59 protein-coding genes, 1 tRNA gene and 2 pseudogenes (2 of these 62 cut by a window edge) are annotated in these 54,890 nt (G+C 70.3%); 23 read left to right on the top strand and 39 right to left on the bottom strand.

What is annotated here, in order from left to right; translation table 11 throughout:
- On the bottom strand, window positions 1-374 hold the 5' portion of the coding sequence (locus C9J87_RS02750) for a DoxX family protein (RefSeq protein ID WP_010831814.1). The gene continues 88 nt to the left of window position 1, outside the view; the window shows 374 of its 462 coding nt (coding positions 1-374); its start codon is at window positions 372-374; its stop codon lies beyond the left edge, outside the window.
- A 170-nt stretch (window positions 375-544) separates the two neighbouring features.
- Between C9J87_RS02750 and C9J87_RS02745 the strand changes: the two genes are divergently transcribed.
- Complete coding sequence (locus C9J87_RS02745) at window positions 545-844, top strand: TFIIB-type zinc ribbon-containing protein (RefSeq protein WP_036490124.1); 300 nt, start codon at window positions 545-547, stop codon at window positions 842-844.
- A gap of 67 nt (window positions 845-911) precedes the next feature.
- On the opposite strand, the gene C9J87_RS02740 is transcribed toward C9J87_RS02745, so the two are convergent.
- Entirely contained in the window at window positions 912-2,672 is a 1,761-nt protein-coding gene (locus tag C9J87_RS02740) for an AMP-binding protein (RefSeq protein WP_010831812.1), read from the bottom strand.
- Window positions 2,673-2,817: 145 nt separating this feature from the next.
- Here C9J87_RS02740 and C9J87_RS02735 point away from each other — a divergent pair, with 145 nt between their 5' ends.
- The gene (locus C9J87_RS02735; protein WP_107704740.1) at window positions 2,818-3,498 is read left to right on the top strand and encodes a spermidine synthase; all 681 of its coding nucleotides are present in this window, start codon (window positions 2,818-2,820) and stop codon (window positions 3,496-3,498) included.
- Between the two features lie 7 nt (window positions 3,499-3,505).
- Here the strand turns inward: C9J87_RS02735 and C9J87_RS19885 are convergent, their stop codons facing one another.
- Window positions 3,506-3,898, bottom strand: a complete 393-nt coding sequence (locus C9J87_RS19885) for a hypothetical protein (protein WP_198016942.1) — start codon at window positions 3,896-3,898, stop codon at window positions 3,506-3,508.
- 573 nt (window positions 3,899-4,471) lie between these two features.
- On the opposite strand from C9J87_RS19885, the gene C9J87_RS02725 reads away from it, so the two are divergent.
- Together C9J87_RS02725 and C9J87_RS02720 are read left to right on the top strand one after the other, a co-directional pair.
- Window positions 4,472-5,842 carry a class II fumarate hydratase gene (locus C9J87_RS02725; protein ID WP_010831809.1) on the top strand — a complete coding sequence of 457 codons (1,371 nt, stop codon included), beginning with the start codon at window positions 4,472-4,474 and terminating at the stop codon, window positions 5,840-5,842.
- Complete coding sequence (locus C9J87_RS02720; RefSeq protein ID WP_010831808.1) at window positions 5,839-6,543, top strand: class I SAM-dependent methyltransferase; 705 nt, start codon at window positions 5,839-5,841, stop codon at window positions 6,541-6,543. Before C9J87_RS02725 ends, C9J87_RS02720 begins: the two co-directional genes overlap by 4 nt.
- A gap of 144 nt (window positions 6,544-6,687) precedes the next feature.
- Here C9J87_RS02720 and C9J87_RS02715 read toward each other — a convergent pair whose 3' ends face one another.
- From C9J87_RS02715 to C9J87_RS02705, 3 genes are all read right to left on the bottom strand, one after another.
- The gene (locus tag C9J87_RS02715) at window positions 6,688-7,344 is read right to left on the bottom strand and encodes an aggregation-promoting factor C-terminal-like domain-containing protein (protein WP_010831807.1); all 657 of its coding nucleotides are present in this window, start codon (window positions 7,342-7,344) and stop codon (window positions 6,688-6,690) included.
- A 259-nt stretch (window positions 7,345-7,603) separates the two neighbouring features.
- Window positions 7,604-8,917, bottom strand: coding sequence for a PhoH family protein (locus C9J87_RS02710; protein ID WP_107704667.1), 1,314 nt, complete (start codon window positions 8,915-8,917; stop codon window positions 7,604-7,606).
- Between the two features lie 311 nt (window positions 8,918-9,228).
- On the bottom strand, window positions 9,229-10,008 hold the full coding sequence (locus C9J87_RS02705; protein ID WP_107704666.1) for an isoprenyl transferase: 780 nt from the start codon (window positions 10,006-10,008) through the stop codon (window positions 9,229-9,231).
- Window positions 10,009-10,041: 33 nt separating this feature from the next.
- Between C9J87_RS02705 and C9J87_RS02700 the strand changes: the two genes are divergently transcribed.
- Genes C9J87_RS02700 through trhA form a run of 3 tightly spaced genes read left to right on the top strand, consistent with a single transcriptional unit; the run spans window position 10,042 to window position 11,843 of the window.
- The gene (locus tag C9J87_RS02700; protein WP_157953101.1) at window positions 10,042-10,578 is read left to right on the top strand and encodes a hypothetical protein; all 537 of its coding nucleotides are present in this window, start codon (window positions 10,042-10,044) and stop codon (window positions 10,576-10,578) included.
- On the top strand, window positions 10,578-11,069 hold the full coding sequence (locus C9J87_RS02695; protein WP_107704664.1) for a DUF421 domain-containing protein: 492 nt from the start codon (window positions 10,578-10,580) through the stop codon (window positions 11,067-11,069). The genes C9J87_RS02700 and C9J87_RS02695 overlap by 1 nt, the downstream gene beginning before the upstream one ends.
- A 51-nt stretch (window positions 11,070-11,120) precedes the next feature.
- Window positions 11,121-11,843: a PAQR family membrane homeostasis protein TrhA gene (gene trhA, locus C9J87_RS02690; protein WP_010831803.1), complete on the top strand. Its 723-nt coding sequence runs from the start codon at window positions 11,121-11,123 to the stop codon at window positions 11,841-11,843.
- A gap of 16 nt (window positions 11,844-11,859) precedes the next feature.
- Here the strand turns inward: trhA and C9J87_RS02685 are convergent, their stop codons facing one another.
- Together C9J87_RS02685 and C9J87_RS02680 are read right to left on the bottom strand one after the other, a co-directional pair.
- On the bottom strand, window positions 11,860-12,789 hold the full coding sequence (locus tag C9J87_RS02685; protein ID WP_107704663.1) for a DUF1353 domain-containing protein: 930 nt from the start codon (window positions 12,787-12,789) through the stop codon (window positions 11,860-11,862).
- Between the two features lie 34 nt (window positions 12,790-12,823).
- A complete protein-coding gene (locus C9J87_RS02680; RefSeq protein ID WP_107704662.1) occupies window positions 12,824-14,785 on the bottom strand; it encodes a thioredoxin domain-containing protein in 1,962 nt (653 codons plus the stop codon).
- A 450-nt stretch (window positions 14,786-15,235) separates the two neighbouring features.
- Between C9J87_RS02680 and C9J87_RS02675 the strand changes: the two genes are divergently transcribed.
- Window positions 15,236-16,486 carry an ATP-binding protein gene (locus tag C9J87_RS02675; RefSeq protein WP_010831587.1) on the top strand — a complete coding sequence of 417 codons (1,251 nt, stop codon included), beginning with the start codon at window positions 15,236-15,238 and terminating at the stop codon, window positions 16,484-16,486.
- A 200-nt stretch (window positions 16,487-16,686) separates the two neighbouring features.
- Here C9J87_RS02675 and C9J87_RS02670 read toward each other — a convergent pair whose 3' ends face one another.
- The 4 genes from C9J87_RS02670 to C9J87_RS02655 all read right to left on the bottom strand — a co-directional run bounded on the left by C9J87_RS02670 (window position 16,687) and on the right by C9J87_RS02655 (window position 18,603).
- Window positions 16,687-16,884 carry a DUF255 domain-containing protein gene (locus C9J87_RS02670; protein WP_084622766.1) on the bottom strand — a complete coding sequence of 66 codons (198 nt, stop codon included), beginning with the start codon at window positions 16,882-16,884 and terminating at the stop codon, window positions 16,687-16,689.
- Window positions 16,885-16,889: 5 nt separating this feature from the next.
- Window positions 16,890-17,504, bottom strand: a complete 615-nt coding sequence (locus C9J87_RS02665; RefSeq protein ID WP_107704661.1) for a flavin reductase family protein — start codon at window positions 17,502-17,504, stop codon at window positions 16,890-16,892.
- 19 nt (window positions 17,505-17,523) lie between these two features.
- On the bottom strand, window positions 17,524-18,117 hold the full coding sequence (locus C9J87_RS02660; protein ID WP_107704660.1) for an FAD synthetase family protein: 594 nt from the start codon (window positions 18,115-18,117) through the stop codon (window positions 17,524-17,526).
- A gap of 69 nt (window positions 18,118-18,186) precedes the next feature.
- Window positions 18,187-18,603, bottom strand: coding sequence for a dioxygenase family protein (locus tag C9J87_RS02655; protein WP_107704659.1), 417 nt, complete (start codon window positions 18,601-18,603; stop codon window positions 18,187-18,189).
- Window positions 18,604-18,632: 29 nt separating this feature from the next.
- Between C9J87_RS02655 and catA the strand changes: the two are divergent.
- The 3 genes and pseudogenes from catA to C9J87_RS02640 all read left to right on the top strand — a co-directional run.
- Window positions 18,633-19,373 (top strand): annotated as a pseudogene (catA, locus tag C9J87_RS02650) (catechol 1,2-dioxygenase); the annotation flags it as partial.
- 4 nt (window positions 19,374-19,377) lie between these two features.
- Window positions 19,378-19,659, top strand: a complete 282-nt coding sequence (catC, locus tag C9J87_RS02645; RefSeq protein ID WP_010831609.1) for a muconolactone Delta-isomerase — start codon at window positions 19,378-19,380, stop codon at window positions 19,657-19,659.
- A 14-nt stretch (window positions 19,660-19,673) separates the two neighbouring features.
- Window positions 19,674-20,279 (top strand): class I SAM-dependent methyltransferase, encoded by a 606-nt coding sequence (locus C9J87_RS02640; protein ID WP_107704657.1) that lies wholly within the window; start codon window positions 19,674-19,676, stop codon window positions 20,277-20,279.
- On the opposite strand, the gene C9J87_RS02635 is transcribed toward C9J87_RS02640, so the two are convergent.
- A complete protein-coding gene (locus C9J87_RS02635) occupies window positions 20,276-21,301 on the bottom strand; it encodes an Lrp/AsnC family transcriptional regulator (protein ID WP_107704656.1) in 1,026 nt (341 codons plus the stop codon). The two genes, C9J87_RS02640 and C9J87_RS02635, sit on opposite strands and share 4 nt — an antisense overlap.
- A 116-nt stretch (window positions 21,302-21,417) precedes the next feature.
- Here C9J87_RS02635 and C9J87_RS02630 point away from each other — a divergent pair, with 116 nt between their 5' ends.
- Window positions 21,418-22,689: a M20 metallopeptidase family protein gene (locus C9J87_RS02630; protein ID WP_107704655.1), complete on the top strand. Its 1,272-nt coding sequence runs from the start codon at window positions 21,418-21,420 to the stop codon at window positions 22,687-22,689.
- Window positions 22,598-24,020: pseudogene (locus C9J87_RS20510) on the top strand (MFS transporter). Before C9J87_RS02630 ends, C9J87_RS20510 begins: the two are co-directional and overlap by 92 nt.
- Window positions 24,021-24,023: 3 nt before the next feature.
- Here the strand turns inward: C9J87_RS20510 and C9J87_RS02620 are convergent.
- Both C9J87_RS02620 and mca read right to left on the bottom strand, forming a co-directional pair.
- Window positions 24,024-24,275, bottom strand: coding sequence for a hypothetical protein (locus C9J87_RS02620; protein ID WP_107704654.1), 252 nt, complete (start codon window positions 24,273-24,275; stop codon window positions 24,024-24,026).
- Window positions 24,276-24,303: 28 nt separating this feature from the next.
- A complete protein-coding gene (mca, locus tag C9J87_RS02615; RefSeq protein ID WP_107704653.1) occupies window positions 24,304-25,194 on the bottom strand; it encodes a mycothiol conjugate amidase Mca in 891 nt (296 codons plus the stop codon).
- A gap of 51 nt (window positions 25,195-25,245) precedes the next feature.
- Between mca and C9J87_RS02610 the strand changes: the two genes are divergently transcribed.
- Window positions 25,246-25,653, top strand: a complete 408-nt coding sequence (locus C9J87_RS02610) for a DUF4307 domain-containing protein (protein ID WP_107704652.1) — start codon at window positions 25,246-25,248, stop codon at window positions 25,651-25,653.
- Between the two features lie 214 nt (window positions 25,654-25,867).
- Window positions 25,868-26,365 (top strand): transcription elongation factor GreA, encoded by a 498-nt coding sequence (gene greA, locus C9J87_RS02605; RefSeq protein ID WP_010831617.1) that lies wholly within the window; start codon window positions 25,868-25,870, stop codon window positions 26,363-26,365.
- 45 nt (window positions 26,366-26,410) lie between these two features.
- Here the strand turns inward: greA and ilvA are convergent, their stop codons facing one another.
- Genes ilvA through C9J87_RS02575 form a run of 6 tightly spaced genes read right to left on the bottom strand, consistent with a single transcriptional unit; the run spans window position 26,411 to window position 32,636 of the window.
- Entirely contained in the window at window positions 26,411-27,631 is a 1,221-nt protein-coding gene (ilvA, locus tag C9J87_RS02600) for a threonine ammonia-lyase (RefSeq protein WP_232211564.1), read from the bottom strand.
- A complete protein-coding gene (locus C9J87_RS02595; protein WP_107704651.1) occupies window positions 27,624-28,925 on the bottom strand; it encodes an AI-2E family transporter in 1,302 nt (433 codons plus the stop codon). The genes ilvA and C9J87_RS02595 overlap by 8 nt, the downstream gene beginning before the upstream one ends.
- A complete protein-coding gene (locus C9J87_RS02590; protein WP_107704650.1) occupies window positions 28,922-30,292 on the bottom strand; it encodes a glutamate mutase L in 1,371 nt (456 codons plus the stop codon). The genes C9J87_RS02595 and C9J87_RS02590 overlap by 4 nt, the downstream gene beginning before the upstream one ends.
- Window positions 30,293-30,296: 4 nt before the next feature.
- On the bottom strand, window positions 30,297-30,614 hold the full coding sequence (locus C9J87_RS02585) for a YidH family protein (RefSeq protein ID WP_107704649.1): 318 nt from the start codon (window positions 30,612-30,614) through the stop codon (window positions 30,297-30,299).
- Window positions 30,611-31,771, bottom strand: coding sequence for a cystathionine gamma-synthase (locus C9J87_RS02580; protein ID WP_107704648.1), 1,161 nt, complete (start codon window positions 31,769-31,771; stop codon window positions 30,611-30,613). The genes C9J87_RS02585 and C9J87_RS02580 overlap by 4 nt, the downstream gene beginning before the upstream one ends.
- Before the next feature lie 49 nt (window positions 31,772-31,820).
- Window positions 31,821-32,636, bottom strand: coding sequence for a hypothetical protein (locus C9J87_RS02575; protein ID WP_107704647.1), 816 nt, complete (start codon window positions 32,634-32,636; stop codon window positions 31,821-31,823).
- A gap of 148 nt (window positions 32,637-32,784) precedes the next feature.
- On the opposite strand from C9J87_RS02575, the gene msrA reads away from it, so the two are divergent.
- Window positions 32,785-33,429 carry a peptide-methionine (S)-S-oxide reductase MsrA gene (gene msrA, locus C9J87_RS02570; protein WP_107704646.1) on the top strand — a complete coding sequence of 215 codons (645 nt, stop codon included), beginning with the start codon at window positions 32,785-32,787 and terminating at the stop codon, window positions 33,427-33,429.
- A 78-nt stretch (window positions 33,430-33,507) separates the two neighbouring features.
- Window positions 33,508-33,885, top strand: coding sequence for a YciI family protein (locus C9J87_RS02565; RefSeq protein ID WP_107704645.1), 378 nt, complete (start codon window positions 33,508-33,510; stop codon window positions 33,883-33,885).
- On the opposite strand, the gene C9J87_RS02560 is transcribed toward C9J87_RS02565, so the two are convergent.
- Window positions 33,869-35,386, bottom strand: a complete 1,518-nt coding sequence (locus C9J87_RS02560; protein ID WP_157953100.1) for a reprolysin-like metallopeptidase — start codon at window positions 35,384-35,386, stop codon at window positions 33,869-33,871. The genes C9J87_RS02565 and C9J87_RS02560 overlap by 17 nt on opposite strands.
- A 142-nt stretch (window positions 35,387-35,528) precedes the next feature.
- Between C9J87_RS02560 and C9J87_RS02555 the strand changes: the two genes are divergently transcribed.
- Window positions 35,529-36,254 carry a class I SAM-dependent DNA methyltransferase gene (locus C9J87_RS02555; RefSeq protein ID WP_107704643.1) on the top strand — a complete coding sequence of 242 codons (726 nt, stop codon included), beginning with the start codon at window positions 35,529-35,531 and terminating at the stop codon, window positions 36,252-36,254.
- Between the two features lie 117 nt (window positions 36,255-36,371).
- Here C9J87_RS02555 and C9J87_RS20505 read toward each other — a convergent pair whose 3' ends face one another.
- Window positions 36,372-36,482: a DUF1905 domain-containing protein gene (locus tag C9J87_RS20505; protein ID WP_232211522.1), complete on the bottom strand. Its 111-nt coding sequence runs from the start codon at window positions 36,480-36,482 to the stop codon at window positions 36,372-36,374.
- Window positions 36,483-36,704: 222 nt separating this feature from the next.
- Here C9J87_RS20505 and C9J87_RS02545 point away from each other — a divergent pair, with 222 nt between their 5' ends.
- A complete protein-coding gene (locus tag C9J87_RS02545; protein WP_010833975.1) occupies window positions 36,705-38,024 on the top strand; it encodes an ABC1 kinase family protein in 1,320 nt (439 codons plus the stop codon).
- Between the two features lie 136 nt (window positions 38,025-38,160).
- Here C9J87_RS02545 and C9J87_RS02540 read toward each other — a convergent pair whose 3' ends face one another.
- Both C9J87_RS02540 and C9J87_RS02535 read right to left on the bottom strand, forming a co-directional pair.
- Window positions 38,161-40,194: a vWA domain-containing protein gene (locus tag C9J87_RS02540; protein ID WP_010833976.1), complete on the bottom strand. Its 2,034-nt coding sequence runs from the start codon at window positions 40,192-40,194 to the stop codon at window positions 38,161-38,163.
- A 12-nt stretch (window positions 40,195-40,206) separates the two neighbouring features.
- Window positions 40,207-41,619, bottom strand: coding sequence for a P-loop NTPase family protein (locus C9J87_RS02535; RefSeq protein WP_010833977.1), 1,413 nt, complete (start codon window positions 41,617-41,619; stop codon window positions 40,207-40,209).
- 86 nt (window positions 41,620-41,705) lie between these two features.
- Between C9J87_RS02535 and C9J87_RS02530 the strand changes: the two genes are divergently transcribed.
- Complete coding sequence (locus C9J87_RS02530; RefSeq protein ID WP_198652234.1) at window positions 41,706-43,115, top strand: WS/DGAT/MGAT family O-acyltransferase; 1,410 nt, start codon at window positions 41,706-41,708, stop codon at window positions 43,113-43,115.
- An 11-nt stretch (window positions 43,116-43,126) separates the two neighbouring features.
- Here C9J87_RS02530 and C9J87_RS02525 read toward each other — a convergent pair whose 3' ends face one another.
- Window positions 43,127-44,023: a hypothetical protein gene (locus C9J87_RS02525; RefSeq protein ID WP_157953099.1), complete on the bottom strand. Its 897-nt coding sequence runs from the start codon at window positions 44,021-44,023 to the stop codon at window positions 43,127-43,129.
- Between the two features lie 151 nt (window positions 44,024-44,174).
- On the opposite strand from C9J87_RS02525, the gene C9J87_RS02520 reads away from it, so the two are divergent.
- Complete coding sequence (locus tag C9J87_RS02520; RefSeq protein WP_010833980.1) at window positions 44,175-44,432, top strand: hypothetical protein; 258 nt, start codon at window positions 44,175-44,177, stop codon at window positions 44,430-44,432.
- Window positions 44,433-44,492: 60 nt separating this feature from the next.
- Here C9J87_RS02520 and C9J87_RS02515 read toward each other — a convergent pair whose 3' ends face one another.
- The gene (locus C9J87_RS02515) at window positions 44,493-45,191 is read right to left on the bottom strand and encodes an Ig-like domain repeat protein (RefSeq protein WP_107704641.1); all 699 of its coding nucleotides are present in this window, start codon (window positions 45,189-45,191) and stop codon (window positions 44,493-44,495) included.
- 86 nt (window positions 45,192-45,277) lie between these two features.
- On the opposite strand from C9J87_RS02515, the gene C9J87_RS02510 reads away from it, so the two are divergent.
- Window positions 45,278-45,664 (top strand): YchJ family protein, encoded by a 387-nt coding sequence (locus C9J87_RS02510; RefSeq protein ID WP_107704640.1) that lies wholly within the window; start codon window positions 45,278-45,280, stop codon window positions 45,662-45,664.
- Here the strand turns inward: C9J87_RS02510 and C9J87_RS02505 are convergent.
- The 6 genes from C9J87_RS02505 to C9J87_RS02480 are packed head-to-tail and all read right to left on the bottom strand — an operon-like array spanning window position 45,634 to window position 50,600.
- On the bottom strand, window positions 45,634-46,341 hold the full coding sequence (locus tag C9J87_RS02505) for a VOC family protein (RefSeq protein WP_232819816.1): 708 nt from the start codon (window positions 46,339-46,341) through the stop codon (window positions 45,634-45,636). The genes C9J87_RS02510 and C9J87_RS02505 overlap by 31 nt on opposite strands.
- Before the next feature lie 33 nt (window positions 46,342-46,374).
- Complete coding sequence (locus C9J87_RS02500; RefSeq protein ID WP_107704638.1) at window positions 46,375-46,995, bottom strand: YigZ family protein; 621 nt, start codon at window positions 46,993-46,995, stop codon at window positions 46,375-46,377.
- On the bottom strand, window positions 46,992-47,954 hold the full coding sequence (locus C9J87_RS02495) for a YihY/virulence factor BrkB family protein (protein WP_010833985.1): 963 nt from the start codon (window positions 47,952-47,954) through the stop codon (window positions 46,992-46,994). Before C9J87_RS02495 ends, C9J87_RS02500 begins: the two co-directional genes overlap by 4 nt.
- A 36-nt stretch (window positions 47,955-47,990) precedes the next feature.
- Window positions 47,991-48,767 carry a sulfite exporter TauE/SafE family protein gene (locus C9J87_RS02490; protein ID WP_010833986.1) on the bottom strand — a complete coding sequence of 259 codons (777 nt, stop codon included), beginning with the start codon at window positions 48,765-48,767 and terminating at the stop codon, window positions 47,991-47,993.
- A 7-nt stretch (window positions 48,768-48,774) separates the two neighbouring features.
- Window positions 48,775-49,197 carry a hypothetical protein gene (locus tag C9J87_RS02485; RefSeq protein ID WP_157953098.1) on the bottom strand — a complete coding sequence of 141 codons (423 nt, stop codon included), beginning with the start codon at window positions 49,195-49,197 and terminating at the stop codon, window positions 48,775-48,777.
- Between the two features lie 11 nt (window positions 49,198-49,208).
- Window positions 49,209-50,600: a cystathionine beta-synthase gene (locus tag C9J87_RS02480; protein WP_107704636.1), complete on the bottom strand. Its 1,392-nt coding sequence runs from the start codon at window positions 50,598-50,600 to the stop codon at window positions 49,209-49,211.
- 40 nt (window positions 50,601-50,640) lie between these two features.
- Between C9J87_RS02480 and C9J87_RS02475 the strand changes: the two genes are divergently transcribed.
- Window positions 50,641-51,669 carry an SGNH/GDSL hydrolase family protein gene (locus C9J87_RS02475; RefSeq protein WP_036491163.1) on the top strand — a complete coding sequence of 343 codons (1,029 nt, stop codon included), beginning with the start codon at window positions 50,641-50,643 and terminating at the stop codon, window positions 51,667-51,669.
- 90 nt (window positions 51,670-51,759) lie between these two features.
- Here the strand turns inward: C9J87_RS02475 and C9J87_RS02470 are convergent, their stop codons facing one another.
- From C9J87_RS02470 to C9J87_RS02445, 6 genes are all read right to left on the bottom strand, one after another.
- Window positions 51,760-52,650, bottom strand: coding sequence for a Bax inhibitor-1/YccA family protein (locus C9J87_RS02470; protein ID WP_036491166.1), 891 nt, complete (start codon window positions 52,648-52,650; stop codon window positions 51,760-51,762).
- Between the two features lie 98 nt (window positions 52,651-52,748).
- Window positions 52,749-52,821: transfer RNA gene (locus C9J87_RS02465), tRNA-Leu, on the bottom strand.
- Window positions 52,822-52,827: 6 nt separating this feature from the next.
- The gene (gene def / locus C9J87_RS02460) at window positions 52,828-53,382 is read right to left on the bottom strand and encodes a peptide deformylase (protein ID WP_010833991.1); all 555 of its coding nucleotides are present in this window, start codon (window positions 53,380-53,382) and stop codon (window positions 52,828-52,830) included.
- Window positions 53,379-53,906, bottom strand: a complete 528-nt coding sequence (locus C9J87_RS02455) for a glycine cleavage system protein R (RefSeq protein ID WP_232819808.1) — start codon at window positions 53,904-53,906, stop codon at window positions 53,379-53,381. Before C9J87_RS02455 ends, def begins: the two co-directional genes overlap by 4 nt.
- A 4-nt stretch (window positions 53,907-53,910) precedes the next feature.
- Window positions 53,911-54,540: a hypothetical protein gene (locus tag C9J87_RS02450; protein WP_107704634.1), complete on the bottom strand. Its 630-nt coding sequence runs from the start codon at window positions 54,538-54,540 to the stop codon at window positions 53,911-53,913.
- A gap of 36 nt (window positions 54,541-54,576) precedes the next feature.
- Window positions 54,577-54,890 carry the 3' portion of a uracil-DNA glycosylase gene (locus C9J87_RS02445; protein ID WP_107704633.1) on the bottom strand. It continues 517 nt past the right edge of the window, so 314 of the gene's 831 nt are visible here — the last part of the coding sequence; the start codon falls outside the window, past its right edge — the gene reads right to left on this strand; its stop codon occupies window positions 54,577-54,579.

The following is a 54,890-nucleotide window of genomic DNA, read 5'->3' as shown; positions in this document are numbered from 1 at the left end:
GCGCCGATGAGCAGCGCGCCGGCGCCCAGCGCAGCGACGAGCTCCCAGCCGTTGGCGGTCACGAACACACCGGCCGAGCGGTGCACCGTCACGAACGCTCCGAGCATGTCGATCACGAGGAACGCAGCGGCGAGCGGGGTCAGCAGGCCGAGCAGGAGGAGCGCGCCCCCGACGAGCTCGACGGTCGCGGCGAACACGGCCGCCGCCTGCGGGACCGGCACGCCCATCGCCTCGAAGGCCTCCCCGGTGCCGGCGAGGCCGAACTCGTTGAACTTCTGCCAGCCGTGGGCGATGAAGACGGTGCCGAGCACGACGCGGGCCAGGAGGAGGGCGACGTCGCGCACCGGGGCGGGAAGGTTGTTTCCGAGAAGCATGTGAGTTCCTTTCGTACGGCGTGGTTCACCGCAATGGTTGATGTTTCAACCATAACGGCAGGGGCGTCGCCGTATCCAAATCCGCGGACGCCCCTCCCCCGCCCGGCCGAGGTCGCGGAACGATGCCCCGGGGCCGGCCGTTGGACTGGGGAACCCCAGGAGGACAACTGATGAAGTGCCCCACCGACGGAAACACCCTGACCATGAGCGAGCGCGGCGGGATCGAGATCGACTACTGCCCCGAGTGCCGTGGCGTGTGGCTCGATCGCGGCGAGCTCGACAAGATCATCGAACGCTCAGTCACCCAGCCCGCGCCCGCGGCCCCGGCGGCTCCTGCCGCACCGGCGCCGTCGTCGTACGAGCATGAACGCGACCAGCGCCGCATGCAGCAGGACCAGCGCTATGCCCAGGCGAGCCAGCAGCCCTATCGCAAGAAGAAGGAGAGCTGGCTCAGCGAGATCTTCGACTGACCCCGCTCGACGTCCGACGATCCGGCGACCGGGTCGTCGGACGTCCGCCGGGAGGTCCGACGTGGGGCTAGGAGTAGAGCTCCTCGATCGCCTCGGCGTACTTCTGCGAGATCGGCTTGCGGCGCAGCTTCAGGGTCGGGGTGAGGACCTCGCTGCCGGGCAGCCAGTACTCGCCGAGGACGGTGAACTTCTTGACCTGCTCGACGCGCGACAGCTTGGCGTTGCCCGCGTCGAAGCCGGCCTGGATCGCCGCCACGAGACCGGCGTCCTTGGCCAGGGTGGCCGGGTCGGCGGCGACTCCCGCCTTCTCGGCGTACGCCGCGGCCGCGTCGGGGTCGAGCGTCACCAGCGCCACGTTGTAGGGCTTGGCGTCCCCGATCACCGTGATCGTCGCCGCGAGCGGCGTGGTCACCTTGAGGGTGTTCTCGATGTTGGACGGCGACATGTTCTTGCCGGCCGCATTGATGATGATCTCCTTCTTGCGGTCGGTGATCGTGACGTAGCCGTCGGCGTCGATCGTGCCCACGTCGCCGGTGTGGAGCCAGCCCTCGGCGTCGATGCACTCCCGGGTCTTCTCCGGCTCCTTGCGGTAGCCGAGCATGTTGCCGGGACCGCGGAACAGGATCTCGCCGTCGTCGGCCAGCTTGATCTCGGTCCCGGGGAGCGCGGGGCCGACGGTGCCGACCTTGACCTTGCCGGGCGGGTTGACCGTCCCGGCGCCCGCCATCTCCGACATCCCCCAGAGCTCGCACACGTTGAGGTTGAGGCCCATGAAGAAGGTCAGCGTCTCGGGGGCGATCGCGGCGGCGCCGGACCAGGCCCACTTGAGCTCGCCCATGCCGAGGGCGTCTCGGACCTTGCCCAGCACCAGCTTGTCGGCGAGCCCGAGCTGGAGGGCGTCGAGCGGGCCCAGGCTCTTGCCGGCGAGCTTCGCCTGACCGTTCTTGGCGGCCAGCCCCATCGCCCAGCCACCCAGCGCCTTCTTGACCGGGCTGGTCTCTGCGGCCATCTTGGCCTCGACACCCATCTTGATCTTCTCCCACACCCGCGGGACGGCGAACCAGATCGTCGGCTTGCAGTCGGGCAGGGCAGCCGCGACCGTGCGCGGGTCGGCGACATGGGTGACCTGGACTCCGCGCAGGGCCTGGAAGTACTGCGCGGAGGCGCGGTCCGCGATGTGGGCCGACGGCAGGAACGAGGTGATCCGGTCGCCGAACTTCACGTCCACGACCTGCATCGCGGAGTCCGAGAGCGCGATGATGTTGTGGTGCGAGAGCTGGACGCCCTTGGGCGGTCCGGTCGTGCCTGACGTGTAGATCAGGGTCAGGATGTCCTCGGGCTGCACGGCCTGCCATGCGGCCTCGAAGTCGAACTCGGTGCTGCCCTGCGCCTCGAGCTCCTCGAGCGAGAGGGTCGCGCCCTCCGGCTTGCCGTCGACGACGACCACGTGCTCGAACTCGATGCCGGACGCGAGCACGGTGGGGAGGAAGGCGGTCTCGGTCACGACCACCGTGGCATCGGCGTTGTCGAACAGGTAGTTCAGCTGCTCGGGGGACGAGGTGTTGTAGACCGAGAAGGCGATCGCGCCGAGGTGCATCGCGCCACAGTCGACCAGGGCGAACTCGGGCCGGTTGGTGAGCATGATGGCAACGGTGTCGCCGCGCCCGAGCCCGATCGCCGACAGGCCGGCCGCGATGCTCCGGACGCGGGCGGCGTAGTCGCGCCAGGTGATGGTGACCGTGTCGCCCACGGTGCGGATCGCGACGGCGTCCGGGTCGATGAGGGCTGTCTGCTGGAAGGCCGCGCAGACGGTGACGGGGGTGCTCATGGGATCTCCTCGGGATGCTGGACTGGCGCGAGCGTAATCTCCGTCACACCTGCGAGCGAGGTGTTCCACGTGTTCTCACCGTTGCGACCACCCCTCGGACGCCCGGCGACCCACATCCCCGGGCGACGGTGTTTGGATGGACGGCATGCGCAGCGAGGGCGACATCGTGGAGATCGCGCGGGCGGAGACCCCGCGCGGTGAGGTGGTGCTGCGGCGGCACAGGTCCGCGCTCGCGGCCGACGTGATCGAGCTGCGGGTCAACGGCGTCTTCGTGATGGACACCCAGGAGACCGGCACCGAGATCGAGCTCGCCGCCGCAGCCCTGGACGTCGTGCCGCGACCGCGCGACGTCGTGGTGGGCGGGCTCGGACTGGGCTTCACCACCCGGCGCGTCCTGGCCGACCCGCGCGTGGAGCGGGTGATGGTCGTGGAGATCGAGGAGGTTCTCGTCGGGTGGATGCGTGACGGCACCGTCCCGCACGGACCGGCCATCCTCGCCGACCAGCGGGTCAGGATCGTCAATGCCGACATCCTGATGGCGATAGCCGAGGCGCGGTCGACGTACGACCTGATCCTGCTCGACGTCGACAACGGCCCGGGCTACCTCGTCCACGAGGACAACGTCCGCGTCTACGAGGAGCCCTTCCTCGCCCGGTGTCGTGACCTGCTCAACCCCGAGGGCGCCCTCGTGATCTGGTCGGCCGCGGCGGCTCCGGAGCTGCACAGCGCGATGCGCGCCGTCTTCGACGAGGTCGACGAGCAGCCGCATGACGTGCTGCTCCAGGACCGCCCGGAGACCTACTACCTCTACGTGGCTCGCCGCTAGGACGAGGTCAGCTGTCCGAGATCAAGGACGGCAGCAGGCTGTAGGCCCGGTCGTGCAGCGTCGGCAGCGCGGTGCCCGTGCCGGTGAGGTGCTCGAGGAGGGCCCGCTCGAAGACGCCGTCGAGCAGGGCGTACGTCGTGGCGGAGTCGAGCAGCGGGGTGGCACCGGACAGCTCGGCGAAGCGCGCGACGACCTGCCACACCATCAGCTCGAGGGACTGGTCGATCTCCAGCACTGCCTCACGCAGCGCCTCCTCGAACATTGCCTGCGTGCGCAGGTCGTACCAGAGCCGGTGCATGTGCGACTCGTCGGTGAGCGTCTCGACGAGCTTGTCGGCGAAGCGCAGGCGCAGCTCGTCGGGCGTCGTCGAGGTGGCCACGAGCTCGTCGTAGCGAGTCACGCACTGCGCCTTGTAGTAGCGCACGCAGTAGGTGATCAGCTCGAACTTGTTCTCGAAGTAGTAGTGCAGGACGCCGTGGGAGAAGGGCGAGTTCTGGGCGATCTCCCGCAGGGAGGTCCTGGCTTAGCCCCGCTCACCGAGCGTCACGAGTGCCGACTCCGCGAGCTGGTCGCGTCGCGCGTCGACCTTCTGCTCGCGGGTGCGTCGCACCGTCGCGGCCGTGGGGGTCATGATCAACAGCGTAGGCCAGGTGGGGGATGTTCGACCCTGGCGCCCCGGAACCCTTGACACCCGTCAAGAGGACTCGTCACAGTGGTGGCAAGCACATCCCCCCAACAACCCTCGGCGTGCTGCACCTGACCTCCAGGCCTCCCCGCCTGTGCGTCGAGTGAAACCGTGGGAGCACTACCGCATGCGACCCGTCGACTGCCTCAACCCAGGCGCCAGCCCTGCCCCGGCTGTGCCCTGCTTGACCATGGCGACGCATCCCCTGCGCCGCTCGCAAGGGTGGCCGGCGGGTCGCATCGGCTGAGCGTCATTCGGTCGGCTGACGTCGGGAGTAGCGTCGGTGCCATGAGCAAGACGCGCACCGAACACGACTCCCTCGGCGACATCGAGGTCCCGGCCGACGCACTGTGGCGGGCCCAGACGCAGCGGGCGATCGAAAACTTCCCGATCAGCGGGACCGTCCTCGAGCCGCGCTTGGTCCGGGCGCTCGCGCTGGTGAAGGGCGCGGCGGCAGGTGTCAACGCCGACCTGGGCGTCATCACCGCCGAGCAGGGCGCCGCCATCGCCGGCGCCGCGAGCGGGGTCGCGGCCGGCGAGCACCTCGACGCCTTCCCGCTCGACGTCTTCCAGACCGGGTCGGGCACCAGCTCCAACATGAACATGAACGAGGTCCTCGCCTCGCTCGCCGGCGACGTCCATCCCAACGACCACGTCAACGCCTCGCAGTCCTCCAACGACACCTTCCCCACCGCGATCCACGTCGCCGCCACCCTCGCGGTCGTCGAGGACCTGCTGCCCGCGCTGGCGACCCTCGAGGCGTCGTTGTCGGCGAAGGCCGAGGAGTTCGCCGGGCTGGTCAAGGCCGGGCGCACCCACCTGATGGACGCGACCCCGGTCATGCTCGGTCAGGAGTTCGGCGGCTACGCCGCAACGGTGTCGTACGCCGCCGAGCGGCTCGGCGCCGTACTCCCCCGCGTGCGTGAGCTGCCCCTGGGCGGCACCGCCGTCGGCACCGGCATCAACACCCCTCCCGGCTTCGCGGCGGCCGTGATCTCCGCGCTGTCCGCCGACACCGGGCAGGAGTTCACCGAGGCGCGCAACCACTTCGAGGCGCAGGGCACCCGCGACTCGCTCGTCGAGCTGTCCGGCGTGCTGCGGACCATCGCAGTCGGCCTCACCAAGATCTGCAACGACCTGCGCTGGCTCTCCTCCGGCCCGACGACCGGGCTCGCCGAGATCCACCTGCCCGACCTCCAGCCGGGCTCGAGCATCATGCCGGGCAAGGTCAACCCCGTGCTGCCCGAGGCGACGCTGATGGTCTGCGCCCAGGTGGTCGGCAACGACGCGGCCGTGGCGTGGGCGGGGGCGAGCGGCAACTTCGAGCTCAACGTGCAGATGCCGGTGATCGCCCGCAACCTGCTCGAGTCGATCCGGCTCCTGTCGACCTCCACCACACTGCTCGCCGGGCGCTGCATCGACGGCATCACCGCCGACGCCGACCGCATGCGCGCCTACGCCGAGTCCTCCCCGAGCGTCGTCACCCCGCTGAACAAGCACCTCGGCTACGAGGAGGCCGCCAAGGTGGCGAAGCAGGCATTGAAGGACGGAGCCACGATCCGGGATACGGTCCTCGCGATGGGGTACGTCGATCGCGGCGACCTCACCGAGCAGCAGCTCGACGCAGCCCTCGACGTGGAACGGATGACTCGACCATGAGCCAGATGAACGATCCGGACTACGTCCGCGAGCAGTACGCCTCCGAGGACAACCTCGAGACCCGTCGCTCAGTCTGGCAGCCCACCGCCGAGGGGCTCGACCCGGTCAACGAGGCGCTCAACGCGATCGACCGCGCGCTCGTCGGCGACGCCGACGTCCTCGAGGTCGGCTGCGGCACCGGCGCCATGGCCGAGCGGATCAACGCGCTGCCGGGCGTCACGCTGGTCGCGACCGACTTCTCCGAGCGCTTCGTCGAGCTCACCGCCGCGCGTGGTGTCGATGCCCGCCAGGCCGACATCTGCTACCTGCCGTTCGACGACGCGTCCTTCGACGTCGTCTACGCCGGCTGGATGCTCTACCACGTCCGCGACCTCGACCGCGCCCTCAACGAGGTCCGCCGGGTGCTGCGACCGGGCGGCACGTTCGTGGCCGTCACCAACGGCAACGACCACATCGCCGACCTGCTGCGTGCGGCCGGCGGCAAGCCCGCGATCACCCAGTTCAGCAGCGAGACGGGCGAGTTCGTCCTCGGTCGCCGCTTCGGCGACGTCCGCCGCCACGACCTCGAGACGCGCGCCGTCTTCGGTGACCACGCCGCCGCCCAGGCCTATCTCGACTCGTTCGACGAGGGCCTGGTGCTGCCGCCCTTCGAGGGCGAGCGGGAGTACGCCGGGCACGTCACGGTGTTCGAGGCCCGCTGACCCTGCACCACTTGAAGGCAGTTCGCGCTGGCACGGACAAGGCTCACGCTCAGTCGCTCATACGTCCACGCGAACTGCCTGCAGTTGAAACAGAAGTGCCTCAGCCGCGGCGCGGGCGCTGCTGCTCGTCAGTCAGCGCGGGCTTCAGTACCAGTTGTTGCCGGCCTTGAACGACCAGGCGTTGCACGGGGTGCCGTAGGTGTCCTGGATGTAGCCCAGGCCCCAGCGGATCTGTGACTCCGCCGAGGTCATGTAGTCGGCGGGCAGCTCGTGGAGCTGGGTGAGCGCCTGCGGGATGCCGTAGGCCGACGAGGTCGGGTTGTCGGCGTCGATGCGCCAGCCCGACTCGCTCATGTAGAGCGAGTCCAGGCAGTCGAACTGCGACGCGTCGAAGCCGAACTCCGGCAGCAGGGCACGCGCGATGTCGCGCGGGTCGCCGGTCGAGAGGTCCTCGGTGCGGGTGATCGCCGGGCCGTTGCCGGCCGAGAGCGCGGCGACCTTGCGGGCGTCGGTGCTGCCGCGGCGATCGGAGCGGGACACCGGCCCGCTGGCCTCGCGGCGCTCGAGCGTGTCGGCAGCCTGCACCGACCCGGTGCCCTTGACCGCCGCCGCTGCGAGGTCGCTGGTCGCCGTACCTGCCGGCGTGCTGAGCACACCGTTGGAGACGACGAGTCCGGTGGCCACGGCGGCGACACCGGTGAGGACGACCGAGTTGCGCAGCGCCCGCTGGGGGGCGGTCCTGAGTGCCTTGTGCTTGCCGGGAGCGAGGTGCTTGGGGACGTACTTGTCAGGCTTCGTCACAGGGGATGTCTCACGGGTCGACGACGGATGGCATTGCGCAGAGCAATGACCGCTCCCGAGAGATGACATCGCCGAGGCGGGGGGGCTGACGCGGAAATGTCACAAAACGATCTCGGTAACCATGCAGGACGAATCAGGGGCACGCAAACCGAACGCGAAAAGAATCAGGCCTCATTCGCCCCAGGAGTCACACAAGCCACCGTGGCCTCATCTGGTCGGACCGCCCCGCCCGGAACAGTTCCGGGCGGGGCGGCACAGATCACAGGTGGACGTTCTCCAGCATCTCGGTCACCAGCGCCGCGATCTGCGAACGCTCCGAGCGGGTCAGGGTGACGTGCGCGAAGAGCGGGTGGCCCTTGAGCTTGTCGATCACCGCCACGATGCCGTCGTGGCGACCGACCCGGAGGTTGTCGCGCTGCGCGACGTCGTGGGTCAGCACGACCTTGGAGTTGGCGCCGATCCGCGAGAGCACGGTCAGCAGGACGTTGCGCTCGAGCGACTGGGCCTCGTCGACGATCACGAACGCGTCGTGCAGGGAGCGGCCGCGAATGTGGGTCAGCGGCAGCACCTCGAGCATGCCGCGGTCCATCACCTCGTCGATCACCTCGGGCGTGGTGAGCGCGCCGAGCGTGTCGAAGACCGCCTGGCCCCAGGGGCTCATCTTCTCCGACTCCGAGCCGGGAAGGTAGCCGAGCTCCTGGCCGCCGACGGCGAACAGCGGACGGAACACGACGACCTTCTTGTGCTGGCGACGCTCCATCACCGCTTCGAGCCCGGCACACAGCGCGAGCGCGGACTTGCCGGTGCCGGCGCGACCCCCGAGCGAGACGATGCCGACCTCGGGGTCGAGCAGCATCTCGAGGGCGATCCGCTGCTCGGCGGAGCGGCCGTGGATGCCGAAGGCCTCCCGGTCACCGCGCACGAGGTGCACCTGCTTGTCGGGGCCGATGCGCCCCAGCGCCGTGCCCCGATCGGAGAGCAGGACCAGGCCGTTGTGGCACGGCAGGTCGCGCGCCGCCTCGAGGTCGAGCACGCCGTCCTCGTAGAGCTCGTCGAGCTCGCCGGAGGTCACGTCGATCTCGGACATGCCGGTGTAGCCGGTGTCGGAGTCGCTGATCGCCTCGGCGCGGTATTCCTGCGCGTCGAGCCCGACCGCCGATGCCTTGATCCGCAGCGGCAGGTCCTTGGACACGAGCGTGACCTCGTGTCCCTCGTTGGCGAGGTTGCGAGCCACCGCCAGGATCCGGGTGTCGTTGTCGCCCAGCCGGAAGCCCGACGGGAGCGAGGCGGAGTCGGTGTGGTTGAGCTCGACGCGGACCGTGCCGCCCTCGTCGCCGACCGGGACCGGCGCGTCGAGACGACCGTGCTCGACACGCAGCTCGTCGAGCATCCGCAGGGCCGATCGGGCGAAGAAGCCCAGCTCGGGGTGGTGCCGTTTGCCCTCGAGCTCGGTGATGACGACGACCGGCAGCACGACTTCGTGCTCGGCGAACCTCTTCAGGGCGCCGGGGTCGGCCAGCAGGACGCTGGTGTCGAGGACATAGGTGCGGTTCTTCGTAGCGTTGGAGGCCACTGTGGACTACCCCTCACCGGACGGCGCGCACACTCTCGCCCGCCCGAGCTCACCACTCGGATCGGGGGGTCAGAAGGCCGGAGTGCCGGCCTCTCCACGAGCACGACGTCACCCGGTGCGGCGGTGAGCCGATGTGCTGCGTTGAGTCGCGACTACTCACGAACTGGCCTCCGATACAGCAGGCTTCCCCACCCGCCGATACCTGAAAAACTACGCCCGCCCGCAAGCCATTCCCCAGCGACACGCCAGAACGCGGGGTGAACGGCTCGTGACGTCGTACGGCGCTGGGCGCGCCCCACCCGGACGGGTGATCAGGAGCCGAAGCGACGCTCGCGCTCGGCGTAGGCACGGATCGCGCGCAGGAAGTCGACCCGGCGGAAGTCGGGCCACAGCGCCTCGCAGAAGTAGAACTCCGAGTGGGCGCTCTGCCAGAGCAGGAAGCCGCCGAGCCGCTGCTCGCCGGAGGTGCGGATGACGAGGTCGGGGTCGGGCTGGCCCTTGGTGTAGAGGTGGTCGGCGATGTGCTCGACGTCGATGACGTCGGCGAGCTCCTCGAGGGTGGTGCCGCGGGCGGCGTGCTCCACCAGCAGCGAACGGACCGCGTCGGCGATCTCGCGGCGACCGCCGTAGCCCACGGCGATGTTGACCAGGATGCCGTCGATGTCGCGGGTGGCGTCCTCGGCGGCCTTGAGCTTCTCAGCGGTGCCGGCGGGCAGCAGGTCGAGCGCGCCGACCGGGTGGATGCGCCACTTGCGCTGGGCGGCCAGCGACTCGACCGCGCCCTCGATGATGCCGAGCAGCCCCGCCATCTGCTCCGGGGGCCGGTTGGTGAGGTTGTCGCTGGAGAGCAGCCACAAGGTGACGACCTTGACGCCGACCTCCTCGCACCAGCCGAGCAGCGGGAAGATGTTGTCGGCTCCGGCCTGGTAGCCGCCGGCCGTGTCGAGGCCGACGGCCTTGGCCCAGCGCCGGTTGCCGTCGAGCATCACGCCGATGTGCTGGGGGATGCGGTCGGCGGGGAGGAACTTCACCACGCGGTGCTCGTAGGCCGGGTAGAGCACCCGACGCACTGCGTCCCTCAATTTCGCCACCCGCCGATGGTAGCCGGGCCCTATGGTGGCGAGGTGGCAGGCGAGACGACAACGCGGGACGAGACCACTTCGGAGCTGCGGACGACACCGCCCAGGCGGTATGCGGTCTGGGCCAGACGCGTCGGCACCGGGGTGCTGCTGCTCATCGTGGTCCTGGCGGGTCTCGACCTCCTCGGCCCCCGCACCGGCGAGACGTCAGCCGCGGCCGGCGGCTACGAGCTCCGGGCCGAGTTCCCGCAGGTGACCCGCGCCGGCCAACCGGCCCCCCTCCGCATCACGGTGGAGGCACTGGCCGGCTTCGGCGACACGGTCCAGCTGCGCCTGTGCGACGAGCTCTTCCACGACCTCGACTTCCAGAACTGGTATCCCAACCCGGCAGCCGAGACCAGCCAGCCACCGTGGGTGATCTACGAGTTCGACCCGCCGCCCACCGGCGACGTGCTCGAGATCAGCCTGGACGCACGCGTCGCACCCGGTCAGTTCGGCGCGATCGACGACTGCGGCCTGAGCGTGCTGGTCGACGACCAACCGGTCGTCGGCGCGTCGTTCACCGTCTGGAGGATGCCCTGATGGACATCTTGATCAGGTCACTCGTGATCTTCGCCTTCCTGTGGCTCGTCGTCCGGGTGGGCGGCAAGCGCGAGGTCGCCCAGCTCTCCGCCTTCGACATGATCCTGCTCATCACCGTGGGCGACCTCGTGAGCCAGGGCATCGTCCAGGAGGACTACTCCGTGACCGCCGCGCTGATCGCTGTGGCGACCTTCGCCCTGGCCGGCATGGCACTGAACTCCATCGGTCTGCACGTGCCGAGCTTCCGGCCATGGCTGGCCGGTCGGCCGCGCATCGTGGTCCGCGACGGCGAGCCCCTGCTTGAGACACTGCGCGGCGAGCGGATGACCATCGATGACATCCACGAGGCCGCTCGTCAGCGGGGCATCCGGCGGCTGAGCGACATCGAGCTGTGCGTGCTGGAGACCGACGGAGCCTTCTCGTTCTTCACCCGTGACGAGGACGCCGACGACGAGGACGAGGACGGCGCGCCGGACCACGACGTCACGTGAGGTCAGTCCCGTTGACGTGACTCACTACCTACCCTGTCGTAAGTTGGGTGCATGAACGACATCCTGCGCGACCGGTTCGACGAGCTCTCCGAGCGCGTCGAAGAGGTCATTGCCGACGTCAAGCCGCGTCTGCGGGGCTGGCTGCACCTCGGCACCGCCCCGCTGGCCCTGGCCGCGGGGATCGTGCTCGTCGTGCTCTCCCCCGACGCCACCACCCGCATCGGTTCGGGCGTCTTCGCCGCGACCGCGATCGTGCTGTTCACGGTCTCGGCCGTCTATCACCGCGGCACCTGGTCACCCACCGTGCACTCGCGGCTCAAACGCTTCGACCACTCCAACATCTTCTTGCTGATCGCCGGGTCCTGCACGCCGTTCGGGCTGCTGCTGCTCGACGGCAGCGACCGCTGGGTGTTGCTCGCGATCGTCTGGGGCGGCGCGATCTCCGGCGTGTTCATGAAGGTCTTCTGGAAGGGCGCACCGCGCTGGCTCTCGGCCCCCATCTACATGGCGCTCGGCTGGGCCCCGGTCTTCTTCTTCGGTGACTTCGTCAGCGGCGCCAGCGCTCGCTACGGCGCCACCATGGGCACCGCCGTGATCGCCCTCGTCGCCGCCGGCGGCGCGCTCTACACGATCGGCGGGGTCGTCTACGGCACCAAGCGACCCAACCCGTGGCCGCAATGGTTCGGCTTCCACGAGGTCTTCCACACCTTCACCATCCTGGCCTTCGTGACCCACTACGTCGGCGTCTCGCTGGCGACCTACTCCCTGCGCTGAGCGCCGCAGCCGAGGTTCACCCGAGGCTCAGCCACACGAACAGCACGATCGCGGACACCGCGACCACCACCGCGAGCAGCCGCGCCAGCAACGGCGCCCGACGGGCGAGCCGCTCGAGCGCGAGGTAGGTCAGCGAGATCGCGGCCAGGCCCACGGTCACGTGGAGCAGCACGGCCAGCATCACGCAGCTGATCACCCCGGCCCGCAGGAACCTGCCCCACAGCAGGCTCAGCGCCAGCGGGATGACGATCGCGCCGACGAGCCCGCCGACGACCTCCAGCCACCACGCCCGCTCCCCCATCCACGGCAGCGGCAGGGTCAGCGGCCAGCGCTGGTCGACGAGGTCACCGGTCGCGCAGTAGCCGAGGTAGACGATCACCGCCAGCGACGCGCCTGCACCGACGCGGTGGGCCCAGCGGGCCAGTGGTGACCAGGGCAGTCCGCCCTTCACGAAGATCGTCGCGGCCGCGACGGCCGCCCAGACGATCCAGCGCCGCACGACGCCGGTGCCGGTGTCGGCCATGGCGTCGCGGAACACCCGGTCCGCCTCGACGCGATCGATGTCGTGGCCCTGTGTCGAGGTGTAGGACGGGTCGCCGCCACCCCCCGCGACCAGGGCGTCGTGCACCAGCGCCGCCGGCAGGTGGGCGCCGGTCTTCGGCACCAGCCACGTGAACAGGGCGGGCGTGGAGGTCAGGTCGGTGCGGAACTCGGGCGACGACGGCACCAGGATCTCCCCGAGGTGCCGGTCGCGGTAGGCGATGCGCCGCTCCAGGCTGAAGATCTCGAGGTCGGCCTCCAGGTGTCGCTCCAGCACGATCCGGGGATCGGCGTCGGGGTCGGGTGGCAACCCGATCCGGTCACCGATCGCCAGCACCCCGCCGTCGTAGAAACGGCGTGGCTGGGTCTGCACTGTCTTCGTCGTCATCGCGGTCCCGAGTCGCATGCGAACACTCTGGCACCGATGACCGACAACGGAGCTAGCCGAGCGCGTCTTGCAGGTCTTGCACCTCGGTGACGGGAGCCGCGCAGACGTGGTGCCGGCAGACGTACGCCGCAGGGTTGCCGTCGACCGGCCCGCGACCGGCGAGCAGCGGGATCTCCTCGTCGGCCCCGTCCGCGACCACGACCACCGCGGTCGGGTGGGCGCGAGCGACGCTCACCAGCATGTCCCGATCGGCGCCGGCCGGCCCGACGACCGCGATCTCGTGTGGACCGTCGAGCATCGCGGCGGCCGCGGCGAGGGACCAACCGGCGAACCTCGGAGTGCGCACGGCGAGCGCGTGCACCGTCGCCAGCGCGCCCTCCGCTGCCTCGCGGTGCCGCAGGTCGCCGGTCACCGCGGAGGAGGCGACCAGCGCGTGCAGCAGCGCGGAGAGCCCGCTCGGGGAGGCGTTGTCGCTCGGATCGCGCGGGCGCGCGACCAGCTGTTCCGCGTCGTCGGCGGTGTCGAAGAACCCGCCGTCGTCGGCGCGGAAGTGCTCGAGCGCGGTGTCGAGGAGAGACGTGGCAGCCCGCAGCCAGCGAGGATCCCCGGTCGCCTGCAGCAGGTCCAGGAAGCCGGCGGCGACGGCGCCGTAGTCCTCCAGCACGCCTGCCGGCGTCCCCACCACGCCGTCGCGCGAGACCCGTCGCAGCCGGCCGTCGACCACGTGGACCTCCAGCAGCAGCTCGCCCGCGGCGACGGCGGCGTCGAGGTAGCGCTGCTCGTCCAGCCAGGCCGCGAGTCGAGTCAGCCCGCTGATGGCGAGCCCGTTCCAGGCAGCCACGACCTTGTCGTCGCGCTCGGGACGCACGCGCTCGGCGCGCGCGGCCAGCAGCCGGGCGCGGACGTCGATCCAGCGGTCGAGGTCGTCGGGGTCGCGCAAAAGCTGCAGCGTCGAGGCGCCGTGCTCGAAGGTGCCGGTCTCGGTCACCGTGAACACCTCGGCGGCCCAGGCACCGTCCTCTGCCCCGAGCACCTCGAGCAGCTGGGCCGGCGTCCAGGCGTAGAACTTCCCCTCGACTCCCTCACTGTCCGCGTCGAGCGCGGAGGCGAAGCCGCCCTCGTCGGTGCGCAGCTCGCGGAGCAGGAAGTCGGCGATCCCCTCCCCTGCCCAGGCGGCCATCGGCGTACGACGATCCGCGCAGACGCGCAGCAGCAGGGCGTTGTCGTAGAGCATCTTCTCGAAGTGCGGCACCACCCACCCGGCGTCGACGGCATAGCGCGCGAAGCCGCCGCCGAGCTGGTCGTGGATGCCGCCACGGGCCATCGCCTCCAGGGTGGCGTCCACCATCGCCAGGGCGTCGCTGGAGCCGTGTCGCACCAGGAACTCCAGGACCATCGACGGCGGGAACTTCGGCGCTCCACCGAAGCCGCCGTTGGCGGTGTCGAACTCGGTCCTGAGCCGGGTGACGGCCTTGTCGAGGACCTCGCGGTCGACCGACCCGGCGACGAGAGCAGCCTGCTGGTTCAGGTGCTCGCGCAGGTTGGCCGCGACCCGCGCGACGTCGTGGCCGCGGTCGACCCACGCCTCGCTGAGCCCCTGCAGGACCTGGCTGAAGGCGGGCTGGCCGTGCCGCGGCTGCGGCGGGAAGTAGGTCCCCGCGAAGAACGGGCTGCCCTCGTGGTCGAGCACGCACGTCATCGGCCAGCCGCCGTGGCCGGTCATGGCGGTGGTCGCCTGCATGTAGATCGCGTCGACGTCGGGTCGTTCCTCCCGGTCGACCTTGATGCTGACGTAGTGCTCGTTGAGGTAGTCGGCCGTCGCCTGGTCCTCGAAGGACTCGTGCGCCATCACGTGGCACCAGTGGCAGGCGGCGTAGCCGACGCTCAGCAGGATCGGCACGTTGCGGCGACGCGCCTCCTCGAACGCCTCCGGGCTCCACTCCCACCAGTCGACTGGATTGGAGGCATGTTGGAGGAGGTACGGCGATGTCGCGGCCGCCAGACGATTCGGCATGCCCCCAAGACTGCCACGCTGGGGGTGCGGGGTTTCGTGACGGCGCTGACGCGCCTCCTCAACGGCCGCACAGGCCCGCCGCCCGGAGGTTGAGGAGGGCCGAAGGAGGGGACCGTTGCCGACCTGCTCCCCCAGGCCAAGCGACGACGGCGCGCTGGCTGATCCACGGCATTCGTCCAACAGCCCGCTGGACAGGTCGCCCGCGCTGGCGCGCTCCGCGTGACTGCACCCTCTCTACCGCGCAGCCCGCCCGATCTTCCTCGTCGGCGTCAGATCTCGCGCTGTCACGAAGTTGTCGTGTTCGATGTGTTTAGCTCGCAACGCGACACCTTCTCCCGCCAGAGGCGGTGTGCCAGACTCCGCAGAAGTTCAGATTCGATCTCCGCAAAAGGTCGATCGAGCAATCCGCAAACAGTCGACTCCATCTTCCGCAAACGGTAGACTACCTGCATGGCAGGTTATCTCCAGCGCATTGCTGACCGCGAGCTCGTCGAACGACTCGGCTACATCGGAGCGGTCCTGATCGAAGGCCCAAAGGCCTGCGGTAAGACCGCGACGGCGACCCAGCACGCCGAAACTGTTATCCGCCTCGATGAGGACCAGGCAGCACGTCGCTTGATGACGCTTGCGCCGGAACGCCTCTTCGACAACCCGACGCCGATCCTGTTCGACGAGTGGCAGGTCGAGCCGGCGATCTGGAACAAGGTCCGCCGGCAGGTGGACGACCGCGAAGGCAAGGGCCTCTTCATCCTCACCGGATCGGCGACCCCGACCGACGATGCCTCGCGGCACTCCGGAGCCGGGCGCTTCTCAGTGATGAAGATGCGCCCCATGAGCCTCTTCGAATCCGGGCACTCGAACGGCGAGATGTCGCTGGCCAAGCTCATCGCGGGCGATCGGCAGACAGGCCTCGGCACCCACCTCACGTTCGACGAACTCCTCAAGCGCATCGTGATCGGCGGTTGGCCAGAACTCATCGACGCCGACGAAACCGGTGCCCGACGCTGGCTGCGCGACTACCTCACCAACATCGTCGAGGTCGACATCCAGAAGCTCGGCTCCCGTCGTGACCCCTCCAACCTCCGTCGGCTCCTGGAGTCACTCGGGCGATCCGTCGCACAGGCCACGAAGGCCGTCGAGCTCGCGAAAGACGTCGGCGGCGAAGACGGGCCCATCGCCAAGGAAACTCTGACCGCCTATCTCACGGCCCTGGAGCGACTCCACCTTCTCGACAACTCCCCCGCCTGGCTGCCCCACATGCGCTCCCGTGCCCGACTGCGCACCGCGCCAGTCCGCTACTTCATCGACCCGTCGCTCGGGCCCGCCGCCCTCGGACTCGGCACCAGTGACCTCAGGCATGACTTCAACGGACTGGGACTCCACTACGAAGCCCTTGTCATCCGTGACCTTCGGATCTATGCCCAGCCTCTCGACGCGCGCGTCGAATCCTGGCGAGACGCCGATGGCCACGAGGTCGACGCGATCGTCAGCGTCGGACCCAACAAGTGGGGAGCCTTCGAGGTCAAACTCAGTCCGGATGCCGTCGACGATGCGGCGGCAGCCCTACTTCGGTTCAAGGCTAAGGTGGATACGTCGCGGCATGGCGAGCCCGCCTGTCTTGGCGTCATCACCAGCACCGGAGCGGGTGGCCTCCGGGAGGACGGCGTCCATGTCATACCGATCGGCTGTCTCGGACCGTGACGTCATCGAAGACAGGTCCTAGAATCATGGGCGAAGACCCCGAAACGATCACTGGCCACGGGCCACATCGCCGGGGTTTCGCCGTGCCACTGGGTGACCAGTGATGGGGGCAAAGTGATGCACGAAGCCCCGAAATCGGTGTCAAACGGCGATCCGCGGCGAACCAACGCGAACCGAAATAGGGCGCCTGACCTGCGGTTTTATGATTTCAGACCAAATCCGGAGCGCACCGTTCTTGACGTGGCATGGCAGGCGGCGTACCCGACGCTCAGCAGGATCGGCACGTTGCGGCGACGCGCCTCCTCGAACGCCTCCGGGCTCCACTCCCACCAGTCGACCGGGTTGTCGGCATGTTGGAGCAGGTACGGCGATGTGGCGACGGCGAGACGGTTGGACATGCTCCCTACGTTACGGACCCTGCCGGCCCGGCGGGGCGGTCGAGCTTGAACACCTCGGGCGGGTGGCCCCACTCGTTGCGACCGAGACGCGACACCGGCCGCAGTTCGGCGATGTCCGGGAGCCCGTCGGCGGCGAGAGCGGAGCTCAGGACGGTGACCGCGAGCACGGCGCCGAGCACGACCGTCGAGTCGCCGAGCTCGATCATGGAGTGGAGCCGGCACTCGATGGACGCGGGGGCGTCGGCGACGCGCGGCACCGACACCCGCACGCTGGGTTCGAGCCGGACGCCGAGCGCCTCCGCCTCGTCCACCAGGGGGTCGAAGCGGGCACTGGACGCGTTGATCGAGTCGACCATCGGCGCTGAGGCGAGGTTGACGACGAACTCCCCGGTCTCACGCACGTTGCGCAGCGTGTCCTTGTCGCCCACCGAGGTGAACTGCACGATCGGCGGGTCCGCGGCGGCGACCGTGAAGAAGGAGTGCGGCGCGAGGTTGCCGACCCCGGTGGCCGAGCGGCTGGAGATCCAGGCGATCGGCCGCGGCACGACGGTGGCCGTGAGCAGCGGATAGATCCGGACGTCGGGATCGTCGGCGGCGAAGACTGTGCGGTCGCGGGTCATGGGGCCACCGTAGGCATCCTCAGGTCCGCGCCAGCACGCGTCGGTCGTCACGACCGAGCAGCTCGCGGGCACCCGCGACGTCGCCGCAGGCCAGCCGGCGTCGGACCTCCGTGGAGGAGCAGCGCTGACCGGCGGCCTCGACCAGGTCCACCGCCTCGACGCCGAAGCCGTGGCTGCGCCCGAGCTCGGTGAGCCGAGCCACGTCGCCCTCTCCTCCCCGACCGCACCGGAAGTTGTCGCCCACGACGAGCTGCCGGACATCCAGCGCCGCCACGAGCCCGTCGGCCACGAAGTCCGCCGCGGGCTGGACGGACAGCTCGATCGTGAAGGGCAGGACGACGACCGTGTCGATCCCGAGCGACAGCGCGTGGGCCACCCGGTCGTCGACGGACATCAGCTGACGGGGAGCCGCACCGGGTGCGAGGACCTTCAACGGGTGCGGGCTGAAGGTGACCAGCACCGCTGGGACACCCAGCCGGCGGGCGTGCCCGACGGTGCGGCGTACGAGCGCCTCGTGACCGCGGTGGAAGCCGTCGAAGACGCCGACGGTGACGGCCGAGCCAGTGGTGAAGGTGCCGGCAGGGGGCCAGCCGAGGAAGGCGGGGAGGGACATGAGGGACTCCGGACGTGGAGACCCGGTGGCCGGCGCGATGAGGAGATCACCGGCCACCGGGACGTTGGGTCAGGCCTCGGGCTGGGGCTCCAGCTCGAAGTCGTAGGTGCTGCGGCGGGTGCCCGTGCCGTCGTCCTGCGGGTCGATGACCAGCTCGGGCTTGACCGCCTCGGCGACGTCGGAGTCGAGCCACTCGCCACCGGCGAAGTAGAGCTGGGTCGTGATCGGCCGATGCCCGTCGGCACGCACCTGGATGTGCAGGTGCGCCGGGCGCCACGGGTGCCAGCCGGCCGCCTCGATCAGCTGACCGGTGGGACCGTCGTGCGGGATCTGGTACGGCGCCGGCTGGATCGTGTCGATCTCGAACCGGCCCTCCGCGTTGGTCACGACGACGCCGCGCAGGTTGCCGTCGGGCACGTGCGGGGCGAAGCCCGAGTAGTAGCCGTCGGCGTCGGCCTGCCACAGGTCGACCTCGGCCCGGGCCAACGGGGGACGTCCCCGCCGAGCGCGTCGACGCCATGGCCCGCGAGGTCCTCGACGCCATCTATGCCACCGTCCGCAAGCACAAGATGACCTACGACGAGTTCAACGCCCTCAAGGCGTGGATGATCGGCGTCGGCGAGGACGGCGAGTGGCCGCTGTTCCTCGACGTCTGGCTCGAGCACGTCGTCGAAGAGGTCAACACCGAGCACCGCGAGGGCAACAAGGGCGCGATTGAGGGGCCCTACTACGTCCCCAACGCGCCCGAGCAGGGTGCCGACGGCACCATCTCCATGCGCGAGGGCGAGGGCGGAACGCCGCTGACCTGGACCGGCGCGGTCACCTCCACCGACGGCACCGCGCTGGCAGGCGCCAAGGTCGAGCTGTGGCACGCCGACTCCGACGGCCTCTACTCACAGTTCGCCCCCGGCATCCCGGAGTGGAACCTGCGCGGCACCTTCACCACCGGTGAGGACGGTGCCTTCGCGATCCACACCGTGCAGCCCGCGCCCTACCAGATCCCCACCGACGGCTCCTGCGGCAAGCTCATCGCCGCCGCCGGCTGGCACGCCTGGCGCCCGGCGCACCTGCACGTCAAGGTCTCCGCGCCCGGCCACGAGCTGCTCACCGCCCAGTTGTACTTCCCCGGTGACGCCCACAACGACGACGACATCGCCTCGGCCGTCAAGCCTGAGCTGATCCTCGACCCCAAGCAGGAGTCCGACGGCAGCGCGAGCGTCGACTACGGCTTCGTCCTCGACCCCGAGAAGGGCTGACCACATGCTGTTCCACGCACGGATGGACGTCCGCATCCCGCTCGACATGGACCCCGAGGTCAAGGCAGACCTCGTCGCCCGCGAGAAGGCCTACGCCCAGGAGGTCCAGGAGTCCGGACGCTGGCCACACCTGTGGCGGATCGTGGGCGAGTACGCCAACGTCTCGATCTTCGACGTGGAGTCCAACGACGCGCTGCACGAGCTGCTCTCCGGGCTCCCCCTGTTCCCCTACATGGACATCACGGTGACGCCGCTCGCCAAGCACCCCAGCGACATCAACGCCTGACATACGGTCGTCCCATGGACTCACACGCATGGGACGAGCGGTACGCCGCCAGCGACCTCGTCTGGTCGCGCGGACCCAACGCCGTCGTGGCCGCCGAGTGCGCGGACCTGGCGCCCGGGCGAGCCGTCGACCTGGCGTGCGGCGAGGGCCGCAACGCGATCTGGCTGGCCTCCCTCGGCTGGGACGTGACCGCAGTCGACTTCTCGCAGGTCGCGGTCGACAAGGGCCGGACGTTGGCCGGCGACCTGTCAGTCACATGGGTGTGCGCCGACGCGACAGAGTGGACGAGCGACGGACTGGACCTCGCAGTGGTGGCCTACTTCCAGGTGCCGGCCGCGCTGCGGCGTACGGCGGTGCGCAATGTCGTCACGTCATTGCGACCGGGCGGCACGCTGGTCTGGGTCGCCCACGACTCCAGCAACCTGACCGAGGGCACCGGCGGCCCGCAGGACCCGTCCGTGCTGATGACGGCACAGGATGTGCTCGCCGACCTCGATGGGATCGAGCTCGAGGTCGTCCGGGCCGAGCGGGTGGAACGGGTCGTGACCGCCGACGACGGTCACGGCAGCGAGGTCACCAAGACTGCGTGGGACTGCCTGGTCCGGCTCGTCCGCGCCTAGCGCACGACGGACGCCAGCGCGCTCGAAGGAACGACTTCCCCGGTCGCCAACCCGTTGTCGTCGAGCAACCACCCGATCCGTTTCGACGTGCGGAGCGTGATCGCGTTGTCGACGATCCCCAACCACGGCAGCCGCTCGCCGAGCAGCTGCTCGAGCCGCATGAGGTGCTGCAAGGAACGCACCCAGACCGTGAACATGAGGTTGGTGTCCCCGGTCGTCGAGATGCACAGGCGCAGCTCCGGCAGGGTGCCGAGGGCGGTGACCGTGCGCTCCCGCTCGGCAGCGGGCACCCGCGCCACCCACGTGCAGCTGATCGGCCACCGGGACGCCAGCTGAGCTACTTCGCAGCGGAAGCGCAACGCCCCCGAGCCGACCAGCCGCGAGAGCTGGCGACGCACCGTGGCCTCAGGCCGCCCGATCTGTCGGGCCAGGTCCGCGGCCGACGCGCGGCCATCGCGGGCCAGGGCGTCGATCAGCGCCTCGGCGTCACGGGGCGGGGTCACACCCGGCTGTGGTCCGGCAGCGGCAGCCAGCTGCTCACATACCGCCTGCTGGTCCCGGTCGAGCGCATCCAGCCGCCAGTTCGTGCCGTCGCTGTGGACGGCTGTGGCCAGGTGGGTGCGCTGCCGCTCGATGCCCGCGATGCCGGCCATGTCGTCGAGGACGAAGCGGGTCAGGGAGGGGAGGTCCGGGGTGAGCACGGTGAGCAGCAGGTCGCGTCCACGTGCCGACTCCTCGACGGAAATGGTCCGGGGGTCGCGACACAACAGGCGGACGACCTCGGCTCGATGACCGGGCGCGACATCGACCTCGACGAGCGACGTGACCAGGTCGTCCCCGCGCGCCTCGGGATAGGACGTGACCCAGGCCAGCCCGCTCGAGCGGAGGCGGTGCCACCGGGCGGCCAGCGCCGTCGGTGTGGCGTCCAGGACGCGAGAAAGGTCGGTCCAGGTGACCCGAGGAGCAATCTGCAGAGAATGCAGAAGTGCAAGATCCGCCTCCTGGAAGCCGGGAGTGTGCACGTTTCCTCCTCCATTTCACCTTTTGGTGATCGAAATCAACATTGTTGGGCGGACAGTGTGACGACGATCGCACACTCGTCTCCTACGCCACAGCCCTCCCAGGCAGGAGATGACCCATGAGCACTCTGGACGACGCGCGAACCATGGCCGCGGACCTCACTGAGCTGCGCGAGGCGCTGCACCGGGAGCCCGAGATCGGCCTGCACCTACCGCGCACGCAGGAGAAGGTCATCGCGGCCCTGGACGGCCTCCCCCTCGAGATCAGCACCGGGACGGACACCACGTCGGTCACCGCCGTTCTGCGAGGCACGGCGCCCGCCGGGACCGGGGACAGCGGCCCCGCACCCGTCGTCCTGCTGCGCGGCGACATGGACGGCCTCCCCGTCCAGGAAGCGACGGGCCTTCCCTTCTCCTCGCAGGTCGACGGGGCCATGCACGCCTGTGGTCACGACCTGCACACCAGCATGCTCGTTGGCTCCGCCCACCTGCTCAGCGCCCAGCGCGACCGGTTGGCCGGCGATGTCGTCTTCATGTTCCAGCCCGGAGAGGAGGGGTGGGACGGCGCCGGCGTGATGATCCGCGAGGGGATCCTCGACGCGGCCGGGCGCCGAGCGGACGCGGCCTACGCCCTCCATGTCTTCGCCGGGCTCGCTCCCGGTGGCCACGTCCTCACCCGCCCCGGGACCTACCTCTCCGCCTCGGACGAGCTGCACGTGACTGTCGTCGGGTCGGGGGGTCACGGCTCCACCCCCGACCGCAGTCGCGACCCTGTTCCCGCCGTGGCCGAGATGGTCACGGCCCTGCAGACCATGGTCACGCGACGGTTCAGCATCTTCGACCCCGTCGTGGTGACCGTCGGCCTGCTCCAGGCCGGCACCAAGGCCAACGTCATCCCGGACACCGCAACCTTCCAGGCCACGGTGCGCACCTTCTCGGAGGCCGCCCGCAACACGATGATGCTCGAGGCTCCCCGCCTCCTGAAGGGCATCGCCGCGGCGCACGGGCTGGAGGTCGACGTGCAGTACGTCGACCAGTACCCGATCACCTCGAACGACGTCGCCGAGACGGCCTTCGTCACGGACACGGTCATCGACCTCTTCGGCGATGAGCGCCACGTCGCCATGGACTCGCCGGTCGCCGGCTCCGAGGACTTCTCGCGCGTGCTCGCCGAAGTGCCCGGCAACTTCATCGGGCTCTCGGCCGTGGCCGGCGGAGCCGACCCACAGACCGTGCCCTTCAACCACTCGCCGAAGGCCACCTACGACAGCTCGGTGCTGCCCGACGGGGTCGCTCTCTATGCCGAGCTCGCAACGCGCCGCCTCGCGGCGCTCCGCTCCCGGGCTGACCTCACCAGCAGCCACCCCGCCCACAACCCCGCCACCAACTGAGCCCCAGGAGGCCACCATGAGCGTCATCGACCCACCCGCGACCGTCCCTCACCGGCTGCCCGTCCGCAACCTGGTCGCCGCCAGCGCCGGCAATGCCGTCGAGTGGTTCGACTGGACGATCTTCGCGCTCTTCTCGACCTACTTCGCCACCCAGTTCTTCCCGAGCGACAACCCGACCCTGGCCTACCTCAACACAGCCGCGACGTTCGCCCTCGCGTTCTTCTTCCGTCCGCTCGGCGGCTGGCTGATCGGTCGGTTCGCGGACGTGCACGGCCGCAAGCCCGCCCTGCTGGTCACCATCGGCCTGATGTGCGGCGGCTCGTTGGTCATCGCGCTCACGCCGACGTTCGAGACCATCGGCTGGTTCGCGCCGATCGTGCTGCTGCTGGCTCGGATCGCCCAGGGCATCTCGACCGGCGGCGAGGTCGGCCTATCTCTACGAGATCGCGCCGGAGGACCGGCGTGGCCGCTACTCGTCCTTCTGCTACATGTCCACGGGAGCAGCCATCCTCCTCGCGTCCCTGCTCGGCTACTGGATGAGCAGCACCTTCAGCCAGGCATTCATGCACGAGTGGGGCTGGCGCGTGCCCTTCGTGGTCGGCGCCGTCCTCGGTGTCGTCGTCGTGTGGCTGCGACGGACCATGGACGAGTCGACCGAGTTCACCGACAAGGTCGAGGGCACCGAGCCGGTCAAGAGCCCGCTGCTGACCACTCTGCGCGACCACCCTCGCGCGGTCGCCCAGATCCTTGGCTTCATCGCCATGCTGACGCTCGTCTACTACACCTTGACCAATGCGCTGAAGGCCTACGCCAGCCGGCCGCTCGCCGAGGGTGGGACCATCGGCGCGTCCGAGTCCGACACCTTCTTGGCCCTCAGCATCGGGCTGGTCGTCTTCGTCGCGGCGCAGTATCCCTTCGGCCTGCTGGCCGACCGCATCGGCCGGCGCAACCAGATCCTCGGCTGCGCCGTGGTCTTCGCGGTGATCACCGTCCCCCTGTCGCGACTCGTCACCGACGACCTCGCCAGCCTCATCCTGGTGTTCGTCGTCAGCCTGGGGCTCTTCGCCTCAGCGACCTCGGTGACCCCGGCCGTCCTGTCCGACCTCCTGCCGGTCAACCTGCGCGGCGTCGGGATCGGGTCCTGGTACAACATCGCGATTGCGCTCTTCGGGGGTACGGCGCCGTTCATCCTCACCGCCCTGACCGATGCTGGGCACACGACGCTCTTCTTCTGGTACATCGTGGCCATGTGCGTGATCGGCTCGATCGTGATGCTCACCGTCCCGGACGAGCGCCGTGGGACCGCGCTGCACCGGAGGGCCGCCCAGTAGGCCTCAGCCAGAGGTGGTCGAGTCGCCGTCGGCGGGCTCGTCGCCGGAACCGGCCGGCTTGTCGCCGTACGCCCCGGCGTCCTTGGCCGCCTGCGCCTTGCGCAGCTGCTTGGTCAGGCTCCAGCCGAGGAACGCGACCGCGAGGGCCAGCAGCAAGAAGATGATCAGCGCGACCCAGCCGGCCTTGACGTCTTCGGGCGCGGGGCCCTCGGTGGTGGCGATGGTGACCGCGACGGCCAGGCTGTGCGTGAACATGGGCCCAGTCTCTCAGGCGCGTGTCGGCTCAGGCGTCAGGGGTGATGCCGGCGAACAGGTCGTCCTCCGGCAGCTCGGAAGCGACGTGGCTCACGACGAGCTCGAAGTCCTCGGTCGGCCACGTCTCGGCCTGGATCTCGCGCGGGATCGAGAAGAACCAGCCGTCGGGGTCGATCTGCGTCGCGTGCGCGAGCAGCGCCTGGTCGCGCACCCCGAAGTAGTCCGAGCACGGCACCTTGGTCGTCACCCGGGCGTCCCAGTCGGGGCGCTCGGGCCAGTCAGCCAGGCGCTCTGCCCACGGCGACTCGAGGTCGTGGGCCAGCATCGCCTCGTGCAGCGCGACGGCCTTGGGCCGGCTGTGGCCGTGCTGGTAGTAGAGCTTGAGCGGCTGCCACGGCTCCCCCGCCTCGGGATAGCGCTCCGGGTCGCCGGCCGCGTGGAACGCCTCGACCGAGATCTTGTGGCACATGATGTGGTCGGGGTGCGGGTAGCCGCCGTTCTCGTCGTAGGTCGTCAGCACGTGCGGACGCAGCTCGCGGATCAGCTTCACCAGCGGCGCAGCACCCTCCTCGACGTCGACGAGACCGAAGCAGCCCTCGGGCAGCGGCGGCTTGGGGTCGCCCTCGGGCCAGCCCGAGTCGATGAAGCCGAGCCAGTCCTGGCTCACGCCGAGGATGTCGCGGGCGCGCTCCATCTCCTGGCGGCGGATCTCGTGGATGTTCTCGAGGATCCCGGGCCGGTCCATCTTCGGATTGAGGATCGAACCGCGCTCGCCGCCCGTGCAGGTCACGACGTGCACGTCGACGCCCTGGGCGACATACATCGCCGTCGAGGCCGCGCCCTTGCTCGACTCGTCGTCGGGGTGGGCGTGCACGTGCATGAGGCGATATCCGGCGCGCTGGGCGGAAGGCTGCGGCATGGACGAGAGTCTAGGTTCTGCACCGTTGGCCGAGTTCTCTAGGCTGCACGCGTGACCGAGCCCGCGCCTGCCCCCAGCGACCTTTCCCAGAGGTACGGCGCACCCGCACCGTGGCGCCGGCAAGCACTGGTCGCCGCGACGGCCGTGCTGGCACTGGTCTTCCTCGCCTGGGTGGCATGGGTGGCGTGGTCGCACGGCACCCCCGCAGCCGAGTCGGAGCTGGTCAGCTACGACGTGCGCAGCGCCAGCTCCGCGATCGCGCACATCGACGTCCAGCTCGAGGACGGCGCCGACGCCACCTGCCGGGTGCGGGCCTTCGCCGAGGACCACACCACCGTCGGCGAGATCTCGTTCACGCCCCAGCAGGGCCGCAACGACGTCGTCATCCGCACCGAGCGACTCGCCACCAGCGTCGACCTGATCGGCTGCACCACTCCCGACCAGGAACGTCCGCGCTGAGCGTCTGAGCGCCCCCGTCCACGCCGCTGACCAGCCTATTTGGTGTCGTCGACCTGCATCTGCTCGCCTGAGTTGCTACGTTGGTGTCCTGCCCGCCCGGCAGCGCCAGCCCATTGCGCGGCCGAGAGCGCCAGCCGCAGGGCTCGCCAAGCAGGACAAACACCACCACGAGTGGATGCGATTGTGCGTATCCACCTAGTAGGAGTACACCGACATGACTCAGGACGCCGGCACCATCTGGCTCACGCAGGATGCCTTCGACAAGCTCACCTCCGAGCTCGCGGAGCTCAAGGGGCCTCGCCGCACCGAGATCATCGAGAAGATCTCTGCCGCTCGCGATGAAGGCGACCTGAAGGAGAACAGCGGCTACCACGCTGCCAAGGACGAGCAGGGCAAGCAGGAGGCTCGCATCCGCCAGCTGGAGGACATGCTGCGCCGCGCCGAGGTCGGCGAGACGCCGGCCAACGACGGCGTCGTGGAGCCCGGCATGGTCGTGACCATCCGCTTCACCGGCGACGACGACACCGAGAAGTTCCTGCTCGGGGCCCGCGAGAACCTCGCCGAGGGCGACACCCTCGACGTCTACTCCCCCCAGTCCGCCATGGGTGCCGCGATCAACGGCCACAACAAGGGCGAGACCGTCACCTACACCGCGCCCAACGGCAAGGACATCCAGGTCGACATCGTCGACGCGGAGCCCTACCGCAGCTGACCTTCGTTCCACACGTTGACCCGGCACCCCGTGTGCCGGGTCGACTCATTCGTAGACCTTGTAGCCCGCCTCGCGGAGCTTGGCCATCACGACCCCCGCGTGCACCTCGCCGCGGGTCTCGAGCTGGATCCGCACCTCGACCTCGTTGAGGTTGAGCGTCGGCGAGATCCGCTCGTGGGCGACCTCGAGCACGTTGGCGCCGGCCTCGCCGACGCGGGCGAGCAGCCCGGCCAACCCGCCGGGCAGGTCGGGGATCACGACCCGGAGGTAGAGGTAGCGCCCGGCGGACGCGAGTCCGTGGCGGATCACCTTGCCGAGCAGCAGCGGGTCGATGTTGCCGCCCGAGAGGATCGCCACCGTCGGGCTCTCGAAGTGGTGCGGCGTGTCGAGGATGGCCGCCACGGCGGCGGCACCGGCCGGCTCGACGACCATCTTGGCGCGCTCGACGAGGGCGAGCAGCGCCCGCGACAGTGACTCCTCGGAGACGGTGCGCACCTCGTCGCAGTGGTCGCGCACGGCGGCGAAGGTGATCTCACCCGGACACCCGACCGCGATGCCGTCAGCCATCGTCGCCATCGACGACAGCGCGACGGGTGCGCCGTGGCGCAGCGAGTCGGGGAAGGCGGCAGCCCCCTCGGCCTGCACGCCGATCACCCGGACGTCGGGACGGGCGGCCTTGATCGCGATGGCGACGCCGGCGAGCAGGCCGCCACCACCGGTCGGCACGATGACCGTCTTGACGTCGGGCTTCTGCTCGAGGATCTCCAGCCCGGCGGTGCCCTGCCCGGCGACGACGTCGGCGTGGTCGAACGGGTGGATCAGCACCGCCCCGGTCTCGGCGGCGAACCGCCGCGCCTCGACCAGCGCGTCCTCGAGGTAGCGGCCGTGGAAGCGGACGTCGGCGCCGTACGCCCGCGTCGCCTTCTCCTTCGGGATCGGCGCCCCCTCGGGCATGAAGACGGTGGAGCGGATGCCGAGCGTGGTGGCGGCGAGCGCGACACCCTGGGCGTGGTTGCCGGCACTGGCGGCCACGACGCCGGCAGCACGCTCCTGCTCGGAGAGTCGCGAGATGCGGACGAAGGCGCCGCGGATCTTGAAGGAACCGGTGCGCTGGAGGTTCTCGCACTTCAGGCTCACGGGTCCGTCAGCCAGCGCGGAGAGCCAGCGCGACTCCTCCATGGGCGTGCGCACGGCGACGCCCTGCAGCACCTCGCGCGCGGCCTCGATGTCGGCCAGGGTCACACCACTCAGGCGAGGGTCACTCACTCGCCACCTCCTGCTCCACGTCTCGCTCCTCCTCGTCGGTGACGACTGGTGACTCGTAGTCCTCGGGCTCGCTCTCGCGGGCGAGGTGGTTGACCACTGCGTTGCCTGCGGCGACGAGGGGTACGGCGATGAGCGCGCCGGCGATGCCCGCGACCAGCACACCGCACCCGATGGCCACGATCACGCCGAGCGGGTGCACGGACACGAAGCGACCCATCAGGAAGGGCTGCAGGATGTGTCCCTCGATCTGCTGCACGAGGATCACGCCGCCGAGCATGAGCAGCGCGGTGAGCGGGCCCTGGTCGACGAGCGCGACCAGGATCGCGACGCTGCCCGCGACGGTCGCTCCGACCATCGGGATGAACGCACCGAGGAAGACCAGCACACCGATCGCCAGCACGAACGGCACACCCAGCAGCGCTGCCACGATCGTCACGCCGATCGCGTCGGCGAGCGCGACCAGCACCGTGGCCCGGACGAACTGGGTCAGCGAGATCCACGCGACGCGGCCCGAGCCGTCGACGTGCTCGCGCGCCGCGCGGGGGGCGAGCCGGACCAGCCACGCCCAGATGCGCGAGCCGTCGGCGAGGAAGAAGTAGGTGGAGAACAACACGATGAAGAAGCCGGCGAAGACGTGTCCGACGGCGGTGCCGAGCTCAGTGAGCCGGGTGACGGCGCTGCCCTCACGGGAGTTCTCGGTGATGGTGCGCTGGGCCGACTCGATCCACCCGTTGAGCTGGCTGTCGCTGAGGTTGAGCGGTCCGTCGCGCAGCCAGTCCTTCACCTGGCCGAGGCCCTCGACGACCGAGTCGGCGAGGTCCTGCGCACCGGCGGCGACCTGCTGGCCGACATAGGTGAGGAGCAGCCCGACGGTGGTGATGCCGACGATCATCACGATGCCCGCGGCGAGCCCCCGCGGCACCCCGATCCGCTGCAGCAAGGCGACCGCCGGGCCGACCAGCGCCGCGATGAGCAGCGAGATCGCCAGCGGCATGGTGATGACGGCGAAGAAGGCCAGCACCCAGGCGAGGCCGAAGACGGCCGCCGCGATGATGATCAGCCTCCATGACCAGGCCGCCGCGAGGTCGATGCCCCACGGCACCTGCGCGCGGCTGAAGTTGCTGGCCCCGGTGGTGATCGTGATCGGTTCCGGCCGGCGCTCGGCGCGCAGCGCCGCCCACTGCTGGGCCAGCTGCGAGGCCAGCCGCTCCCGCCGCCGGGAGTCGGGATCGGTCTCCGCCGACGTCTCGACGTCGCCGAGCTCCTGGTCGCTCACCCCGGTGTCCTTCGTCACGACTGCAGGCTACTCATCGGCACCGACGACAACCCCTGCACGAGCCGGTGGGCCGCCTCGGGATGTGCCGCGGCCAGCAGCCCGGCGGCGGCCAGCACGTAGTCGTGGTCGACGACCACCCGCGGCGCACGGGGCAGCTGCCACCCGCCGTCGTGCTCGCCGGTGGCGGGCAACAGCACGCGGCCCACGACACCGTCCACGCCGTTGCGCAGCACCCCTCCGGAGCCGACGAGCAGGTCGACCTCGCGCAGGTCCTTGCCGGTGCGCTCGACGACCCGGCCCTCAGGGCTCAGGACGACCTTGCTCCGGCCGGCGTGCCGCTTGAGGGCGAGCTCGATCGCGGCACGGGCGATCGCCTCGTCGATCGCGACCTCGTCGGCCGAGTCGGGCAGGTAGTCGGGGTCGACCCGTCGCCGCTCCGCCGCGGCGGCGAGATCGAGCCCAGCCTCCGACACCGTGCTCACCGCCGACCACCGCATCCCGAGGTCGCCCTCGACGGTGCGGGTCACGGCAGTGGTCGCGACGACCTCGCGCGCGAGTCCGCTCTCCTCCGGGTCGACCTCGACCACGCTGTGGACGTCGGTGGTCGCCCCACCGACGTCGACGACGACCACGTCGCCGGCGCCGGGACGTGCCTCGTCGAGCCCGCGCGCCAGCAGCTCGACGCCGGTGAGGACCACGTCCGGGGTCGCCCCACGGACCATCGCCGCGAAGTCGGTGCGCGTGCTGAGGTGCTTGCCACCGATCACGTGGGCCAGGAACATCTCGCGGATCGCGGCGCGTGCCGGCTCGGCCGCGAGCACGCCGATCCTCGGCACCACGTTGTCCGCCAGGACGTACGGCGTCCGCGACTCCTCGAAGGCCGCGGCGACGCGCGACTGTGCCTCGACGTCACCCGCGACGACCACGGGGCCGGCCCAGCGAGCCTCCGCGAGGAAGTCGGCATCGGCGACGAGCTGGCTGCTGTTGCCGCCGTCGGTGCCACCCACGAGCAGCACGACGTCGGGCTCGGCCTCGCGCAGGTCGGCGTAGCGCTGCGCATCGAGGCCGCCCGAGAGCACGGCCACGACCTTCCCGCCGCTGGACAGGGCGACGCGGCGCCCGGCCTCGGCGGTGACGAGCTCCTCGTTGCCGACGACCGCGATCCGCAGCCCGCCACCGGCGCTGGAGCAGGCCAGCACCTCGGCGTCGCGGGCGCGGGCATCCTGCTCGCTCAGCGCGGCCAGGCAGGCGTCGAAGCCGTCGAGCACGTCGGTGCCGATCGTGGTCGCGTGGCTGGCGGACGCCACCATCGCGCCGGTCCCGAGGTCGACCAGCGACGCCTTGGTGAAGGTCGACCCGAAGTCGACGCAGACGACTGCGGTCACGGCCTCACACCAGCACGGTGACGACGGCGGCCGCCGCGCCGAGCACGACCGCGGCCGTGAGCAGCACGAAGACGACACCGTTCGTCGGCAGCATCTCCCCCGCCCGGATCGCCCGGTCGGCAGCGCGGAAATGGGCATAGCCGACGCAGCCGGCCAGCGCGCCGGAGGCGAGCAGCAGCAGCGACAGGACAGTCGTCGCGGCCGACGGGTCGACCAGGTGGAAGATCGCGACACCGGCGGCGACCAGCCCGATCGCCGTACGCACCCAGGCCAAGAAGGTCCGTTCGTTGGCGAGCGAGAAGCGGATGTCGGGTTCGGTCATGCCAGCGCGCGGTCGAGATCGGCGAGCAGGTCCTCGACCGTCTCGATCCCGACACTGAGCCGGATCAGGTCGGAGGGGACCTCGAGGTCGGTGCCGGCGACGCTCGCATGGGTCATCCGGCCGGGGTGCTCGATCAGGGACTCGACGCCACCGAGCGACTCCCCGAGCGTGAAGACCTCCGCCTTCGCGCAGACGTCGAGCGCCTGCTGCTCGCCGCCGGTGACGCGGAAGCTGATGATGCCGCCGAAGCGCTTCATCTGCTTCGCCGCGACCGCGTGGCCGGGGTGGCTCTCGAGCCCGGGATAGATGACCTCGGCGACCTTCGCGTGGGAGCCGAGGAACTCGACGACCTTCTCGGCGTTGTCGCAGTGGCGATCCATCCGCACCCCGAGCGTCTTGAGCCCGCGGTGCGTGAGGAAGCAGTCGAAGGGACCGGGCACGGCCCCCATGGAGTTCTGGTGGAACGCGATCTTGTCGGCGACCTCGAGGTCGCGGACGACGACCGCGCCGCCGACGACGTCGCTGTGCCCGCCGACGTACTTCGTCGTCGAGTGGACGACGACGTCAGCGCCGAGGGTGAGTGGCTGCTGCAGGTAGGGAGACGCGAACGTGTTATCCACGACGAGCAGCGCTCCCGCTTCATGGGCGACCGCCGCCAGCTCCTCGATGTCCCCGATGTTGAGCATCGGGTTGGTGGGCGTCTCGACCCACACGATCTTCGTCCGGCCGGGGACGATCGCGGCCCGCATCGCGTCGACGTCCGAGACCGCGGCGGGGCTGTGGTCGAGGCCCCAGACGCGCGCCACCTTGTCGAAGAGCCGGAAGGTGCCGCCGTAGGCGTCGTCCGGGATGACCGCGTGGTCGCCCGGCGCGGTGAGCGCCCGGATGATGGTGTCCTCGGCCGCCAGGCCGCTCGCGAACGCGAAGCCGCGCTCGCCCTCCTCGACGGAGGCGAGCGCGCCCTCGAGAGCAGTCCGGGTCGGGTTGGCCGAGCGGCTGTACTCGTAGCCGCCCCGCATCCCGCCCACACCGTCCTGCTTGTAGGTGCTGGTGGCGTAGATCGGCGGGATCACCGCACCGGTCATGGCATCGGGTTCGTAGCCGGCGTGGATCGCACGCGTCTCGAAGCCGGACTTGTTCGTGTGTTCCTGGGTCACACCGTGACCCTACCCACGCCCGAGCCGTGGCGGCCCGGGCGTGGGTGTCTCAGCGTCCGGATTCCACGGCGGTCTGACCGGTGGCGTCCTTGAGACCCGCGAGGGTCGGCGACGCGACAGCGGCGGGACGTGCCGCCCAGTTTCCCTGGATGAAGGCCGCGGCACCGGTGTTCGTGAGCTGGCCGAGCAGGTTGGCCCCGTAGGCATTGGGACTGTTGAACGTCACCGAGGACACGTTGGGGGCCCCGGTCGCGAACACGCAGAGGTGGCCAGGAGCAGCGTTGGGCAGCGTTGCTGTTCCGGAACATCCCGCCGGCGGCACACCACCTACCGGGATGTAGTGCGTTGTGGGGGTGGCACTGAAGGTCACCCCGAAGGAGATCGGTGACGTGACGTAGGTCCCGGAGGGGACGTCGGCGACGTAGTGGCCGCGGATCAGCTGGACCTTGGGCGCGTACTTGGCGTCCGATTCGGTCTTCGTGTACGCCGAGCCGGCTGCCGCATAGCTGCCGACCGGCTGGAACTTCGCGTCCGACTCGGCCTTGGAGTAGCCCGAGCCCTTCGCGGCGTACGCCGCGTCGCCAGCAGCCTTCGTCAGGAAGCCCCCGAGGGCGGCGTCGGTCTGCGCCTTGGTGTAGTAGTTCGCAAAGGCTGCGCCGGTCTCGGTCTTCGTGGAGTACTTCGCATCCGATGCGGACTTCGTGTAGTAGCGCTTGTCGGCGAGGGGCTGGAGCTTCTTCTTCCAGATCTTCTTCCAGTTCGTCGCGGCGAACTGCTCCACCTCCGCACCGGCAGGGCTGACGGCCGTGACGCCGCCGCCGATCAGTACGCCTGCCACGACCGCGGCGAGCGCGCGCTTGGTCATTCCTCGAGACTGCATGGTGGTCGTCCTCTCAGTGGGTGGTCCCTCTCCGTGGCTCAAAAGTGGTCTGCACCGGCGCCAGGCTCCCGTGCTGCGGCCCTGATATACCCAATTTTGGTTGTCTCCTTGCCCGGGTGCGGACAATGGAGACATGTTCGGACTCGGCAAGCCCTCCACCCTCCCCTCCGCCGACGAGGCACTGCCCGGCCGTGCCGAGCAGCCCTGGACCCTCGGGGAGCACGTCGTCCTCAAGACGCCCGTCGTCACCGACGAGGCGCCCGAGGGCCACGAGGTCGCGATCTTCGGCCTCGGCTGCTTCTGGGGCGCCGAGGAGATCTTCTGGCAGGAGCCGGGCGTCTGGTCGACGTCGGTCGGCTACGCCGGCGGCCACACCAGCCACCCGACGTACGACGAGGTCTGCTCTGGCCGCACCGGCCACACCGAGGCCGTGCGGATCGTCTTCGACCCCGCGGTCACCTCGTTCGCCGACCTGGTGAAGAAGTTCTTCGAGATCCACGACCCGACCCAGGGCATGCGCCAGGGCAACGACGTCGGCACGCAGTACCGCTCCGCGATCTACTTCACCTCGCCCGAGCAGGAGCAGACGGCGCGCGACCTGACCAAGGTGTACGGCGACGAGCTGGCCAGGCGCCGGCTGGGCGACATCACCACGGAGATCCGCCCGGCGAGCGAGACGCCCTACTTCTACGCCGAGGACGCGCACCAGCAATACCTCGCGAAGAACCCGTTCGGCTACCGCTGCCACGCCAACACCGGGGTGAAGTTTCCCGGCTAGCCGTGTCGATTCGGCCCCTCCTCGTCCGTCAAGGTGCTGAGGGCGGGCGCCGGGTCCGCCGTGCCAGGAGGAGCAGCCATGACCGAGTACCTCATCTACTTCAACCAGCAGTGGGTCGGCGACCACACCGAGGAGTGGTTCCGCTCGCGCGCACCGCTGTCCATGGCCGTGGTCGACGACATGGTGGCCGCCGGGGTCTACGTCTACGCCGGCGGGCTGGAGGGTGAGGGCTCACCTCTCTTCACCGTCTGCAGCGCCGACGCCACCAGCGGCACCGTGGCGATCAGCGACGGTCCGTTCGCGGAGACCACGGAAGTCCTGGGCGGCCTCACCGTCGTCGACGTGGCCGACGAGGAGGCCGCCCGGATGTGGGCCGGCAGGATGGCGGAGGCGTGCGGGTGGCCGCAGGAGGTCCGCCGCTTCAAGCCGAGGCCGCGACCTATCGCCGGATCTTGACCTTCCCGGACTGGCGCTTGGTGGTCTCGTAGCCCCGACGCTTGCCCGTGACCTGGACCGAGATCTTCTTCCCTCGGTCCTTGCGGCTGACGCGGTAGGTCTTGGACTTGGCGCCCTTGATCGCCTTGCCGTTGCGGAACCACTTGTAGCGGTACTTCACCGCCTTGCTGGGCTTCCAGTCCCGCATGACCGCGCGCAGCGCCCCACCGGGACGTGCGTTGCCCTTGATCCTCGGGCGGTGGGTCTTCGTGAAGAGCTGCTTCCCGATCACCGCGGAGGGAGCCGAGCCGACCGCCACGGGCTGGTAGTACGGCGCCGAACCGGTCGCCGCGACGGTGATCACCGTCCCGACCTGGGCCTTGCCGAGCGTGAGCTGGGGGCCGGTCGCGCCGGCGATCGGCGCCCCGTCGGCGAACCACTGGTAGGTGAAGGTGACGTTGCCGGGAGCCCACCCGGGGGTGCTGACGGTCAGCGACTTGCCACGGTTGGGGGTGCCGGAGATCGACGGGGCCGCCCCGTAGATCTGCGACTGGCGGTAGTTGGCCACCGCCGGCGCCTGCTCGGTGATCGCACGAACGTTGTCGGCCGCCGCACTGCCGACCGGGTAGCCCTCGGGCGTGCGCACGCTGGGTCCGGAGTAGTAGGGAATCCGCACGCAGCTCACGCCCGCGGCACGGCAGGTGTCGTAGTAGGCCATCACCGAGATGAACTGGTGGGCCGGGTCGGTGTAGCCGCGGGCATAGGGCTTGCCCTGGCTCGGCGGGAACGACGCCCCGGTGTCGTGGTCGCCACTGAAGTTGTGGCCGATCTCGTGCTCGAACACGCGGAACCTGTCGGCACAGTCGGTGTAGAAGAGCACCGTCCAGGCGGCGTACTCGGGGTCGTACTGCGGCTGGATGCCACTCAGCCCGCCGATGCCACAGCTCGAGCCCGGGGGAACCGAGCCGCTCGCCCACAGGCTGACGAGGTCGGCGTGGGTCTCCTCGCGGAGTGCCTGCGCCTCGTCATAGATCCCGTCGCCGGGTGCCCCGAGCTGCTTGATCATCGTGAGCAGGTCGGTCGAGGTCGCCGCGGCGACCTGGCGGTCACCGACGTAGCGCAGCTGGAGGGGGATGCCGGAGTTCGCGAAGGCCTTGTTGGCGCCGGCGATCTGCGTCTGGAACCTGGTGCGCAGACCCTCGATGCCGCCGACGTCGGCCTGGGCGAGGAGCGCCGCGGGATAGACGAAGGCGACGTCGACGAGGTTGCCCGCATCGGCCCTGCGGGTCGCGTCCGTGAGCCGCGCGTCGGCCGGCGCCTGGACGGCCGTTCGCCGGGCCAGGTCCTGGGTGGACGGACGCAGCACGACGGCGTCGGTCTCCAGCCAGGCGGGCTCGTCGCCGTGGCCGCTCGCAGTCGCCAGGGACGAGGGGGCCAGCGTCGTGGTGCCGGCGACGAGGGTCGTGAGAAGTGCGAGGGCGGTGATGCGCCGGAGTGCGCGTCGGGTGGGGCGGTTGGCCATGATCAGCTCCTTCAAGGTCGGGCTGTTGATACCCCGACGTCGGCGTCGCAAACCGCGACGGGCCATGGGCTGACGATCTCCCGCGGTCCCCCACCTTCGAAACCCGGTTGCCCCGATCGCCACCCAGCCACAGGGTGGGGCCATGGACGGCTTCGATCCGATGGACAGCTTCGGCCCCGACGTGGCCGCGGCGTACGACGACCACCTCCGTGGCGACGAGGCCGAGACGGTCTCGTTCCTGGCCGCGCTGGCCGGTGACGGCCGCGCCCTCGAGCTGGCGATCGGCACCGGCCGCATCGCGATCCCGCTCATCGAGCGCGGGGTGGAGGTCGACGGCATCGAGCAGTCAGCGGCGATGACCCAGCGCCTGCACGAACGACGACCCGACGTCGCGGTCGTCGCAGGTGACATGGCGACGGCGGACGCCCCGGCTGCGGCGTACTCCCTCGTCTACCTCGTGTTCAACACGATCGGCAACATCCTCACCCAGGACGGTCAGGTGCAGTGCTTCGAGAACGCTGGCCGCCACCTCGCCGAGGACGGCGTCTTCGTCGTCGAGATGACCTCCCCCACCGTGTCGATCGCCGGGCGCACCCAGTTCGTCGAGGCGGAACGGGTCGCCGCAGACGAGGTCGTGCTGGACGTCAACCGCTACGACCCCGTCACCCAGCTGCTGTCGGAGAACCACGTCACCATCTCCGCCGCCGGGATCACGATGGGCCCGATCGCGCAGCGCATCCCGTTCCCCAGCGAGCTCGACCTGATGGCACGACTAGCCGGGCTGCGGCTGCGCGACCGCTTCGGCGGCTGGCAGGGCGAGCCCTTCACCGCCCGCAGCGAGCGGCACATCAGCGTCTACGCCCGATGACGCCGACCTCGGCTAAGACAGCGGTATCTGACAGCCACCCCGTGGCTGGGGAATACCGCTGTCCTGGGTTCCCGGGATTTCCACCGACCGGCTGACCGCCCTCGGGCATCGACTGGCCTAGCGACCGACGCTGAGCCGGACCTCGACGACGTCGCCGGGCCCGACGCCCTCGGCTCGCCGGACGGCGTCCTTGAGCGGCAGGAAGTAGGTCCCCTCGCTCGGGAACATCGCGGTGGTGAAGGTGGTCTCCCCAGCGACGCGGTCACGGGGATCACGCCCCAGTAGGCGACCTCCGCCTTCACCTCGTCGACCAGGTCGGCCTCGTCGGGCGGGAGCGGCACGAAGTGGAAGGGCGCTGGTCCGCGCCACTCGACGACCTCACCGGCGAACTCGAGCTCCATGGCGATCACGATAGGACGCGCCAACCGGGCATCGGCGACACTGACTTCCATGACCGAACTTCCCCGCAAGGGCATCGCACGCGGCGCACGCCTGGCGGCGCTGCCCCTCGGCTATGCAGGGCGTACGGCGGTGGGTTTCGGCAGGCGCCTGGGCGGTGCGCCGGCGGAGATGGTGCTCAACGAGGTGCAGCAGCGCACGGCCGAGCAGCTGTTCAGGACGCTGGGTGAGCTCAAGGGTGGAGCGATGAAGTTCGGGCAGGCGCTGAGCGTGCTCGAGGCCGCACTGCCCGACGAGCTGGTGGCGCCGTACCGCGCCAACCTGACCAAGCTGCAGGACGATGCGCCGCCGATGCCGACCCAGACGGTGCGCGACCAGCTCGAGAACGACCTCGGGCCGACCTGGAAGAAGCAGCTCGTCTGGCTCGACGGCGGGCCGACCGCCGCGGCGAGCATCGGGCAGGTGCACAAGGGGCGGTGGTCCGACGGTCGCGACGTGGCCGTGAAGGTGCAATATCCCGGCGCCGGCGAGGCGTTGATGAGCGACCTGCGCCAGCTCGCCCGCCTGGCCAAGGGCATCGCCCCGGTCTTCCCCGGCATCGACATCAAGCCCCTCGTCGCCGAGCTGCAGGCGCGCGCCGCCGACGAGCTCGACTACTCCCTGGAGGCCGAGGCCCAGCGTGTCTTCGCCGCCGCGTTCCGCGACGACCCGGACTTCGTCATCCCCGACGTCGTGGCCAGCGGGGAGAAGGTGCTGGTCACCGAGTGGCTCGAGTCGCCGTACAGCCTCGCCCACGTCATCCGGGAGGGGACGCAGACCGAACGCGACCACTACGGCGAGCTGCTCGCCCGCTTCCTCTTCTCCGGGCCCGTCCGCACCGGCATGCTGCACGCCGACCCGCACCCGGGGAACTTCCGCCCGATGCCCGACACCGGCCAGCTCGGCGTGCTCGACTTCGGTGCCGTCGCCCGGCTGCCCGATCGCCACCTGCCGACCGCGATGGGGACGCTGATCCGGATCGCGCGCGACGCCGACGTCGACCAGCTCGTCGCCGGGCTCCGCGAGGAGGGCTTCATCAAGGACAACGTGCGCGTTGATCCGCACCTCGTCCTCGACTACCTCGCGCCCTTCATCGAGCCGGCGCGGGTCGAGCGCTTCCGCTTCAGCCGCACGTGGATGCGGGCCCAGTTCGAGCGGATCAACAACCCGCGCGACCCGGCGTTCACGGTCGCGACCAAGCTCAACCTGCCGGCCAACTACCTGCTCATCCACCGCACCTGGCTCGGGGGCCTCGGCCTGCTCAGCCAGCTCGAGGCCGAGGCACCGTTCCGCGCGATCCTGGAGGAGAACCTCCCCGGCTTCGCGGTCTGACCCGTGCCACGAGTGGCGGGCCTCCGACTCGGCCGTGCTGCAGTTCCGCACCACCGTGGGCGGCCTTGACCCGTGGTCGAGCAGATGGGCGCCGAGCTGATGCGGATGCTGGCCGGCTGAGGTCAGCGGGAGGGTCTCAGCCGACCCAGAAGCCGCGGTCGCCGCCGTACCAGCCACCGAACTGCTCCCTGTACGTCGACGCCGACCGGTCGCCGAGATAGGACCCGACGACGGCGGCGCCGAGGTCGTCGAGCTCGGGCGAGACCATCCGCCCCTCGACCCGGCGGGCCATCGACTCGATGAAGCGCGCCAGGCCCGGGTCCTCGCCGAGCCGGAAGAACGTCGTCTGCGCACCGAGCCGCCGCGAGTTGTCGAGCTCGCGCACGGTGTTGGCGATCGTCAGCGGGTGGGGCGGGTAGGAGAACCACACGTCCCCGTCCGGCTCGAGGTGGCTGGTCGGTTCGCCGTCGGTGACGATCAGCAGCACGGGCTGGGCGTTGGGGTGCTTGCGGAAGTGCCGGTTGGCGAGCAGCAGGCCGTGGTGCAGGTTGGTGCCCTTGGCCCAGCGCGCGTCGAGCGCGGTCAGCTCCTCGATCTCCATCACCTGGGCGTGCCGGCCGAAGCCGATGAGCTGCAGGTGGTCGCCGCGGAAGCGGGACTGGATCAGCTGGTGCAGCGCGAGTGCGGTGCGCTTCATCGGCACCCAGCGGCCGTCCATCGCCATCGAGAAGGAGGTGTCGACGAGCAGCGCCACCGCCGCCTGGGTGCGTTCCTCGGTCTCCTGGACCTCGATGTCCGCCATGTTCAGGCGAAGCCTCGGTTTCGACACGCTCGTGCCTCGCTGCTCAACCAGCGTCTCGGAGGCCGTCCGCAGGACCGCGTTGGTGATCGTGCGCGTGACGTCCCACGGCTCGGTGTCGCCGTACTCCCACGCGCGGGTGCCCCCGGAGAGCTCGCCGGCAGCACCGGCGTTGCGCGACTCGCGCTGTCCCTGGCGCCCGGACATCCGGGTCGCGACGTCGCGGAGCAGCGCCTTGCCGAGCTGGCGCATCGCCTTCGGTGAGAGCCGCAGCTCCCCGTCGGAGCCGCGCTGGAGGTAGCCGGAGCTGCGCAGCGCCTTCTCCAGGTCCGCCAGCGTGCGCGCGTCGACGGCGGCCTGGTCGCCGAGCTGTCGGGCGAGGGCGTCGAGGTCGACGTCCTCCATCCGCGCTCCGCCGTAGGTCTGGGAGAGCTGGTCGGCCAGCGCGTCGAGCTCCGCAAGGTCCTGGAAGGCGCCGGTGCCGTCGCCGAGGCCCAGCCCTTGTTCCCCGTCGAAGTTCGCCGAGCTGCCCCAGTCGAGATCCGGGCGCAGCGACTGGAGGTTGGCGTCCATCCGGGCGAGCTGCTGCATCAGCTCCGGGGAGCCGAACGCCTGCTGCGAGAGCTGCATCAGCTCGGCGCGCTGCTCGGGCGTCATCGAGTTGAGCATCCGCTGGGCGGCGGCCGAGCGCTCGGCCAGGGTGTCCATGAGCTCGTCGATGTCCTGCGGGTCCTCCGGGAAGAAGTCGCCGTGCTTGTCCATGAAGTCGGCGAAGTCCTCGTCGGTGTCCTCTCCACGCGAGTGCTTCTCCAGCAGGTCGTTGAGGTCGCCGAGCATCTCGTTGATGGCGGCGCGGTCCTCGTCGGTCGCGCCCTCCATCGCCTCCTTCATGCCGGCGAAGCGCTGGTCGAGCAGCTCGCGGCCGAGCAGGTCCTTGATCTCGTCGTAGGCCGCGCGAGCCTCCGACGACGTCCAGTCGTACGTCGACAACTCGGTCACCGCAGCGGCCGTGGAGTCCGGGAGGTTGTCGAGCTGGAGCTCGCGGAACGCCCGGTCGCCGTCCTCCATCACCACGTCGCGGGCGAGCTGTCCGCGCTCGGCGAGCACCGCCTGGTCGAGCAGCTCGCGCACCTGCTGCATGGTTCCGTCGAGGTTGTGGCGCTGCAGCAGGTCGCGCCGCTTCTCTGCGATCCGCCGCGCGAGGTCGTCCAGCCCCTGCTGGTCCTGCCCACCGCGGCGCAGGAACTCGCGCATCGCGCGCTCGGGCGAGTAGCCGGCCATCACCTCCTGGCCGATCGCGTCCAGCGCCTCCGCCAGGTCGACCGGCGGGGCGAGCGGGTCGCCGCCGTCGTACTTGCGATAACGGCTCATGGGGTCCGCGGCTCAGCCATAGACCGTCTCCCGGCCGTCCGTCTCCTTGCCGACCCGGCGGGCGAGGTAGAGCCCCTCGAGCGCGAGCTCGATGGCGCACGCGCGCTCGCCGTCGTTGGTCGCGTCGATGCGCGCACCGATGTCGTCGTAGACCTCTGACTCACCGAGCACGGGCAGGCCGGCGAGGAACTCGCGGGCCGTCGTGCGACCGCTCGTCGCGATGGTCGCGCCGTCCTCGATGGCCTCGACGAGCAGGCCGAGGTCGAGGCCACGGAAGTGGCCCCTGACGGCCTCGGCGATCGCCGTACGCAACAAGTGGGTCAGGACCTCGCTCTCGCGGCCCTCCTCACCGGTCTCGAACTCGATCTTGCCGCCGAGCACCTCGACGGCCGTCTCGAGGTCGACGACACGGGCGACCGCGAGGTCCTCCCCGTTGACGGTCGCGCGGTGCAGCGCCGCCGCGGCGATCGTCTCCGCGCCGGCGATGGCGAAGCGGGCACTGACACCCGAGCGCTGGTCGACGGCACTGGACTCACGCAGGTTGCGGGTGAAGCGCGCCAGGATCTCGACGAGCACGTCGGGCACCTCGGCGACGAGGTCGGCCTCCTGGCGGATCACCGCGATCTCGTCGACGACCTCGAGCGGGTAGTGGGTGCGGATCTCGGCGCCGAAGCGGTCCTTGAGCGGGGTGATGATGCGCCCGCGGTTGGTGTAGTCCTCGGGGTTGGCGGACGCGACGACGAGCACGTCGAGGGGCAGCCGCAGGACGTAGCCGCGGATCTGGATGTCGCGCTCCTCCATGACGTTGAGCATCGCGACCTGGATCCGCTCGGCGAGGTCGGGCAGCTCGTTGATCGCCACGATGCCGCGGTGGGAGCGCGGGATCAGGCCGAAGTGGATCGTCTCCGGGTCACCGAGCGAGCGGCCCTCCGCCACCTTCATCGGATCGACGTCGCCGATCAGGTCGGCGACGCTCGTGTCGGGGGTGGCGAGCTTCTCGGAGTACCGCTCGTCGCGGTGGCGCCAGGAGATGCGCAGCTCGTCGCCGTACGTCGCCAGCGACTGCTGGGAGGAGATGGTGATCGGGTCATAGGGGTGCTCCCCCAGCTCGGACCCGGAGATCACCGGCGACCACTCGTCGAGCAGGCCGACCAACGAGCGCAGCAGCCGTGTCTTGCCCTGCCCCCGCTCGCCGAGGAGGACGAGGTCGTGGCCGGCGATCAGCGCGCGCTCTAGCTGCGGGATCACGGTCTCGCCGAAGCCGTGCAGACCCGGCCACGGGTCGACCCCGTCACGCAGGCGCGCGAGCAGGTTGTCCCGGAGCTCGACGCGCAGCGGCCTGAGCTCGTGGCCGGAGGCGCGGAGCTCTCCGAGGGTGGCGATGGCGGGAGGTGTGGTGGCAGACACGGTGGTCGACGTGGTCACCCGGCCACGGTAGTCCGACGGGCCACACGTATCCGGGACGGCCCTGCGTCGTTAGTCTGCGAAAACCCCATCGCAAGGACTTCCACGTGGCTCGCAAGTTGCTCAAGATCAACGACTCCGCATGGCTCTTCGCCGAGAAGTCGAGGACGCCCATGCAGGTCGGGATGCTGGCCACCTTGAGCGTGCCGGAGGGCCAGCCCACCTTCGTGGCCGACCTGGTCAAGCGCTGGCGTGAGGTCCACCAGTTCGCCCCGCCGTTCAACTACCTGTTCAAGTCGCTGCCGGTGCCCAGCTGGGTGGAGCTCGCGGACGACGAGATCGACCTCGACTACCACCTGCGGCACTCCGCGCTGCCCGCCCCGGGGTCACAGCGCGAGCTCGGTGTCCTGATCTCGCGCCTGCACAGCGCCAAGATGGACCGCCGCTACCCGCTGTGGGAGTGCCACGTGATCGAGGGCCTGGAGGAGGGACGCTGGTCCCTGTACTTCAAGGCCCACCACTCGCAGATCGACGGCGTCGGCGGGATCCGGCTGCTCAAGCGGATGCTCTCGGCCGACCCCGAGACCCGCGACATGCTCCCCCCGTGGGCCGTGGGCACCCGCGGACCCGACCAGTCGGGCCTCCCCAACAAGCAGGGCGCGCTCGAGGTCGTGAGCCGCGAGACCTCGTCGCGCGTCGGTGGGCTCGTGGGCGCGGGCCGAGATGCCGTCGGCGTCGCGACCTCGCTGGGCCGGACCTACCTCGAGACCGCGACCGGTCTGGGCGACGGGGAGCGGGCCACGCCGTTCCGCGCCCCCAAGTCCATCTTCAACGGCCGCATCCAGGCTCCGCGCCGGTTCGCGACGCAGGTCTACTCGATCGAGCGCCTGAAGACGATCGCCAAGGCAGCCGACGGCAGCCTCAACGACGTCTTCCTCGCTGTCATCGGGGGCGCGCTGCGCCGCTACCTCCTGGAGAACGACCAGCTGCCCAACGAGACCCTCACCGCCAACGTCCCGGTGTCCGTGCGACCGGGCGACGGCGCGTCGGTCGGCAACGCGATCACGTTCCTCTACGCCATGCTCGGCACCGACATCGAGTGCCCGCTGGAGCGCATCCAGCGGATCAAGTCCTCCACGCAGCTGGGCAAGGCTCGCCTGCCGCAGGTCGGCGGAGTCGCCATGGACACCTACACCGCAGCCCTGATGCTGCCCTTCCTGTCGCAGGCGATCCTGGGCTTCGGCGGCCGGGGGCGACCGGCCTCCAACCTGGTCATCTCCAACGTGCCGGGCCCCTCGGAGACGCGCTACCTCGACGGCTCGCGACTGGAGGAGTTCTTCCCGGTCAGCCTGCTCTTCAACGGCCAGGCGCTCAACGTCACCGCCGTGTCCTACGACGGCATGTTCAACGTCGGCTACACCGGCTGCCGCTCCAGCATCCCCTCGCTCCAGCGCATCGCCGTGCACTCGGGCGAGGAGGTCGACAAGCTCGAGTCAGCGCTCGGGATCGTCGCCTGATCGCGGACCCGTCAGGCGGGGAACCGCACCCCGCCGCTGTCGGGGGCGAAGTCGGTGGCGGTGGTCCCGGAGGCGACCTGGGTCAGCGACCCGAACTCGGTCGCGACCGACCACTGGAAGCTGGTCGCTCCGCCGACGACCGACGCGGGGAAGCTCAGCACGAGCGTGTCCCCCGACGGCGTCGCCGTCACACCGCTGGCTGCACCGAACGACGCACCGTCGGGGCGACGAGCGCTGGCGCTCCACCCGTCCTCGGCGAGGTGGCCCCAGGTCTCGTAGTCGACCTGACCGTCCAGGTCGACGTCGAAGAACGCCACGATGTTCTCCACGTTGGACCCGTCCCAGACCTGTGGCAGCGCGCCCGCGACCTGGATGCGCACCTCGAAGCCGCCTGCCGTGCGCGTCACCACGGCCCCCACCGCGTCGGCATGGGCCGGGGCGCCCGTCAGACCGCCCCGGACGTCGCCCCGCGGATCGCTCACGCTCGCTGAGCCGGCAGGAGTGGGTCCCGTCGTGGGGGTGGCTGTGGTGCTGGCGCTCTGGCCCTCGCTCGGGGCGGGCCCGGACGTCGTCGGTGCGCTCTTCGTCGGGCTGCTCGAGGAGCTCTTCGACGGGCCCTTCGTCGGGGTGCTCGACGGGCTCGACGCGGCGGGCTTCGTGACGCTCTTCGTCTTCTCGCCGTCGCGGCGATCCCCCTTCGCGTCGCGCTCGCCCTCGCGCGCCGCGGGCTTCGCGCCGCGCGCCCGGCCGTGCTCGCCGGCCCGGTGCTTGCCCTTGCCCGGCTTGAAGTCCGGATCGAGCCGGGAGCCCCTCGCCGCCACGTCGTCAGCACCTGAGGGCGCACAGCCGAGCGTCGCCGTACCGACGACGAGGAGACAGGACGCGACAAGAGCCCGAGAGAAATTCACGCCTCTCAAACTCTTGCCAAGAGCATTGGTTACGGCCCAGACTCTGCCCTCGTAATCAGCCGCACCGGGGAGGGTGGGCTCGCGACGCTCGTCGTGGGTTCCGTATGGGGTGTAGCAACAACTCCTCGGAAGGCATCTCATGCGTATCACCATGCTCGCAGTTCCCGCGGCCGTCGCCGCCCTCATCGCCGGCGGCACCGTCGTCGCGACCGCCGAGCCCGGCCCCAACGGTCACAACACCTTCGGCCTGTGCACGGCCTACTTCGCCGGCTCGGAGAAGGGCCAGGAGCAGAAGCGCAAGGCCCCGCCGTTCGCCGGTCTCGAGGCTGCTGCTGAGGCGGCCGACATGACCGTCGAGGAGTACTGCGCGGCCAACGGCACCCACCCGGGCAACGGCAACAAGCCCTGACCCACCCGCACCACGCACAGGAGCCCCGCCGGTCGGCGGGGCTCCTGTGTCGTTCGGCGCTCAGGAAGTGATGTCGAACGAGGTCTTCGACCTCAGGAAGTTCACGCTGCCGAGGTACTTGGCGACCACCTTGTAGCGGCCCTTGCTGGAGACCTTGCGGAAGACCGCCTTGGCGGCGGCAGTGCTGGTGAGCGGGACGACCGTCGCGGCGGTCCGGCGACCGTTGCGCTTCAGGACGAACTTGACCTTGCCCGTGGGGACCTGGCCGTGCGCCGAGGTGGTGGCGCTCGTGGCGACGATCTTGCGCTTGAGCTTGTTGTGCCGCGCGGCGAGCGTGGTGGCCGTCGGGGACTTGACCACCGTGACGTTCACCGGGGCGGACGCCGAGGTGCTGAACGCGGTGGCGTCGGTCGGGACGAACGAGGCGGTGACGGCGTACGGCGTGCGCGAGGCATCCACGAGCGGCCAGTCGAAGTCGACCTTGCCGCTGTTGGTGACGTCGGCGACGAGGGTCTTGTCGCCGACCTCGACCTCGACCTTGCCGGCGGGCTTGGCCCCGTTGCTGGCCGCGTCGACGCTCACCGTCAGCTTGGTGGTGTCGCCGTAGACGACCGTCGGGGACTGGACGGCCACGGTCGTCGTGGTGCCCGTGGGTGCGGCCATGACGGCGGACTGGGCGGGCACGACTGAGGTCGCACCCAGGCCCAGCGTGGCGGCGAGCACGAAGGCTCCTGCCGTCGCGCGCTTGGTGGTGGTCAAGACGTGTCTCCTTGTGCTCGAGAACGGGGGTGGTCGTCGCAATGTAGTGCGAAACCTCGTGCTGCGGACCCGTCTAGGCTCGACCGGTGTTCACTCGCGACTGCCCGTGCGGCTCCGCATCGACGTACGACTCATGCTGCGGGCCGCTGCACCGCGGCACGGCCCTGGCCACCACGCCCGAGCAGCTGATGCGCTCGCGGTTCGCTGCGTACGCCGTCGGCGAGACCGACTACGTCTTCCGCACCTGGCACCCGCGCACCCGCCCCGACGACCTCGCACCCGAGCCGGGCCTGACCTGGACGCGGCTCGAGGTGCTGGACGCGACGGGCGACGAGGTCGAGTTCGTCGCCCACTACGACTCCCCCGCCGGCGCGGGCTCGCTGCACGAGCGCAGCGTCTTCGCGCAGCGCGGCGGGCGCTGGGTCTACGTCGGCGTCGCCCCTCAACCCGGAGAACGGTCCGTCAAGCAGTAGGCCATCCCGGCGGGGTCGGCCATCACGGTCCACGCGTCGTGGTCGGCGACGACCCGGGCACCGAGCCCGACGTGGCGCAGCATCTCCCGCTCGCGCGACGAGCACGAGAGGTCGAGGTGCGCGCGCACCGGGCCGTCATCCCGCACGCGCTGGAGCAGGACCCTCAGCGCCTGACCCTCAGGCCGGTCGAGGCGCTCGAACTCGGCGTACGACGAGCCGACGTGCGGCCAGTCCAGCAACGACTGCCAGAAGGCGGCCTCGCCCTCGAAGCTCGCCTGCGGGATGTCGATGCACACCTGGTCGAGGATGCTGCGCGATTCGTCGGGCCACCGCATCGGCGGCGCGACCTCGGCGGCAGGGTGGGACACGAAGCAGAGGGTCAGTCCCCCGGGCGAGCGCATGACGACATGGCCCTCGTCGGCCACCTCGACGGCCCCGAGCGCGACCGCTCGATCGGCAGCGGCGCGGGGGTCGGGCACGTGCAGGTCGAGGTGGATCCGCGGCGCCCCGTCGCCCACCCTCTGCATCCGCAGGTGGGCGTCGCCGGTCGCGGGCACGAGGGTCAGGAACTCCTCGTCCGCGCCGCGACGCGTCGACGGCGAGCAGCCGCTCACGGCCGACCAGAAGGTCACCGAGGACTCGAAGCCGGACGCCGGTACGTCGATGAAGGCGCTCATCCAGAACACGACTCCGAGCCTAGTCGCGGCGGGTCAGCCCGCGTCGACCCAGCGCTCGCCGACCTGCTCGGCCGTCGCCTCGCCCCCGGTCACCTCGGCGACGAGCGGTGCGACCGACGCCGGAGTCGTGGAGCCGACGAGGAGCGTCACGCGGTCGCCGTACGCCGATGCGAGGACGACGAGGCCACGCGCGCGCAGCTCGTTCTCGACCCGCCCGGCGGAGCCGTGGTCGAGGGAGACCTCGAACTCCGTCACGAGGTCGCGGCGCAGGGTGCCGGCGGACTCCACTGCAAGACGCACGGTATCGCCGTACGCCCGGACCAGGCCGCCCGCTCCGAGCAGCGTGCCGCCGAACCACCGCGTCACGACCGCCACCACGTCGGAGACGCCCGCCCCGCGCAGCACCTCGAGCATCGGCGCCCCGGCGGTGCCGGCCGGCTCGCCGTCGTCGGAGGACCGCTGCACCGCGGAGTCCGGGCCGAGCACGAACGCCGAGCAGTGGTGCCGCGCGTCCCAGTGCTCCTTGCGCAGCGCCGCGACCAGCGCCCGGGCCTCCGCCTCGGACGGCACGCGCTGCAGCGTGCAGAGGAAACGCGAGTGCTTCACCTCGATCTCGACGCGGGCGTCGCGGGCGAGGGTGAGGTAGGAGCTCACTCCTGCTCGTCCCAGGTGACCGAGACGCGCTCGAAGCCCTTGTGCCGCTGCATGCGGGCATACGAGGCGTAGGCGCGCCGGTCGGCAGGCGTCAGGTCGACCGCGTCGGTGAAGGGCGTGAGCAGGGCGCGGGGGTAGAGCCGGCGGGCGATGACGACGTTGATCTCCATCGACAGCACCGCCATCACCGCGCCGATGAACAGGAAGCCGATCAGCCCGAGCACCAGCCCGAAGGTCTTGGTCATCGCGGTCGTGTCGACCAGCACCTCGGAGACGTAGAGCGCGCCGAGCAGCTGGAGCAGCTGCCAGAGCACGGCCAGCGTGTAGCCGCCGGGGGCCGCGCGCCGGAAGCTGTGCTGGCCCGCCGCCGCGAACCGGAACAGGATCGTGAGCATCGTGCCGACGATGAGCACCGTGACCAGCGGCAGCAGCCACTTCGTGCCGACCTCGAAGAAGGTCGTCGTCGTCGCGATCGTGGAGGCGATGGAGACCGAGAGCAGCGCGGCGCCCGCGGTGAAGAGCAGCACCAGGCTCTTGAGCCGAGCGTAGAACGGGTTGGGCCGGGAGTTGCGCGGCACCGACCACGCGACGTGCATCGTGTTCTGCAGCGACTGCGCCAGCCCCATCGAGCCGTAGAGCGCCGCCAGCGACCCGAACACCACTCCCGCGGCCGAGCCCGTCAGCCCCTCCGGCCGGCCGAGCTGGTCGCCGATGATCGGGAACTGGCTCAGGGCGGAGTTGAGGATGTCCTCCTGCCACTCCGGCCGGGCGCCGAGCACGAAGCCGAGGATCGAGGTGCCGAGCAGCATCAGCGGGAAGATCGCGACGAAGGCGTAGTAGGTCAACATCGCGGCGAGGTAGTTGCCCTGGTCGTCGTAGAACTTGTAGATCACGCCGAGCGGGAAGCCCAGCACCGGATGCCGGCGCTGGAAGCCGTCGATAGTCCCCACCACGCCCACGTGCGCACGCTACCGGGCGAGCTCACGCTCTGCCGATCACCACACCCCGAGCACGCCACCGCCGAGTCGCACGACCAGCGCGGTGACGACGACCAGGAAGAAGATCCGCACGAAGCGTGATCCGCGGGCGACAGCGACCCGCGCACCTGCATATCCACCGGTGATGTTGGCGGCCGCCATCATCAGGCCGAGCTCCCACATGACGGCACCCTGCGGGACGAAGACGACGAGCGCGGCGAGGTTGGTCGCCCAGTTGGCGAGCTTGGCCTTGGCCGAGGCCTGGAGGAAGTCATAGCCGAGCAGACCGACGAGCGCGAAGACGAAGAACGAGCCGGTCCCGGGACCGATCGCGCCGTCGTAGAACCCGACGGCCAGGCCGGTCACCAGCACCGCGGACAGGTGGGTGCCGCCGCTGAACCTGAGCTTCGTCAGCGAGCCGACGCTGGGCTTGAACCACACGTAGGAGCCGACGAGCACCAGCACGACCAGGATGATCGGGTCGAACGCGCTGCGCGGCATCAGCGACGCGACCAGCGCACCACCGAACGAGCCGACGAACGCCGCCAGCATCAAGGGCAGGAACGTCCGTGGGTCCGGCCGGATCCTCCGGAAGTACGTCGCCGCGCTGATCGAGGTCCCGCAGAAGGACGCCAGCTTGTTGGTGGCCGCGATCTGCACCACCGACGCCCCGGGCAGCCCGATCAGCAGCGCCGGCAGCTGGATCAGCCCGCCGCCACCGACGACCGCGTCGACAAAGCCCGCCGCCAGGGCGGCGAGGACCAGGAGTGCGATCGTGCTGGTGGACAGCTCCATCGAGTGATCAGCGCGTGACTTCCTGGACCTGGATCAGGTCGTAGCCCTCGGGCACGCTCTCGAACCCGGGGCAGCCGAGGTCGGTCGTCGTGCCGGTGGGGATCTTCTCGGACGTGCAGCGGATCGTCGACTGCAGCGTCCCGTCCGCGACGAAGACGAACTCGAAGAGGGCGAACCGCGGCTCGGTGCCCTCGTTGGTGACCTCGCCGGTGATGAAGGGACGATCCTGCTCCTCCATGTTGATCATCTGGGTCGAGGAGTCGATCTTCCAGCCGTCGGCGACGGTGAAGCCGTTCCAGGTGAACTCCTCGCCGACCTCGACCTCGACGGCGGCCGTGGGGTCGTCGGCCCGGTCGGAGCCGGAGTCGGAGCAACCGACGGCGAGCAGGAGCAGGAGTGCGGCCGAGGTGCCGCGCAGCATCGTCTTCACGGGCCCCATCATCACCCGCGAGCCAAGAACGCGAGGAGGTCCTGCCGCGTGAGTACGCCGACGGGCTTGCCGTCCTCCTGCACGAGCACCGCGTCGGAGGACTCCAGCAGCGACACCGCCTCGCGGGCCCCGGAGGTCGAGCCGATGGTGGGCAGCGGCGCCGACATGTGCTGCTCGACGGGGTCGGTCAGCTTGGCCGAGCCGGCGAACAGCGCGTCGAGCAGGGTGCGCTCGGAGACCGACCCGGCGACCTCGGCGGCCACGATGGGCGGCTCCGCGCGCACGACGGGCATCTGCGAGACGCCGTACTCCTGCAGGATGTGCACCGCCTCGGCGACGGTCTCGCTGGGGTGGGTGTGCACGAGGTCGGGCAGCTGGCCGGACTTGCCGCGCAGCACCTCCCCGACCGTGCGGTCCTGCGAGTCACCGGGCGTGGCGAAGCCGTAGGTGCCCAGCCACTCGTCGTTGAAGACCTTCGTGAGGTAGCCGCGACCGGAGTCGGGCAGCAGCACGACGATGACCGCGTCGGTGCGGCCCTCGGCCGCGAGCTCCTCGGCGAGCTGCTTGGCGGCGAAGGCGGCCATGCCGGACGAGCCGCCGACGAGCAGCGCCTCCTCGCGGGCGAGCCGCCGGGTGTAGGCGAACGAGTCGGCGTCGGAGACCTCGATGATCCGGTCGGCGATCGTGCGGTCGTAGGTCTCGGGCCAGAAGTCCTCGCCGACGCCCTCGACGAGGTAGGGACGGCCGCTGCCGCCGGAGTAGACCGAGCCGGCGGGATCGGCGCCGATCACCTGGATCTCGGGGTTCTGCTCCTTGAGGTAGCGACCGATGCCGGAGATCGTGCCGCCCGTGCCGACGCCCGCGACGAAGTGGGTGATCTTGCCGTCCGTCTGCTCCCAGACCTCCGGACCGGTGGTCTCGTAGTGGGAGCGCGGGTTGTGCGGGTTGGAGTACTGGTCGGGCTTCCAGGCGCCGGGCTGCGAGGCGAGGCGGTCGCTGACGTTGTAGTAGGAGTCAGGGTGCTCGGGGGCGACCGCGGTCGGGCAGACGACCACCTCGGCGCCGTACGCCTTCAAGACGTTGCGCTTGTCCTCGCTGACCTTGTCCGGGCACACGAAGATGCACTTGTAGCCCTTGGCCTGCGCGACCATCGCCAGGCCGACACCGGTGTTGCCCGACGTGGGCTCCACGATCGTGCCGCCGGGCTGCAGCTCGCCGGACGCTTCGGCGGCCTCGATCATCCGGGTCGCGATGCGGTCCTTCACCGAGCCACCCGGGTTGAGGTACTCGATCTTGGCGAGCACGAGCGGGCCTTCTGTGCCCCCGAGGTCGTCGAGAGAGGCGGACAGCCTCAGCAGCGGGGTGTTGCCGATGAGGTCGAGGAGCGAGTTCACATACTTCACCCGGCCAATGTAGCCATCTACCCGCCCGTAACATGAAGTCGTGGGGACGACAGGGGCAGCGCGCAAGCTCGCATCGGCAGCAGCCTTCGGGGGCGGCGGCCTCTCCGTGCTCGGAGCAGGCCTCTACGGCGTCCTGGTCGCTGAGGCCCGACTGGCCCGCAGGACCATCGGCGTGCTCAGCGAGCACACCCCACCCGACTCGACGGGTTGGTACGGCCGCGGCCGCCCCGGCCCCGCGATCAAGATCGCGCTCCTCGGCGATTCGAGTGCCGCCGGGTACGGCGTGGAGCGGGTCGAGGACACGCCCGGTGCCCAGCTCGCGAGCGGGATCGCGGCGCAGGCCGACCGACGGGTGCACCTGCGTGCGTCCGCCGTCGTCGGTGCCAAGTCCAGCGACCTGCTGGCCCAGGTCGAAGCGGCCCTGGGCACCGACCCCGACCTCGCCGTCATCCTGATCGGCGCCAACGACGTGACCCACACCGTCATGCCGTCGCAATCGGTGCAGCACCTCGCCGAGGGCGTCCGCCGCCTGCGCGACGACGGCGTCGCCGTCGTCGTCGGCACCTGCCCCGACCTCGGCACCATCAAGCCCATCGCTCCCCCGCTCAAGCAGGTGGCGCGCTCCTGGTCACGCCGGCTGGCTGCCGCGCAGTCCATCGCCGTCCTCGAGGAGGGTGGGCGCACCGTGGCGCTCGCCTCGATCCTGGGGCCGGAGTTCGCCGCCGCCCCGGCGCTGCTGTTCGGCCCGGACCAGTTCCATCCCTCCGCCGACGGCTACAAGCAGCTCGCGTCGGTGCTCATCCCGTCGTGCCTGGCCGCGCTGGGCCTGGTGCCCGAGGACGAGGCGCTGCCCGAGCCCTATCGCGGCGAGGGTGTCCTGCCGGTCGCGGCAGCCGCCGTACGCGCCGTCAAGACGCCGGGCACCGAGCTCGGCGGCACCGAGGTCTCGGGCTCCCAGCGCGGGCTGCGCGGTCGCTGGGTCGAGCTGCGGCACCGCCGTCGCCACCCGAGCCCCGACGTCGAGTCGCCCGAGCAGTCGGAAGCCGACGCTGCCGCGACCGAGCTCTGACATGCCACCGGCCCGTCGTCCTGAGGACGACGAGCCGGCGGAGGTGCTGCAGGCCGACCCGGCGGAAGGTGCCGGGTCGACCGTGGTTGATCAGTCCTGCTGGAAGATCGCGAGGATCCGGAGCAGGTTGGTGTAGATCCAGACGAGGCTGACCGTGAGCCCGAAGGCCGCACGCCACGAGTCGCGCTCGGGGAGTCCGGCAGCGATGCCCTTCTCGACGAAGTCGAAGTCGAGGATCAGCATGAACACGCCGAGCACCAGGCCGCCGATGGCGAACAGCAGACCGATGCCGCCGAAGCCGAAGAAGCCGATCTGGTTGCCGAAGAAGCCCAGCACCATCTCCATCAGACCGAGCGCCACCATGCCGAACATGGCCGCGACCACGAAGGTGCGGAACTTGGTGCCGACCTGGATGTTGAAGAACTTGTAGGCCGCGAGCGTGCCGGCGAAGGCCGCGAAGGTGCCGATGACGGCCTGCAGCACGATGTCGGTGCTGACGCCGGCAACCGCCGGGATGACCTTCGAGAAGGCGCCGAGAGCGACGCCCTCGAGCGCGGCGAAGGCGATGACCAGCGCAGGGCTGACGACCTTCTTGAACGAGTTGACCATCGACAGCGCGAAGGCACCGAAGGAGCCGACCATCAGCGCGAGGTAGAGCTTGCCGACGGCGTCGGGGTTGGTGGTGCCGGCCTCGGTGATGGAGTCACCGGTCCAGAACCAAGTGAGCGCCGCGAACGCGATCACGATCGCCAGGGAGATCGAGGTCTTCTGGACGACCGAGTCGATCGTCATCCGGCCCTGGTCGACCTGACCCGGGGTGCCGGTGCCGTAGGCGGACGGGTCGCCGTATTCCGGGGCGGACGGCGCCTGGCCGTAGCCGGGGTAGGGCTGGCCGCCGCCGGCGTAGGTCTGGTTGCCGTAGGCGTTGGCCCGTCCGTTGAATTCCTCGGAACGGGCGAAAACGGGGTTGTTGCTCTTCATGGTCTCTCCTTGGAGGCCGATGCACATGGTGCTGCCTGTACTGCCACCTTACTCGGCGGCCATTCATTCAAACGTTCGAGCGGGACCGAGTGTTCCCGTGCCCCCGCTGGGACTCGAACCCAGACTGTGCGGTTTTTAAGACCGCTTCCTCTGCCATTGGGATACGGGGGCGACTGGCTACAGGTAGGTCTTGCGAGCGTAGATGGCGTGGGCACCGGCCGCGCGGTCCAGGAACAGCAGTCCGTCGCAGTGGTCGATCTCGTGCTGCAACGCACGAGCCTCGAAGGCGGTGGCCTCCACCGTGACCGACTCGCCGGTCCCGGGCAGCTCGCCGCGTACGACGACACGCGTCGCCCGCTTCACGTCGCCGGTGAGGTCGGGGACGCTCATGCAGCCCTCCCGGGCCTTCTCGTTGCGCGAGGACTCGACGACCTCGGCGTTGCAGAGCACGAACGTGCCGTGGTGGTCACGGGTCTTGGGGTGCTCGGAGACGTCCACGCAGAACACCTTCACGCCCTCCCCCACCTGGGGCGCGGCCAGCCCGACACAGCCGGGCGAGACCCGCATCGTGGCGACGAGGTCGGCCGCCAGCTGCACGACCTCGGCGGTCGTCGGATCGACCCGGCCACCGTCAGTCGACAGGACCGGTGCGGGCGCGCGGACGACGTCGAGCACGCGCCCCTCGACGCCGAGGTCCTCCACGCGCCACGTGGAGAGCTGCTCGTTGATCACAGGTCGTCGGCCTCGGCCTCACGCAGCGTGACGCCGACGCCGAGCCGCTGCGCGGCGTCGCGCAGCGCGTCCTCGAGCCCGGACACGTCGGTGTCGGCGGGCAGGTCGAGCTCGGCGACGAGGAGGTAGAGGTCGCCGGCCAGCCGGGTGGTGAGGTCGGTGATGTTGCCGCCCACGGCGGCGATCTCGTGGGCGACGGTGGACACGATGCCGGCGCGGTCGCCGCCGTGCACGGTCAGCACCCAGGCGGAGCCCGCGGGCCGGCCGGGCCGCTCCTCGGGCACCTCGCGAACCGTCACGGTGAGCGTGCCGTCGGCAGCGAGCGGGGCCAGCGCCTGCTCGACCGCGGCCACGGTCGTGTCGCCGGCGCAGATGAGCGTCATCGCGAAGTGCCCGCGCAACAGCGTCATCGAGGAGTCCTCGAGGTTGAGGCCGAGCGCGGCCAGCTGCTCGGTGGTCTCGGCGATGATCCCGGGACGGTCGTGGCCGAGGACGGTGATGGCGTGGAGGGTCACGCCGCTCATTGTGTCAGGCACCCGCGTCGGCGATCGGCGTGGCGCTCGCGTCGGCGGGCGGCAGGAAGTGGTCAGCCAGTGCTGGCCAGGCGGAGTCGATCAGGTCGGAGATGTTGATCCGGGTGGCGCGCTGCACGTGGGGCTTGGCCAGCTCCTCGTCGACCACCTTCACCAGGAACCGGCGCAGCTCGTCGTCGAGGCCGGCGGCCTTCTGCACCATCGACCCGACGCGGTTCCCGGGCACCAGCTCGAGGGTGACGTCCTCGGGGGCGGGTGGGGAGATCTCCCAGACCATCGTCAGCGGCGGCTCCATGAGCACCTTGATGTCCAGCGGCAGCAGGACCTCGGCCTCGAAGCTCAGCGTCTCCACCGCGAGGTCGAGGTCGAAGGCCACGTGCACCGGGACCTCGACGAGGTAGCAGCTGTCGTCGGCCAGCGCCTGGCCGCGACTGGGGCGATAGGTCGCCACGGCCGTCACCTTGGCCAGTCGCCGCGCCCCCGCTCCCGCGCTCACCGGTCCCAGCTCGAGACGCTCTCCCAGGACCCGGTCCACGCTCGCCGCGATCCGCTCGGGACGCAGCACGTCGCGCATGAACGCGCGCCGGAAGTCGTCGTCCGGGAGTGCGGTGATCTCCTCAGTCATACCGGGAGTATGCCCCGTGGCCCGACCCGGACCGAGTCACCGCGCCTGTTCTCGGGCCAGTTCCCGGGCCCTCAGGAACACCTCGTCGAGCATCGTCGGGGTCAGCCGACCGGTGAAGGTGTTGTGCTGGCTCGGGTGGTAGCAGCCGAGCAGGGTCAGGGATCCGATCGTCACCTCGGCGCCGTGGCCGAACCGCGGGCGGGGCCGCGGGACCTCCAGTCCAGCGCCGGCGAGGGACCGCAGGGCGCCGTCCCAGCCGTAGGCGCCGAGCGCCACGACCGCACGCACGTGCGGGAGCAGCAGCCGGACCTCCGCGTTGATCCAGGGGGCACAGGTGTCGCGCTCGGTCG

The sequence above is a fragment of the Nocardioides allogilvus genome (assembly GCF_003047285.1).
GTDB lineage: Bacteria > Actinomycetota > Actinomycetes > Propionibacteriales > Nocardioidaceae > Nocardioides > Nocardioides allogilvus.
The sequence above is the reverse complement of the archived record's forward strand: the minus strand, read 5'-3'. Positions and strand labels throughout refer to the sequence as shown.

Excerpts from the sequence above, each read along its gene's own strand:
- catC (WP_010831609.1), top strand. The coding sequence starts at position 19,378 with ATGCTGTTCCACGCACGGATGGACGTCCGCATCCCGCTCGACATGGAC.
- C9J87_RS02455 (WP_232819808.1), bottom strand. The coding sequence starts at position 53,906 with ATGAGCGGCGTGACCCTCCACGCCATCACCGTCCTCGGCCACGACCGT.
- C9J87_RS02450 (WP_107704634.1), bottom strand. The coding sequence starts at position 54,540 with ATGACTGAGGAGATCACCGCACTCCCGGACGACGACTTCCGGCGCGCG.
- C9J87_RS02620 (WP_107704654.1), bottom strand. The coding sequence starts at position 24,275 with ATGTTCACGCACAGCCTGGCCGTCGCGGTCACCATCGCCACCACCGAG.
- C9J87_RS02545 (WP_010833975.1), top strand. The coding sequence starts at position 36,705 with ATGACCGAACTTCCCCGCAAGGGCATCGCACGCGGCGCACGCCTGGCG.
- C9J87_RS02665 (WP_107704661.1), bottom strand. The coding sequence starts at position 17,504 with ATGACCCGCGACCGCACAGTCTTCGCCGCCGACGATCCCGACGTCCGG.
- C9J87_RS02505 (WP_232819816.1), bottom strand. The coding sequence starts at position 46,341 with ATGAGCGCCTTCATCGACGTACCGGCGTCCGGCTTCGAGTCCTCGGTG.
- msrA (WP_107704646.1), top strand. The coding sequence starts at position 32,785 with ATGTTCGGACTCGGCAAGCCCTCCACCCTCCCCTCCGCCGACGAGGCA.
- greA (WP_010831617.1), top strand. The coding sequence starts at position 25,868 with ATGACTCAGGACGCCGGCACCATCTGGCTCACGCAGGATGCCTTCGAC.
- C9J87_RS02630 (WP_107704655.1), top strand. The coding sequence starts at position 21,418 with ATGAGCACTCTGGACGACGCGCGAACCATGGCCGCGGACCTCACTGAG.
- C9J87_RS20505 (WP_232211522.1), bottom strand. The coding sequence starts at position 36,482 with ATGTTCCCGAGCGAGGGGACCTACTTCCTGCCGCTCAAGGACGCCGTC.
- C9J87_RS02585 (WP_107704649.1), bottom strand. The coding sequence starts at position 30,614 with ATGACCGAACCCGACATCCGCTTCTCGCTCGCCAACGAACGGACCTTC.
- C9J87_RS02560 (WP_157953100.1), bottom strand. The coding sequence starts at position 35,386 with ATGGCCAACCGCCCCACCCGACGCGCACTCCGGCGCATCACCGCCCTC.
- C9J87_RS02680 (WP_107704662.1), bottom strand. The coding sequence starts at position 14,785 with ATGCCGAATCGTCTGGCGGCCGCGACATCGCCGTACCTCCTCCAACAT.
- C9J87_RS02640 (WP_107704657.1), top strand. The coding sequence starts at position 19,674 with ATGGACTCACACGCATGGGACGAGCGGTACGCCGCCAGCGACCTCGTC.
- C9J87_RS02470 (WP_036491166.1), bottom strand. The coding sequence starts at position 52,650 with ATGAAGAGCAACAACCCCGTTTTCGCCCGTTCCGAGGAATTCAACGGA.
- C9J87_RS02660 (WP_107704660.1), bottom strand. The coding sequence starts at position 18,117 with ATGTCCCTCCCCGCCTTCCTCGGCTGGCCCCCTGCCGGCACCTTCACC.
- C9J87_RS02740 (WP_010831812.1), bottom strand. The coding sequence starts at position 2,672 with ATGAGCACCCCCGTCACCGTCTGCGCGGCCTTCCAGCAGACAGCCCTC.
- C9J87_RS02555 (WP_107704643.1), top strand. The coding sequence starts at position 35,529 with ATGGACGGCTTCGATCCGATGGACAGCTTCGGCCCCGACGTGGCCGCG.
- C9J87_RS02565 (WP_107704645.1), top strand. The coding sequence starts at position 33,508 with ATGACCGAGTACCTCATCTACTTCAACCAGCAGTGGGTCGGCGACCAC.
- C9J87_RS02575 (WP_107704647.1), bottom strand. The coding sequence starts at position 32,636 with ATGACCAAGCGCGCGCTCGCCGCGGTCGTGGCAGGCGTACTGATCGGC.
- C9J87_RS02670 (WP_084622766.1), bottom strand. The coding sequence starts at position 16,884 with ATGTCCAACCGTCTCGCCGTCGCCACATCGCCGTACCTGCTCCAACAT.
- C9J87_RS02520 (WP_010833980.1), top strand. The coding sequence starts at position 44,175 with ATGCTCGCAGTTCCCGCGGCCGTCGCCGCCCTCATCGCCGGCGGCACC.
- trhA (WP_010831803.1), top strand. The coding sequence starts at position 11,121 with ATGAACGACATCCTGCGCGACCGGTTCGACGAGCTCTCCGAGCGCGTC.
- C9J87_RS02695 (WP_107704664.1), top strand. The coding sequence starts at position 10,578 with ATGGACATCTTGATCAGGTCACTCGTGATCTTCGCCTTCCTGTGGCTC.
- C9J87_RS02725 (WP_010831809.1), top strand. The coding sequence starts at position 4,472 with ATGAGCAAGACGCGCACCGAACACGACTCCCTCGGCGACATCGAGGTC.
- mca (WP_107704653.1), bottom strand. The coding sequence starts at position 25,194 with ATGCCGCAGCCTTCCGCCCAGCGCGCCGGATATCGCCTCATGCACGTG.
- C9J87_RS02675 (WP_010831587.1), top strand. The coding sequence starts at position 15,236 with ATGGCAGGTTATCTCCAGCGCATTGCTGACCGCGAGCTCGTCGAACGA.
- C9J87_RS02490 (WP_010833986.1), bottom strand. The coding sequence starts at position 48,767 with ATGGAGCTGTCCACCAGCACGATCGCACTCCTGGTCCTCGCCGCCCTG.
- C9J87_RS02735 (WP_107704740.1), top strand. The coding sequence starts at position 2,818 with ATGCGCAGCGAGGGCGACATCGTGGAGATCGCGCGGGCGGAGACCCCG.
- C9J87_RS02540 (WP_010833976.1), bottom strand. The coding sequence starts at position 40,194 with ATGAGCCGTTATCGCAAGTACGACGGCGGCGACCCGCTCGCCCCGCCG.
- C9J87_RS02720 (WP_010831808.1), top strand. The coding sequence starts at position 5,839 with ATGAGCCAGATGAACGATCCGGACTACGTCCGCGAGCAGTACGCCTCC.
- C9J87_RS02685 (WP_107704663.1), bottom strand. The coding sequence starts at position 12,789 with ATGCGACTCGGGACCGCGATGACGACGAAGACAGTGCAGACCCAGCCA.
- C9J87_RS02745 (WP_036490124.1), top strand. The coding sequence starts at position 545 with ATGAAGTGCCCCACCGACGGAAACACCCTGACCATGAGCGAGCGCGGC.